Origin of the sequence: Algoriphagus sp. (assembly GCF_013373065.1) — a bacterium.
Lineage (GTDB): Bacteria > Bacteroidota > Bacteroidia > Cytophagales > Cyclobacteriaceae > Algoriphagus.
This window is the reverse complement of the sequence record NZ_JABXIN010000006.1, coordinates 57,672-115,342: the sequence shown is the minus strand read 5'-3', so window position 1 is coordinate 115,342 and position 57,671 is coordinate 57,672. Positions and strand designations below refer to the sequence as shown.

General features: G+C 39.5%; 54 protein-coding genes (2 of these 54 cut by a window edge). 35 read left to right on the top strand and 19 right to left on the bottom strand.

Going from position 1 to position 57,671, the window contains the following annotated elements; all coding sequences use genetic code 11:
• Positions 1-1,739, bottom strand: the 5' portion of a protein-coding gene (locus tag HWE15_RS05515) for an alpha-glucuronidase family glycosyl hydrolase (RefSeq protein ID WP_290506509.1). The gene continues 421 nt to the left of window position 1, outside the view; 1,739 of the gene's 2,160 nt are visible here — the first part of the coding sequence; its start codon is at positions 1,737-1,739; its stop codon lies beyond the left edge, outside the window.
• Between the two features lie 164 nt (positions 1,740-1,903).
• Between HWE15_RS05515 and HWE15_RS05510 the strand changes: the two genes are divergently transcribed.
• Positions 1,904-5,161: a UvrD-helicase domain-containing protein gene (locus tag HWE15_RS05510; RefSeq protein ID WP_290506508.1), complete on the top strand. Its 3,258-nt coding sequence runs from the start codon at positions 1,904-1,906 to the stop codon at positions 5,159-5,161.
• Positions 5,158-7,995 carry a PD-(D/E)XK nuclease family protein gene (locus HWE15_RS05505; protein WP_290506507.1) on the top strand — a complete coding sequence of 946 codons (2,838 nt, stop codon included), beginning with the start codon at positions 5,158-5,160 and terminating at the stop codon, positions 7,993-7,995. The genes HWE15_RS05510 and HWE15_RS05505 overlap by 4 nt, the downstream gene beginning before the upstream one ends.
• Before the next feature lie 2 nt (positions 7,996-7,997).
• Here HWE15_RS05505 and HWE15_RS05500 read toward each other — a convergent pair whose 3' ends face one another.
• The 7 genes from HWE15_RS05500 to HWE15_RS05470 all read right to left on the bottom strand — a co-directional run bounded on the left by HWE15_RS05500 (position 7,998) and on the right by HWE15_RS05470 (position 13,556).
• Positions 7,998-8,177 (bottom strand): hypothetical protein, encoded by a 180-nt coding sequence (locus HWE15_RS05500; RefSeq protein ID WP_290506506.1) that lies wholly within the window; start codon positions 8,175-8,177, stop codon positions 7,998-8,000.
• Positions 8,177-8,755 carry a YdeI family protein gene (locus HWE15_RS05495; protein WP_290506505.1) on the bottom strand — a complete coding sequence of 193 codons (579 nt, stop codon included), beginning with the start codon at positions 8,753-8,755 and terminating at the stop codon, positions 8,177-8,179. Before HWE15_RS05495 ends, HWE15_RS05500 begins: the two co-directional genes overlap by 1 nt.
• 250 nt (positions 8,756-9,005) lie before the next feature.
• Complete coding sequence (locus tag HWE15_RS05490; protein ID WP_290506504.1) at positions 9,006-10,529, bottom strand: arylsulfatase; 1,524 nt, start codon at positions 10,527-10,529, stop codon at positions 9,006-9,008.
• A 179-nt stretch (positions 10,530-10,708) separates the two neighbouring features.
• Positions 10,709-11,515: an alpha/beta hydrolase gene (locus HWE15_RS05485; RefSeq protein WP_290506503.1), complete on the bottom strand. Its 807-nt coding sequence runs from the start codon at positions 11,513-11,515 to the stop codon at positions 10,709-10,711.
• Between the two features lie 153 nt (positions 11,516-11,668).
• Positions 11,669-12,406 (bottom strand): DUF6090 family protein, encoded by a 738-nt coding sequence (locus tag HWE15_RS05480; protein WP_290506502.1) that lies wholly within the window; start codon positions 12,404-12,406, stop codon positions 11,669-11,671.
• 122 nt (positions 12,407-12,528) lie between these two features.
• Positions 12,529-13,053: a hypothetical protein gene (locus HWE15_RS05475; protein WP_290506501.1), complete on the bottom strand. Its 525-nt coding sequence runs from the start codon at positions 13,051-13,053 to the stop codon at positions 12,529-12,531.
• Positions 13,050-13,556, bottom strand: a complete 507-nt coding sequence (locus HWE15_RS05470) for a RidA family protein (RefSeq protein WP_290506500.1) — start codon at positions 13,554-13,556, stop codon at positions 13,050-13,052. The genes HWE15_RS05475 and HWE15_RS05470 overlap by 4 nt, the downstream gene beginning before the upstream one ends.
• Positions 13,557-13,624: 68 nt before the next feature.
• On the opposite strand from HWE15_RS05470, the gene HWE15_RS05465 reads away from it, so the two are divergent.
• Positions 13,625-14,104: a GNAT family N-acetyltransferase gene (locus HWE15_RS05465; RefSeq protein WP_290506499.1), complete on the top strand. Its 480-nt coding sequence runs from the start codon at positions 13,625-13,627 to the stop codon at positions 14,102-14,104.
• An 87-nt stretch (positions 14,105-14,191) separates the two neighbouring features.
• Positions 14,192-15,016 (top strand): universal stress protein, encoded by an 825-nt coding sequence (locus HWE15_RS05460; protein ID WP_290506498.1) that lies wholly within the window; start codon positions 14,192-14,194, stop codon positions 15,014-15,016.
• Here the strand turns inward: HWE15_RS05460 and HWE15_RS05455 are convergent.
• From HWE15_RS05455 to HWE15_RS05445, 3 genes are all read right to left on the bottom strand, one after another.
• Positions 14,990-16,669, bottom strand: coding sequence for a Na/Pi symporter (locus HWE15_RS05455; protein WP_290506497.1), 1,680 nt, complete (start codon positions 16,667-16,669; stop codon positions 14,990-14,992). The genes HWE15_RS05460 and HWE15_RS05455 overlap by 27 nt on opposite strands.
• 99 nt (positions 16,670-16,768) lie before the next feature.
• Positions 16,769-17,698, bottom strand: coding sequence for a hypothetical protein (locus HWE15_RS05450; RefSeq protein WP_290506496.1), 930 nt, complete (start codon positions 17,696-17,698; stop codon positions 16,769-16,771).
• A 46-nt stretch (positions 17,699-17,744) separates the two neighbouring features.
• Entirely contained in the window at positions 17,745-18,647 is a 903-nt protein-coding gene (locus HWE15_RS05445) for a mechanosensitive ion channel domain-containing protein (RefSeq protein WP_290506495.1), read from the bottom strand.
• A gap of 164 nt (positions 18,648-18,811) precedes the next feature.
• Between HWE15_RS05445 and HWE15_RS05440 the strand changes: the two genes are divergently transcribed.
• Genes HWE15_RS05440 through HWE15_RS05425 form a run of 4 tightly spaced genes read left to right on the top strand, consistent with a single transcriptional unit; the run spans position 18,812 to position 23,383 of the window.
• The gene (locus HWE15_RS05440) at positions 18,812-20,353 is read left to right on the top strand and encodes a bifunctional GNAT family N-acetyltransferase/carbon-nitrogen hydrolase family protein (protein WP_290506494.1); all 1,542 of its coding nucleotides are present in this window, start codon (positions 18,812-18,814) and stop codon (positions 20,351-20,353) included.
• Entirely contained in the window at positions 20,335-20,913 is a 579-nt protein-coding gene (locus HWE15_RS05435; RefSeq protein WP_290506493.1) for an HAD family hydrolase, read from the top strand. The genes HWE15_RS05440 and HWE15_RS05435 overlap by 19 nt, the downstream gene beginning before the upstream one ends.
• Positions 20,906-21,754 (top strand): 3-deoxy-8-phosphooctulonate synthase, encoded by an 849-nt coding sequence (gene kdsA / locus HWE15_RS05430; RefSeq protein WP_290506492.1) that lies wholly within the window; start codon positions 20,906-20,908, stop codon positions 21,752-21,754. The genes HWE15_RS05435 and kdsA overlap by 8 nt, the downstream gene beginning before the upstream one ends.
• A gap of 6 nt (positions 21,755-21,760) precedes the next feature.
• Complete coding sequence (locus HWE15_RS05425; protein ID WP_290506491.1) at positions 21,761-23,383, top strand: L,D-transpeptidase family protein; 1,623 nt, start codon at positions 21,761-21,763, stop codon at positions 23,381-23,383.
• Here the strand turns inward: HWE15_RS05425 and HWE15_RS05420 are convergent.
• On the bottom strand, positions 23,363-24,064 hold the full coding sequence (locus HWE15_RS05420; RefSeq protein WP_290506490.1) for a murein L,D-transpeptidase catalytic domain family protein: 702 nt from the start codon (positions 24,062-24,064) through the stop codon (positions 23,363-23,365). The two genes, HWE15_RS05425 and HWE15_RS05420, sit on opposite strands and share 21 nt — an antisense overlap.
• A gap of 258 nt (positions 24,065-24,322) precedes the next feature.
• On the opposite strand from HWE15_RS05420, the gene HWE15_RS05415 reads away from it, so the two are divergent.
• The 12 genes from HWE15_RS05415 (at position 24,323) to HWE15_RS05360 (ending at position 34,865) form a co-directional block, all read left to right on the top strand.
• Positions 24,323-24,733 (top strand): 6-carboxytetrahydropterin synthase, encoded by a 411-nt coding sequence (locus tag HWE15_RS05415; RefSeq protein ID WP_290506489.1) that lies wholly within the window; start codon positions 24,323-24,325, stop codon positions 24,731-24,733.
• A complete protein-coding gene (folE, locus tag HWE15_RS05410) occupies positions 24,693-25,397 on the top strand; it encodes a GTP cyclohydrolase I FolE (protein WP_290506488.1) in 705 nt (234 codons plus the stop codon). The genes HWE15_RS05415 and folE overlap by 41 nt, the downstream gene beginning before the upstream one ends.
• 107 nt (positions 25,398-25,504) lie before the next feature.
• The gene (locus tag HWE15_RS05405) at positions 25,505-26,185 is read left to right on the top strand and encodes an SDR family NAD(P)-dependent oxidoreductase (protein WP_290506487.1); all 681 of its coding nucleotides are present in this window, start codon (positions 25,505-25,507) and stop codon (positions 26,183-26,185) included.
• A 69-nt stretch (positions 26,186-26,254) separates the two neighbouring features.
• Positions 26,255-26,518: a hypothetical protein gene (locus HWE15_RS05400; RefSeq protein ID WP_290506524.1), complete on the top strand. Its 264-nt coding sequence runs from the start codon at positions 26,255-26,257 to the stop codon at positions 26,516-26,518.
• Positions 26,519-26,533: 15 nt separating this feature from the next.
• A complete protein-coding gene (locus HWE15_RS05395; protein ID WP_290506486.1) occupies positions 26,534-26,977 on the top strand; it encodes a hypothetical protein in 444 nt (147 codons plus the stop codon).
• Positions 26,974-27,603, top strand: a complete 630-nt coding sequence (locus HWE15_RS05390; protein WP_290506485.1) for a flavin reductase — start codon at positions 26,974-26,976, stop codon at positions 27,601-27,603. Before HWE15_RS05395 ends, HWE15_RS05390 begins: the two co-directional genes overlap by 4 nt.
• A 104-nt stretch (positions 27,604-27,707) precedes the next feature.
• Positions 27,708-28,703, top strand: a complete 996-nt coding sequence (locus HWE15_RS05385; RefSeq protein ID WP_290506484.1) for a ligase-associated DNA damage response exonuclease — start codon at positions 27,708-27,710, stop codon at positions 28,701-28,703.
• Positions 28,704-28,788: 85 nt separating this feature from the next.
• Positions 28,789-29,790, top strand: coding sequence for a phosphotriesterase (locus HWE15_RS05380; RefSeq protein WP_290506483.1), 1,002 nt, complete (start codon positions 28,789-28,791; stop codon positions 29,788-29,790).
• Between the two features lie 110 nt (positions 29,791-29,900).
• Positions 29,901-31,430, top strand: coding sequence for a glutamine-hydrolyzing GMP synthase (gene guaA / locus HWE15_RS05375; RefSeq protein ID WP_290506482.1), 1,530 nt, complete (start codon positions 29,901-29,903; stop codon positions 31,428-31,430).
• A gap of 125 nt (positions 31,431-31,555) precedes the next feature.
• Positions 31,556-33,211, top strand: a complete 1,656-nt coding sequence (locus HWE15_RS05370) for a hypothetical protein (protein ID WP_290506481.1) — start codon at positions 31,556-31,558, stop codon at positions 33,209-33,211.
• Positions 33,208-34,500, top strand: a complete 1,293-nt coding sequence (gene hemL, locus HWE15_RS05365) for a glutamate-1-semialdehyde 2,1-aminomutase (protein ID WP_290506480.1) — start codon at positions 33,208-33,210, stop codon at positions 34,498-34,500. The genes HWE15_RS05370 and hemL overlap by 4 nt, the downstream gene beginning before the upstream one ends.
• A 14-nt stretch (positions 34,501-34,514) precedes the next feature.
• Complete coding sequence (locus tag HWE15_RS05360; protein ID WP_290506479.1) at positions 34,515-34,865, top strand: Spx/MgsR family RNA polymerase-binding regulatory protein; 351 nt, start codon at positions 34,515-34,517, stop codon at positions 34,863-34,865.
• 35 nt (positions 34,866-34,900) lie between these two features.
• On the opposite strand, the gene HWE15_RS05355 is transcribed toward HWE15_RS05360, so the two are convergent.
• Complete coding sequence (locus HWE15_RS05355) at positions 34,901-35,851, bottom strand: NAD-dependent epimerase/dehydratase family protein (RefSeq protein WP_290506523.1); 951 nt, start codon at positions 35,849-35,851, stop codon at positions 34,901-34,903.
• Between the two features lie 156 nt (positions 35,852-36,007).
• Between HWE15_RS05355 and kbl the strand changes: the two genes are divergently transcribed.
• Positions 36,008-37,204: a glycine C-acetyltransferase gene (gene kbl / locus HWE15_RS05350; protein WP_290506478.1), complete on the top strand. Its 1,197-nt coding sequence runs from the start codon at positions 36,008-36,010 to the stop codon at positions 37,202-37,204.
• A gap of 79 nt (positions 37,205-37,283) precedes the next feature.
• Here the strand turns inward: kbl and cdaA are convergent, their stop codons facing one another.
• Both cdaA and folP read right to left on the bottom strand, forming a co-directional pair.
• A complete protein-coding gene (gene cdaA / locus HWE15_RS05345) occupies positions 37,284-38,159 on the bottom strand; it encodes a diadenylate cyclase CdaA (protein ID WP_290506477.1) in 876 nt (291 codons plus the stop codon).
• Positions 38,156-39,040 carry a dihydropteroate synthase gene (gene folP, locus HWE15_RS05340; protein WP_290506476.1) on the bottom strand — a complete coding sequence of 295 codons (885 nt, stop codon included), beginning with the start codon at positions 39,038-39,040 and terminating at the stop codon, positions 38,156-38,158. The genes cdaA and folP overlap by 4 nt, the downstream gene beginning before the upstream one ends.
• Positions 39,041-39,054: 14 nt before the next feature.
• On the opposite strand from folP, the gene HWE15_RS05335 reads away from it, so the two are divergent.
• From HWE15_RS05335 to HWE15_RS05325, 3 genes are read left to right on the top strand one after another with little or no spacing between them, the layout of a single operon-like run.
• Positions 39,055-39,606 (top strand): DUF1599 domain-containing protein, encoded by a 552-nt coding sequence (locus HWE15_RS05335; protein WP_290506475.1) that lies wholly within the window; start codon positions 39,055-39,057, stop codon positions 39,604-39,606.
• Positions 39,596-40,696, top strand: coding sequence for a BT_3928 family protein (locus HWE15_RS05330; protein WP_290506474.1), 1,101 nt, complete (start codon positions 39,596-39,598; stop codon positions 40,694-40,696). The genes HWE15_RS05335 and HWE15_RS05330 overlap by 11 nt, the downstream gene beginning before the upstream one ends.
• Positions 40,693-41,232 carry a shikimate kinase gene (locus tag HWE15_RS05325; protein WP_290506473.1) on the top strand — a complete coding sequence of 180 codons (540 nt, stop codon included), beginning with the start codon at positions 40,693-40,695 and terminating at the stop codon, positions 41,230-41,232. Before HWE15_RS05330 ends, HWE15_RS05325 begins: the two co-directional genes overlap by 4 nt.
• Here HWE15_RS05325 and HWE15_RS05320 read toward each other — a convergent pair.
• Positions 41,209-42,714 carry a long-chain fatty acid transporter gene (locus tag HWE15_RS05320; protein ID WP_290506472.1) on the bottom strand — a complete coding sequence of 502 codons (1,506 nt, stop codon included), beginning with the start codon at positions 42,712-42,714 and terminating at the stop codon, positions 41,209-41,211. The two genes, HWE15_RS05325 and HWE15_RS05320, sit on opposite strands and share 24 nt — an antisense overlap.
• A gap of 74 nt (positions 42,715-42,788) precedes the next feature.
• Positions 42,789-44,132 carry a hypothetical protein gene (locus tag HWE15_RS05315; protein WP_290506471.1) on the bottom strand — a complete coding sequence of 448 codons (1,344 nt, stop codon included), beginning with the start codon at positions 44,130-44,132 and terminating at the stop codon, positions 42,789-42,791.
• A 120-nt stretch (positions 44,133-44,252) separates the two neighbouring features.
• Between HWE15_RS05315 and proS the strand changes: the two genes are divergently transcribed.
• The 3 genes from proS (at position 44,253) to floA (ending at position 47,310) form a co-directional block, all read left to right on the top strand.
• A complete protein-coding gene (proS, locus tag HWE15_RS05310; protein ID WP_290506470.1) occupies positions 44,253-45,734 on the top strand; it encodes a proline--tRNA ligase in 1,482 nt (493 codons plus the stop codon).
• Between the two features lie 104 nt (positions 45,735-45,838).
• A complete protein-coding gene (locus tag HWE15_RS05305; RefSeq protein ID WP_290506469.1) occupies positions 45,839-46,297 on the top strand; it encodes an NfeD family protein in 459 nt (152 codons plus the stop codon).
• 2 nt (positions 46,298-46,299) lie between these two features.
• Positions 46,300-47,310 (top strand): flotillin-like protein FloA, encoded by a 1,011-nt coding sequence (gene floA / locus HWE15_RS05300; RefSeq protein ID WP_290506468.1) that lies wholly within the window; start codon positions 46,300-46,302, stop codon positions 47,308-47,310.
• Between the two features lie 10 nt (positions 47,311-47,320).
• Here floA and HWE15_RS05295 read toward each other — a convergent pair whose 3' ends face one another.
• On the bottom strand, positions 47,321-48,892 hold the full coding sequence (locus HWE15_RS05295) for a WG repeat-containing protein (protein WP_290506467.1): 1,572 nt from the start codon (positions 48,890-48,892) through the stop codon (positions 47,321-47,323).
• 74 nt (positions 48,893-48,966) lie between these two features.
• Positions 48,967-50,238 carry a glutamyl-tRNA reductase gene (gene hemA, locus HWE15_RS05290; protein ID WP_290506466.1) on the bottom strand — a complete coding sequence of 424 codons (1,272 nt, stop codon included), beginning with the start codon at positions 50,236-50,238 and terminating at the stop codon, positions 48,967-48,969.
• A 174-nt stretch (positions 50,239-50,412) separates the two neighbouring features.
• Here hemA and HWE15_RS05285 point away from each other — a divergent pair, with 174 nt between their 5' ends.
• The 8 genes from HWE15_RS05285 to HWE15_RS05250 form a co-directional block, all read left to right on the top strand.
• Positions 50,413-51,078 (top strand): helix-hairpin-helix domain-containing protein, encoded by a 666-nt coding sequence (locus HWE15_RS05285; RefSeq protein ID WP_290506465.1) that lies wholly within the window; start codon positions 50,413-50,415, stop codon positions 51,076-51,078.
• A gap of 28 nt (positions 51,079-51,106) precedes the next feature.
• Entirely contained in the window at positions 51,107-51,586 is a 480-nt protein-coding gene (locus HWE15_RS05280) for a type I restriction enzyme HsdR N-terminal domain-containing protein (RefSeq protein ID WP_290506464.1), read from the top strand.
• 114 nt (positions 51,587-51,700) lie between these two features.
• Complete coding sequence (locus HWE15_RS05275) at positions 51,701-52,360, top strand: Crp/Fnr family transcriptional regulator (RefSeq protein WP_290506463.1); 660 nt, start codon at positions 51,701-51,703, stop codon at positions 52,358-52,360.
• A 33-nt stretch (positions 52,361-52,393) separates the two neighbouring features.
• The gene (locus HWE15_RS05270) at positions 52,394-52,900 is read left to right on the top strand and encodes a rhodanese-like domain-containing protein (RefSeq protein WP_290506462.1); all 507 of its coding nucleotides are present in this window, start codon (positions 52,394-52,396) and stop codon (positions 52,898-52,900) included.
• A 61-nt stretch (positions 52,901-52,961) separates the two neighbouring features.
• Positions 52,962-53,720 carry a DUF547 domain-containing protein gene (locus HWE15_RS05265; protein WP_290506461.1) on the top strand — a complete coding sequence of 253 codons (759 nt, stop codon included), beginning with the start codon at positions 52,962-52,964 and terminating at the stop codon, positions 53,718-53,720.
• Between the two features lie 26 nt (positions 53,721-53,746).
• Positions 53,747-55,102, top strand: coding sequence for an FAD-dependent oxidoreductase (locus HWE15_RS05260; protein ID WP_290506460.1), 1,356 nt, complete (start codon positions 53,747-53,749; stop codon positions 55,100-55,102).
• Positions 55,099-56,643 (top strand): 4Fe-4S binding protein, encoded by a 1,545-nt coding sequence (locus HWE15_RS05255; RefSeq protein WP_290506459.1) that lies wholly within the window; start codon positions 55,099-55,101, stop codon positions 56,641-56,643. The genes HWE15_RS05260 and HWE15_RS05255 overlap by 4 nt, the downstream gene beginning before the upstream one ends.
• Positions 56,636-57,671: the 5' portion of a cellulose synthase family protein gene (locus HWE15_RS05250; RefSeq protein WP_290506458.1), read on the top strand. Its footprint extends 434 nt past the window's final position; only the first 1,036 of its 1,470 coding nucleotides appear in the window; it begins with the start codon at positions 56,636-56,638; the stop codon falls past the right edge of the window. Before HWE15_RS05255 ends, HWE15_RS05250 begins: the two co-directional genes overlap by 8 nt.

Below are 57,671 nucleotides of genomic sequence, written 5' to 3'. Positions count from 1 at the left end.
CTTCCTGATGTGGTGCGATCAAAACCAATACCCTCCGAATCAGCTCTATGATAATAAACAGATGTCCAGTCTGCTCTTCCTCCTTCTACCCAAGGGCCAGGACCATAGTGATGGCTTCTTCCCATCAAATGATGAAGTCCTAATGGTGTCATGTAATTGACGGCTGCTTCATGGGATTGAAGCATAATGGAAGAGATTTTTCTTTGAACTTCTGATTGTTGACCGAAAGTCAAGTCAATCCATTCTTTAGCGATTTCGGATGATTTCAGGTAAGGATCCCAAGCTAATTTCCCAAAGGCATACCAATTGGCTTGTCCAAACAAATGTCCCGTCCAATTTCCATCCGTTCCGATATTGGAGACGCCAGCCATCAAGGTAAGTTTCTTATTGGTTGCAGATCCGTCTATAATTGCTGCCACTGTAGAATTGGAAGAAGGTCTGTAAGTTTTGCTTTGCAAAATTTCCTCCCACATGGGACTCAAAAAGACCAGTTGGGTAGCCTGTCCTAGGTACTCTTGGGTTATCTGAAATTCCATTCCCAAGTTGGTTTTTCCCACCGCTCCAAAAAGTGGGTGGAAGGGTTCCCGAGGTTGAAAGTCTATGGCTCCATTTTTTACTTGGATAATGACGTTATCCATAAATTTTCCATCCAAAGGTTCGAATTCCAAATTGGCTTGCTTATGCCGGTCTTCATCGATTTCATGTGAATAAACAAAAGCTCTCCATATCACAATCCCACCATGAGGAGCAAGGGCTTGGGCTAGCATATTGGCCCCTTCCGCATGATTTCGTCCATATTCATGTGGGCCAGGCTGACCTTCGGAATTCGCCTTTACCAAGAATCCTCCAAAATCAGGGATTTCTTTGTAGATCATATCTACTCGTTCTTTCCAGAATTTTTTGACTTCCGGATCAAGCGGATCTGCAGTCTCTAAATTCCCCATTTCGATGGGTGCTGAAAATCGTGCAGTCAAGAAAACCTGTATCCCATAGGGCCTAAATAGATCCGCGAGGACTTTTACTTTTTCAATAAAATCTTCCCGTAAAACCCACGCATTGGCATTGACATTGGTTAAGGATACAGCATTGATCCCTAGACTAGCATTGGCTCTAGCATAATCAATATAGCGCGGGTCTATGTAACCCGGTAAACGATGCCAATCCCAGATTGAAAACCCGGCATAACCCCGTTCTACTGTTCGGTCCAAATTATCCCAATGATTTAACATCCGAAGGCTGATTTTGGGGCTGTCGGATTTCTCAGAACTCGAATCAAATGTTCCTGTTTGGATACTTCTTAAAAAATCAAAAACACCATAAAGAACTCCTTTAGAGGTATTTCCTATGATAGCATAATGAGATTCTCCATTATGAATTAATGAACCCCGCCAATACCCCTCCTCTCCTAAGTCTTTGATTTTAGCCTGATGGTCAAGTCCTAAAAACTGAGAAAGTTCAGACCGTGTTCCTATCCATAAACGGCCCTGTTGATTCAAATTTTTGAATTCAGGATCTTCATTAAAAAACCCTTTGCTAGCTAATTCCAATTCTTGTTGGATCACGTCGTAGGTGGAGTTTTCACCAAAGAAGTAAATTCCTTCAAAAAGTTTTTCAGCTTCTTCTTTGACAGAGAGTTTTTCGATTGGTTGGTAGTCCAGCCAAAGTTTATACCCATCCTTGGCAAAAATTGGAGAGACAAGAATGTTGAGTAACAAGAATAGTACAAATCGATTTTTCATAGGTTTATTGATTCTGCTTGGAAAATGCAAAAAAATGGCAGGATTTACTAAGGGATATGGGAGGAGTGGTTGTGATTTTTTAAGAGGTTTAATGTGACATTTGCTGTCATTAGTAAGAGTTTTAGTTTTAGTCTTTTCTATCTTAGAATTCCGATTTTTAAACTATGGATAGCGCTATTAAACCATTTATTATTTATAAATCCTCTGCGGGTTCGGGCAAAACCTATACGCTGACTTTAGAGTACCTGAAACTTGCTCTTCAACAACCTCAAACTGCCTTCAAACAGATTTTGGCTGTGACCTTTACCAATAAGGCTACCCAGGAGATGAAGGAACGGATTTTGAAGGTTCTGGGTCAATTAAGTCGCAAGGAAATTTCTGGCTCAGAATTAGAAAAAGTCCTGATGGAGTCCTTGGGTTTGAGTCCCGAGGAACTTCAATCCAGAGCTAAGCAAACACTCCTTCATATCCTTCACGGTTATGGGTATTTTGCTGTCAGCACCATTGATTCATTTTTCCAGCGGGTGATTCGGTCCTTTGCCAGAGAAATGGACCTGCAGGCAAAGTTCGATCTCGAAATGGATACGGATGCCGTTTTGGAGCGACTGGTGGATAGACTTGTCGAAAAAGTCAGTCGAGATAAAAACTTGAGAACTTGGCTGGTAGACTATGCCAAGGAGCAGATTGAAAATGAAAAGTCCTGGGATATCCGGTCAGGGATCAAAAGTTTGGGATCTGAAATATTTAAGGAAGGTTTCAAGACTTATAGACTACTTTTTCAACAAAGTGTAGCCCAAGAAGGCTTTCTGGGAGAATTCCGTCAACACATCCGATCTGAGCGGGCCAAATTGAAAGTCGAAGCTGAGTCCATGAAGCAAAAAGCAGAGGGAATCCGGCAGGCTCATGGTTTGGAATGGTCGGATTTTTCCGGTGGTGGAGGGACATCCAATTTTGTGATTCGACTTTCAAAATTGGGAAAAGAGGGTGAACCATTTACCCAACCTACAGAAAAACAATGGGAAAAAATCCAAGGTATTGAAACATGGTATACGGGCAAGAAAAATCCAAATGCTTCTGCTATATGTTCAGCTGCTGATGCAGGATTGAGAGATTTGCTTTTAAGCTTACCTGAAAAAGCAAAGCAATGGAATACGTTTGAGGCCTTGCACAGAAATCTCAATGCCTTTGGCGTTTTTAGAGACCTGATTTTGGAACTGCGAGAGATGAAGGATGAAGAAAGTATTCTTTTGATTTCGGATGTGAATGACTTTTTGCAGGAGATTACCAAAGACAACGATGCGCCATTTATTTATGAAAAAATAGGCAATCAATACCGCAACTTCTTGATTGATGAGTTTCAAGATACTTCGGAGTTTCAGTGGTCAAGCTTTAAGCCTTTGCTTGAAAACTCACTTGCTTCGGGCAATACCAATTTATTGGTGGGGGATGTCAAGCAATCCATCTATCGCTGGAGAGGAGGGAAGCTTGATTTGTTGTTGACTGAAGTTCAAAAGCAAATTCCCAACTCATACATTCAGGTAGAGAATCTGGATACAAATTATCGAAGCCTACCCGGGATTATTCAGTTTAATAATGCCTTGTTTCAATCGCTTCCTTCGTTGATGGAAGAGGGCATCGAAAGGGAATATGGAATTGATTCCGAGGCCTTGCTCAGTAGTGCCTTCCAGGAAGCCCACCAAAAAATTCCAGAAAAGAAGCTCCAATTAGAATTTCAGGGCAAAATACGGATTGAGTTTACTGAAAAGCCGGCGCGGTCAGGCTATCAAGCTGACGAAGAAGAAGAAGAAGAATCGGACGGAGTTTTGGAAAAGTTGCCACAACTCGTCAAAGACCTGCAGGACAGAGGCTATCAATTAAAAGATATAGCCTTCCTGGTTCGGAAAAATGCGCAAGGGGTAGAAATAGCTGATTACCTGATGGCTTATGACCGAGACAATCCTGACTCTGCCTATCGCTTTGATGTGCTTTCTGAGGAATCCCTCTTTTTGGATAAGTCTGCCGCTGTTAAATGTTTACTCGCTTTTTGGCAATACCTCAGCAATCCTTCTGACCGGGTTGCTCTAAAAACTGCCTGGTACTATTATGCTTTGCTGCATGAGATTCCTTTTTCTCACGAACTCTTTCACAAATTCAAGCAAGTGCCGGAACTAAAATCCAAGGATGAGGAATTGCAGGCTCGAACCAATGAATTTCTTCAGTTGCCTTTGTTGGAATTGATTGAGGAAAGCATTGCCTTTTTGGGTTTGATGGAGATCCAGGCTGACTTGGCCTATATCTCCGGTTTCAAAGAGGCTGTTTTTGATTTTGTGAAAAACAACCGTGCCGATTTAGTCGGATTTCTGGATTGGTGGGAACTGAACAAAAAGAAGCGGACGGTCAAAATTCCCGAGGATCATGATGCTATGCGGATTTTGACGATTCATAAATCCAAAGGACTGCAATTCAAGGTGGTGATTATGCTTTACTTGGATTGGAAGATTGTTGCTACGGGACAGCAAGCTCCTGTGATTTGGTCTGAATTTAAAGCCGAGAATGGGCTAAAAACCGTCGTTCCATTGTCTCATAAAAACAACTTGAAGGATTCCAATTTTGCCAAGGAATATAGGGATGAAGTCAAGCTGGCTTACTTGGATTCGTTGAATATGCTCTATGTGGCCTTCACACGAGCTGAGGAAGTGGTTTGGGGTTATTCGAATTTTACAAATAGTAAATCTAGTGGAGTTTCCCAAAAATCCACCGGAAATGTCCTGTATAAGATGTTGTCTTCAGATTTTCAGATTTCTGAATTTGGTTCAAATCAGCATTGGGACAAAGAAAAATTAGTTTTTGAAGCTGGTGAATGGGCAGCTTTGAAGAAAGGCGAAATCCAATCTAGTTTTGTTCCCAAACAGTTGCGATGGGAGACTCAGGACTGGCGATCCAAGCTCAAAACAAAAAACATTGCATGGGATTTTTCGGAAAATGGCTTGCAAGCTCGTGCTCAGCGCAAACTGGGTGTCATCGTCCATGAACTCTTGGCTGCTTCCCAAACCCAAGAAGATGCAGAATTGCTCCTTCAGCAATACACTTTTGAGGGAAGAATCGATCGAGAAATAGCACAAGAGGTAAGTGGCCAATTGAAGAAACTATTCGAAATCCACCAATTCCAAAGCTGGTTTGGAGGGGATTATCTGACTTTGGCAGAGCAGGGAATTCTATTGCCGGGAGGGAATCAAAAGCGACCGGATCGGGTCTTGATCGGCGATCAGGAAGTCATTGTGGTAGATTTTAAAACAGGTGAAAAATATGCCTCTCATCCCAAGCAAGTCAAAGAATACATGGATTTGGTTCATCAGCTGAGTCAGAAACCTGTCAAAGGATTTTTATGCTATTTGGAACCCACAGAAATAATTGAAGTATGATCCCATTTTTGAAAGAAACCGCCCAAAAACTTTTGGATTCGCACCATAGCATGGAAGAATTGGTGGTGGTCTTACCTAACCGAAGAGCAGGTCTGTTTTTTACCCGATATCTGGGCGAGTTGATTGATCAGCCCGTTTGGATGCCTGAGGTCAAAACGATCGAGCAGGTATTTTATGGTTTGGCTGGAAATACGCCCGCGGATGATCTGACTTTGATCTTTGAGTTGTATGAGCTTTACAGGCAAATTCAGGAGGAACCAGAGGATTTTGATCGCTTTTATTTTTGGGGAGAGTTGATTTTAAAAGACTTCAATGATCTGGACCAATTTCTGGCTCCGGCAAAAGTCTTGTATCAAAACCTTGCTGAAATCAAGGCCTTCGAGTCCGATTTAAGTTTCCTCACCCCGGAGCAACGTGACTTGATATCTCAGTTTTGGTTAGCATTTGCCAAGCAAAATGATCAGGAAAAACAAAAATTTCTTCGATTTTGGCAGATTTTGGGCCGTTTGTATGAGGACTTTCAACATCGGCTAAAAACGGCTGGATTAGCCTATTCGGGCCAATTATATCGAAAAGTAGCAGAGGATCTGGATACGATCCCGAAGCCTGATAAAAAGCATGTCTTTGTTGGCTTCAATGCATTTACATTGGCTGAGGAACGATTGATTGGGCATTTTGTCAAGGAGTTTGATGCGGAGATTTTCTGGGATCTAGATCAATATTACCTAAATGATAAACTGCAGGAAGCGGGCTTGTTTTTCAGAGATTATCATCGGGATTCTATTTTTGGAAAGACTTTTCCGGAGGAAATACCAGATCGAATCCGGCATCAGCGAGAAAATATTCATGTTCATTCCATTCCATTGAAAACCAACCAAGCCAATTTGGTAGGTAAGCTTTTGGAAGAGATTCCAGCGGAAGAGGCCTTGGAAGAGACGGTGATCATTTTACCGGATGAGCAGCTGCTTTTTCCGGTACTGCATTACTTACCTACTCAGATTGATAAGCTGAATGTGACCATGGGCTATCCGGTCAGGAATGCCCCTGTCTATGCCTTTTTGGATGCTGTTCTGGATTTACAACGCTATGTAAAAATCCGGGAAGAAGGGGTGAGCTTTTATCACAAGCCAGTGACGGATTTATTGTCATTTCCTTATCTGCTGCAGGAAGATCCAGCTCATTTCCAATCCTTGTTGGACAAAATCAAAGGTGAAAACCTTTTAGAAATCCCTGCTGATCTTTTGGTCGGCCAATCCCAATTAGCTGCGCTAGTTTTCAAGCAGGTAGACCTTTCGGAGATTTTTGATTATTTGGGACAATTGATCACCCAATTGGCCTTTATGCTACAGGAGGATGAGGTCCAGCGGTCTTATCTATTTCAGGCTTTCAAGCAGCTGAACCGAATCAAAGAGATTTTTCAAGGAAATCATTCCAAAGCCTTAAAAATTGATTTTGTACTCAAGCTCTTTCGGCAGATTTTCAGAGAACTCAAACTTCCTTTTGAGGGTGAACCACTTCAGGGACTTCAAATGATGGGGGTTTTGGAGTCCAGAAACCTGGACTTTCGAAGAGTGATCATTTGCGATCTGAATGAAGGGAGTTTTCCTCCCGGAGGAGGTATTAACTCGATGATCCCATTCAATCTTCGCAGAGCATTTGGTCTACCCGTTCAGGAGCAGAATGATGCCATTTATGCCTATACATTTTATCGGCTTTTGCATCGAGCAGAAGAAGTCCATCTGATCTATACGACGGCGGCAGATCAAGGGAAAGCAGGGGAGATGAGCCGCTTTCTTCAACAGATGCAAGCTGAGCTGCGTGTAGCTGCACCGGAAATTTCCATGGTTCCGGTGGGCTTGACTCCAGCCAAGGACATTGTGGTAGAGAAAAGCCCACAAGTTCTGAAGGAAATGGAGGCTTTTCTAGCTAATAATAATCCAGAGGAAAAAAACCGACCACTCTCCGCTTCTGCACTCAATATGTATTTGGATTGCAGGCTCAAATTTTATTTCCGCTATGTGGCTGGTTTAAAAGAGCGGGAAGAAGTGGTAACAGAGATCGACCCCTCTACTTTTGGGACTATCTTGCATAATGCCGTGGAGATTATCTATGGATTGGGTAAAAGCGAGATTGCTCGCAAAATTGATCCGCATGAAATCAAGCGCTTGATGCCTCAAGTGCAGACTGCTGTGGATCAGGCGATTCGTAATTTCTATCAACTGGAGGAGGGGAAGAAGATGGACTATTCCGGACAGTTGCAGATAGCGCGGGAGATTTTCGTCAAATATCTGGAAGCAATTTTGGAGTACGATCAGGAGAACGGGGAATTCACGATTTTAGGGGTTGAGAAGAATGTCCCGGCAAGTATTCCTGTAGAAACGAAAGATGGGACAGTCCATTTTGCCCTTCAGGGAGTCATTGACCGGGTTGATCTGAAGGATGGAGTTGTGCGATTGATTGACTACAAGACCGGTAAAGACGATAAGAAAGTGCTGTCCATCGCCTCTCTATTTGACCGAGATAAGAAGAAGCGAAATAAGGCAGCCATGCAGACCCTTTTGTATGCTTATTTCTATCAATTTGAGCATCCGGAAAATCGAAAGCCCCTGAAACCAGGGATTTTCAATATTCGGGAAATTTACAATCCGAACTTCAATCCATTCCTTCAGATGAATGGGCAGGAAATTCATGACTACCGTGAAGTGGAAGAAGAGTTTGTGTCAGGCTTATCAGCTATGCTAGGGGAGATCCTAAATCCAGAAGTTCCTTTCTCTCAAACCGAGGACGAGGAAAAATGTAAGTACTGTGCTTACAAGGAGATTTGTGGGAGGTGAATTTAAAGGAGATCGAAAACAGAATCTTTTTGATTAGGATTATTCTTTTTTGCTTGATTCCATAGGCTAACGGTAGGGCAGGAGTTTATCGGTCCATTTGCTCCAGCGTTTGGCACATGCGGCTTGGCGACGTTTAGCCGCTTTGGCCGATGAGCACTTTGTTGGCGGTAGTTTTTTATCATTAACTTCCAGGTAGTTTTTCTCCTTTAGCAGAAAGCTGCGCCAGTTTATTAATTCTATTTTTTCTTGTTTTTTCTGTCTTTGCAAGTTTGACCCATCGCAGTACAAATCTCTTGCTTGAGTCATTTATAGAATCGAAATAATCTACTGCACCATCATATTTTGAGAGCTCATCAGATAAGTCTTTAGGAATAATCAAATTATCTACGTCATCCATAAAGTTCCAAAGTCCATTTGATTTTGAGGTTTCAATGGCTTTCAAACCTGATTCGTGCATTTTCCCTTCATCTATAAGTTTTGAAGCTCTTTCTTTATATGTTCTCGCCCAATGTTCAACTTTCCGTTTTGATATTAATTGCATAGTTCTTTTATCATCTAGCTTTCGCCTAATACCATCAATCCATCCAAAGCATATCAACTCATCCAGCACTTCCCATCTCGAAACGTACTTACCTGGTTCACTTTTCTTATATGTTACTAGCCAAACACTTTCAGGTTGACGATAATTTTTCATCAGCCATGACCTAAGTTCTCCTTGAGAAGAAACTTCAACTTTATCGAAATTATCAGTTTTAATCATTCCCCTTAATTACCTCCAACCGTAAATTGTATAAATAGTGGCACAAAGTGTGGTACTTTACTATCAAACCGCTATGCAGTTAAAGCGGGCTACAAATCTTGATATTTAGCACTTGCCCTGCCATTAATCATACAAAATGTTGGCAAGCGTTTTTATCCTATTAAATCAAAACTCCACAAGATGATAGTTAAATCAAACTTGTGGAGTTCTTTTATTGATTGCTTTATATTTAACTTCTTTAGTTTGCTTACTAGTTATTTACTTTTTTCAATAAAGCTCCAAAATCATCTAACTGAACCGAGAAACTTTCTTGGCTTGGTGGGAATTCTTTAAAGGTTTTAAGAAATTCACTAATATGCCCTCCTACTTGTCCTAGTACCCAGCTTCTGTTTTCAGCCCATTCATCGTAACCACGCGCTTTAGTAAAACGCTCAAACGGGTCTAATTTTAGGTTAATTATGATAGGTGTACTTAAAAGGGTTTGTGGCGAACGGAACCATTTCTCCTGATCTCTAAACAACACTTTCCAGTCCCCATAACGCATACCATGTAGGGTCGTTTCAGTAAAATAGAAAAATTCTTTACGTTTTGTTTTTCCATTATTTAAAATCAGGTCACTTTGGTCATATCCATCTAAATGTACCTTGTAGTTTTTGCCACCAAAAGATCTTCCCTTTTTCAAATCCTCAACTAATGTTTTCTCACCAAGAAGTGATAATAGGGTAGGCATCCAATCTTCCATAGTCATAAATTCTCCTGTCGTTGAACCTGCAGGGATATGACCATCCCATTTTACAACCATAGGTACTCTGAAACCACCTTCCCATCCACCTACACCTTTTTCGCCATGGAAAGGTTGGTTACCTCCATCTGGCCAGCTGTTAGAGGCTGCTCCGTTGTCGGTTGAGAACATTACAATTGTATTTTCATCTACTCCTAATTCTTCTAATAAATCCAATAATTCCCCAACATCATCGTCTAATTCTTTCATACCATCGGCATACAAACCGTATCCTGTAATTCCATCGTAATGCTCGTTTAGGTTGGTACGATAGTGCATACGCGTCATATTATGCCAGACAAAAAATGGTTTATCATCATTTACAGCTTCTTTTATAAAGCGTTTTGATTGCTCTAGAACTTCTTGGTCTAAGTTTCTTTGACGCTCTTTTCCCCAAGGTCCCAAGTCTTCAACTTCTTGTTCACCATTAGCTTTAGCGATGGAATGAATAACACCTCGTTCTGCTAGATTATTCTCGATAACAAATTTTTCATCTTTGGGAAAATCGTATTGCTCAGGATATTCTCCAGCATTTAAGTGATATAAAATCCCGAAAAATTCGTCAAATCCGTGAGCTGTTGGTAAAAATTCATCACGATCTCCTAAGTGGTTTTTACCAAACTGTCCTGTAGCATATCCCATCGGCTTCAACAATTCGGCAATTGTTGGGTCTTTTGCTTGTAATCCTTGTGGTGCTCCTGGTAAACCGACGGTACTTAAACCCGTTCTCATAGGATATTGCCCTGTAATAAAAGCGGCACGACCAGCTGTACAAGACGCTTGTCCGTAATGATCCATAAAAATCATACCTTGATCGGCTATACGGTCGATATTTGGGGTTGTACCTCCCATCATACCGCGGTGGTAAGCACTAATATTCCACATCCCAACGTCATCACCCCAAATGATAAGGATATTTGGTTTTTTGTTGTTTTGTGCCATAGCCATTGTAAATGAAAGGAAGGCTATTAAGAAAAATGATAAATTTCTCATGTTCTTCAATGTTTACAGTTTATACGTTTTGTTTAAAATGTTTGCCAACGGCTCGGCTATATGCAGTAGCGTGAAAAACAGCCTTGTTTTTATTCAACTAAGATAGCAAATAAGCCCAAAAAACCTTTCTCATTCAATCCAGAACCCAAGCTATTGCTTTTAGCCATTGTTAGCCACTATTATTTTTCATTAAGAAATTCAATAATCGATTCCGCGAATTCCTTTGAAAAAGGTGTACTCATATGGTCTCCACTAACGATGCTCAATCTACTTTTGGGTAATTGTTCTTGTAATTCTTTTGGATTACCATTGTCTAAATCTACATCTCCACAAATTACCAAAGTCTTTACATTTATATTATTGAGTTCCGCAATTGATGTTTCAGGTTGATAGTCCTGTAAATAGCCCATTATTTTAAAGTTCACATCGAGATCTTTTGCGAATTCTACAGCTTCTCTAGTCATTTCATTTGGCTCAGTCCTACCAGAAAAAACATCTCCAAATTGGATTCTTCTGTACCAATTAGGATCAGTGAATCCAATACCCATTCCCCCAAAAACAGCTTTAGTAACTCGGTTATCCTTAGTAAGTAAATTTGCTAGTACAATAGAACCCCTTGAATAGCCAATAGCAGCATAGGTTTTAATGTCTAAATGGTCTATCAGTGCAATTAAATCTTTTATTTCAGCACCATCTTTATAGGCATTTTCATCTAAAGGTTTATCTGAATCACCATTTCCTCTCAAATCTGGTATAATTACTCTATAACCTTGATTAATAAGTTGTTTTTTTAATTCCGATTTTCCCCAATTCCAATCTCCATCGACTATAAAACCATGGATTAACAGAACGACCTGCCCATCGCCACTATCGGTATAAGCAATTTTTGTCCCGTCATATGAGATGAAATCTTTTTTGCTTTCATCTTGTGATTTGCAAGAGATCAAAAATAAAATTACTATAATGATTGATCTATATATTCTCATTTTTCCTGATTGTGGCTAATGTGCTCGGCTATGATTTCGTTGCGGGCAGAAAATCAATAGATTTTCAACCGCACTAAAATCAGCCGTTTAAAAATACAATTTTTGATTGAAGTTTGATCCTAGCAATGAATTATAGCCGTTTTTGTGCATTCGTTATTTATTTAATTCAGATTCTATTTCTTTTAATTGAGTTTTCAACTCACTCATTGCATAAGTCATATTTCTATATGCAATAGGTATATAATCTCCTGAAAGAACTAGAAATTCATTGAAGCGTGGGTCATTCATTGATTTATTATTGATTAAATAATTTACTTTAATCCCGTTTATCGAATCTGGTATAACTTCTTTGTCAAATAGTGTGGCTACTAAATCATTTTTTTTATAAAGTTGTCTTTTAATTAAATCATTTATCCAAAATTCAACCCCAGTTAATTTAACCTCATATAGGTTAGTAATATTGTTTCTAAGTTCTGAATTTGAAATTCTGTCTAGTCCAGTAGATTTGATAGATTCATACGGGCTATAATTAAAAACAACAGCGATCCCACCTCTTCTAACTTTAGTGAAATAATACATTAATGAATCTTCGGGATAATTTGGATTATTTCGAATGGTTGCTAACTTATTTACGCTATACTTTAACTTTTCAAGTTCCTTTAAGCCTCCTTCAATGTTATAAATATCAATTTCAATAGCGTTTTTGATTTCATTTAGCATTGTCAATTCATAGGTTCTATTTAATTTATCTTGATTATTATTGTTTATTTGCAATGCTATCAAAATTCCAATAACAACAAGTATAATTTCTCCAATGGCATAAGTCAGGTATTTTCCAATTTTACCTTCTCTAAGTATATTTTGTCTAATTTTTCTAAAGAATTTTATCATTGGTTAGCAGTTTCTGGTAATGAAGCACAACTTGCTTTTCAATCTACTTTTAGTTGTTTTAACCCAATAATAATGAGGGATAAGTATACTTTTTTTATTTTAAATTTTCATGGTTTCTCTTTTTAACAAGGGTTCCAATAATGAAACTCAATCAGCTTTCCTTCCTTAAACAGAAAGAAAAAGCCATCGTCGGCATTGGTAAATCTACCCCCAAGGCTGAATAGGTTTTCATCGTCTCGTCCGTAGATTTGGATTGGTTCGGCTTTCTTTCCGAAAAAACTTTCTACTTCACTTTGAGTGGTTTTTCCACTGAATTCAACCTCTTGGTAATAAGTCCATTTGATTTCACCTTCTGGGTCGAAAAGTACCAACTCTGCAATGTAACCCTCTTTAGCATTTCCAATCCATGTGATTGAAGGATAGATGAGCTCGTAATACGTTTTTCCCTGTTCCTCATTAGAATGGAAGCCACATTCGTAGTCCGTGTCAGTCCTTTTGGTCGGACCGTATTTTTCAAAAATACTCTTGATTCCTTGCTGGTGAAAAGGAAGGCCATCTATAAAAACATACTCCACATCAAGAGTCTTAACTTCTTGAAAATAAGGGAATAGTAAATAAAAAATGAAAGTGAAGTTAACCCAGGTCATTCGTCTTCTAGCTCCACAATCACTTCAATTTCTACCGCAATATTATTTGGTAAAGCAGCTACTCCTACTGCCGATCGGGCATGTTTTCCTTTTTCCCCAAACACTTCTACCATCAAATCCGAAAAACCGTTGATCACCGCAGGGTGTCCTGTAAAATCAGGCGCGGAATTTACCATCCCGAGAACTTTGACAAATTGCTTGATTCGGCTAAGGTCTCCCGTAGCAGCCTTTAACACAGCAATGATTTCCAAGCCGGTTTCTTGGGCAGCTTGATATCCTTGTTCAGGCGTCAGATCTTCACCAACTTTTCCAAATACATCCGGTCCATTTCCAGCCAAGTATAGCATGTTGCCAACTTGTCTCCATTTGACATAATTTGCCATGGGCTGACTGACTTCGGGGAGTTCAAGTCCTAATTCTTTGATGCGTTGTTCCGGGCTTTGCGCATTGGCAAATTGAAAAAAAGAAAAAGACAGAAAGCATAAAATCAGGTATTTTTTCATTGGATTATTGGTTGATCAAACCTAATCTAGCAGAAATTTTCGAATTCATCTACCCAAGCAACTTCATCATGTCTGAAATTCATATTCTTCCTTTTGAACAGAAACTGCAATCGCATTTTGAATCTATCAATAAAGAATGGGTTGAAGAGCTATTTTCCTTGGAGGAATTCGATAAGATGCAATTGGAAAACCCCCAAGAAACCATCATTGATCGGGGAGGAGCCATTTTATTTGCTGAACTAGATGGTCAAATTGTAGGCACTGTAGGACTTTCAAAAATCAATGAAAAGACCTATGAATTGATAAAAATGGGAGTCAGAAAGTCAGCTCAGGGTAAAGGTGTTGGGATGAAATTGGGAAAGGCAATATGTGAAATGGCTTGGTCTTTAGGTGCTGAAAAAGTAGAATTATATTCCCATTCCAAGCTGGGACCTGCCATCAAAATTTATCAAAAACTTGGGTTTGAAGAAGAGGAGCCAGAAGCGGGGAAATATGCCCGCTGTGATGTGAAAATGGTCTTGAAAAATCCAAATTTGTCCTGTAACTGATAATTATCAGGTTCTTCTTTGATTTCCCTCAAGGGAATCTTCTAAAGTATTTTCGACCTTGGTATAAACCAAAACGGAGAAAAAACTATGAAGACCATCGTTGTTCCCTTTGACTTTTCATTTTACTCCTTAGAAGCATTGAAAACAGCCCAGAAAATTCAGGCTAAAGCAGATGCTAAGATTCTTTTGGTGACAGTCATTCCATCTGAGATTGATTTTGAAAAGCTCTCTGAAGAAGCTCAAAAAAGATATCCGGAATTGATCGAACAAAAGGAGGAGGCGGAAGAAGTCCTTCCAGAATACATCCAAAAAGTCGCACCAGCGAAAGCTCCTATTGAACAAATAGTAAAAATAGGAGTGCCTTATGAGCAAATTCTGCGAGTGGCACAAGCAAATCAGGCTGATATGATCGTGATGGGAGCTTACGGAAAAGGGTTCGAAGAGGGAAAATTCATAGGTTCTAATCTCCAAAAAATGTTGAGGCTCGCCCCCATGCCCGTTTTGGCTGTTAAGAAGGCTATGGATGGGAATGATTTCAGAAAGATTGCTTTCGCATCGACATTTCATGAAGATGCACCAAAAGCATTTGCAGAGATCAAACCCTTAGTAAAAGCCTTTAAGGCTTCTGTCCATCAGTTATTTATCAACACCCCGGAAAAGTTTGCTTCATCTGAGGAAATCAAAGAAGGAATGAACTTATTCCAGGCAGGCAATGAAGAAATCGTTTTTCATCAGCATACCTACAGTGCCCGAGAAGTAGAAAAGGGAATTGTGGCATTTTGCGAAGAAGAGCGAATCCACTTGGTGGTTTTGGTTTCAGGTGATCATTCCGGAAGTCCGGCTTATCAGATCGGTGTAACTGAGACTGTTTTGTACCAAGGAGATTTAGGAATTCTTAGCTTGAAGGTTTGAGGGATTGGAAGAAAGAACGGATGGGTCGAGTACCACATTAATTGGGTGTCGCCAGTGGACAACGGCGGCACCCAAATTATATAAGCCCCTCGAGAACTCTTTAGCAACATTTGAAAGCGTGGAAAAAGGAATGTCTGTCTTATGGTTTTTAGCCATCTCAAACAATTCCTCAATCATACTATCGGCCTCTTCCTCATTTTTTAGCATCCAATTAGGCATCATGACTTTTCCATTTTCTGTTTCCACCATCTGATCGACCTCAATAATTCGTTCTTGGATTTTAATCTTCAATCTTTCCAGGAAGTCTTTCGGAAGATTCCGAGTGGAATTTTCAAGTTCTTTAATATTGTGTTGAATGTCTTTAAAGTCTTTGGCAGCAAAAATCATCAATCGGGTTGAAAGCATTAGTGAGAGTAGTTTTTTTGCCTCTTGCTCATTGATGCTTGATTTTTGAAGTTTTAAGTGGTAATCCGTGACTTCGTCTTCGATGTATTTCAGTTGTCGGTATAGGTCCAAATATTCCACTGGATGCTTTAAAATTTGCTCAAAAATCCCTTTTTGATGATGAGGCTCATCGTCCAAATTCATGGTCAACTTGATAAATCGTTTTGTCTTTGCGTATAAAATCAAAAGTTCTTTTTCCAATGCTTGTATTGCAGCTTCGGGAATAGCTACATCTACGTTTTGGATATATCGAGTGTGAGGTACCTGTTTTGAAACAAAGCGATTTTGTAGCCAAAATGTAAGTGGCTTCAGGAAGGGGAAGAATAATATAATTCCAAAAAGATTTAAAAACGTATTGAAAAGGGCTAAATCAAATAAGGGGTCCTGTCCAAATTCCATCGAATTGATCCACCTTACAATGAGGGGGACAAAGAAAAATACAATCATCCCAGTGACTACATTGAATAAAAAGTGAAGGAGAGCTAATCGTTTTTTATCAGGAGTTCCTCCTATAGCACCCAAGGTCACCGTGATGGTGGTACCGATATTGGCTCCAATTGCTGCGGCAGCCGCTTGATCTAAGGCTAAAATCCCGGAATTGATAGCACTTAGGAGGATCACCATGGTGGCAGAACTTGATTGGATCAATGCGGTGAGAACAAGCCCAACTAATAAAAACACGATTAATCCATATTGGGTAAATTCAGAAAAATCAATAGCACCTGAAAGACTTTCTATGGATACTTTCATCAAATCCATACCAAAAAACAAAAAGCCAAATCCAACTAAAAAAAAACCAAAGTTTTTAATGAATAGGTTTCTCCCAAGGAGAATAGTAACCATGGCGCCAATCCCAATAAAGGGTAAAGAAAACGACGCAATGCTGACTTTGAATCCGAGAAGAAATACGATCCAGGCTGTAACGGTAGTACCCAGGTTGGCACCTAAAATTACTCCCAAAGCATGCTTCAAACTTAGAACGCCAGCCCCCAAAAATGCCAAAACCATTAATGTGACAAGGGAGCTACTTTGAAGTATAGAAGTGATCAGTGTTCCTGTCAGTATCCCTTTCAGGGGCTTATTGGTGAATTTCTGGATTAGGTTGCGAAATGATTTACCTGTCAGCTCTCGGAGACCCGATTCCATTTGATTCATTCCGAAAAGGAAGATTCCTAATCCGGCTAGAAACTGCCAAAAATTTAAATTCACTTCAGTAGGATTTTTATGTTAATAAACATCTTCTGATGCTGCAAAGCAGTAGACTTAAATTACAAAAAAAACTAACTGCAAAGGGGGCAGGGCAAAAATTTACCAGAAACGGAATCGCTTTTCGTAGATCCTGTTTCGGAATATCCAGTTTTGAAAAATGTCTTGAGACCAGTGAATTTCTAATCCAACATTGACCGTCATATATCCGTCAAATCGATGTCTCAAACCAGAGCCTCTTCTTACTCTTCCATTATTTCGAAGAATTTTGTCAATGTCTGGTAATCCATTATCATCCAAGAAATCAGGGTTTCGTATGGCCAAACGAAGTCTATCAGGATTTTTCCCGGATACATAATCATCAACCAAATCCAAGTAAAACTCACTGACATTGTAAGCTGAAATGTCGTCCATGTAATCCGTCAAAGTAAACCGGTAGTTTCCTTCGAATTTCAAATCCATGTATACATTCAACTTATACTTAAATCCCAAACCCATGGGGAATACCATGATATATCTGTTGTATGGATTGTTTTCGAGTTGATAAGGTCGAAGATCGACCCATTCTCCATCCAATTGCGCCTGTGGATTATTTGTGGACATTCCTAGACCAAAGAAAATGTAAGGATTCCAAAGAGGGCGGTGAATATTGGGTACTCTGACAGGATGCCAGTAATATTCTATAATTCCAGTCAATTCTAAATTTCTTGCCCTAAAATGAAGATCCCTCGGTGTACGATAAGCTCTCGGGTCAGAAGGAGGATCTTGACCAGACATTTTGATATAAGAGAATTCCCCTCTTGCTCTTAAGTGCGTACCAAAGGTATAATTGAAGGCAAAGTTTGCATTCCAGTCCGGTTGAATACCTTCGTTGTATTTCCAAAAGGAATAAAGTTCGCCAAAGTATTGCGTAGGTCCAATACTTGCCGAAATGGACCATGGCTCCTCAAACCGATAGCGGTAAAAACTTTGCGAAGTTCCAATCAACGCAAAACTGAAAAAAAAGAATAAAAATATTACTAGCTTTCTCATTATCAGGCTCATACGGAGCCGCTTGGACTTATCTTCGAAAATTACCCTAATTTTTTAAATTTTCAAATCCAGAGCGTAGATGCAAATCTCTTTGAGGAAATGGTATTTCAATCCCTTCTTCTCTAAATCGCTTAAAAATCTCAAAGTAAAGCTGACTCTTTAATACTCTAGGTCGGTTGACATATTCAGAAGTCCAAACCCTCAAATTGAAATTGATGCTGTTATCACCATATTCTTCAAAAAGAACGTCTGTTTCCGGTTTATCCAGTACCCCTTTGTTGTCTGAAGCTACTTCCAATAAGATTTTTCGGATTTTTTCCGGATCCTCTCTATAAGCCACTCCAACAGGGAAATTGAATCGAACCATTCGATCCGAATGAGACCAGTTAATAACCTGATTATCAATAAATTGACTGTTTGGGACTATGATGGTAATGTTGTCATTTGTAACAACCATTGTGGAGCGGGCAGAAATCTTTATGACATCCCCATTCACATTCCCAACTTCGATTCGATCACCAACTTTGATGGGTTGTTCAAAAAGGATAATCAGTCCACTGATGAAGTTATTGGTGATGTTTTGAAGACCAAAACCGATACCCACACCGATGGCTCCGGCTAATACACCAAATGCACTAAGATCAATACCATTAGTTTGAAGAATGGAAAAAATACCCGCTAAAATCAGGATATATTTAACCATCGTCCCAATGGACAACCTTGTTCCTTCAGTAATGTGGTATTTTTTAAGAATACGATTGACAAGTAGCCTTCTAATCCATTCCGAACCGACAAAAAGGACTAAAAATGAAATTGCTAATGTGAGTAATAAACCTATCGTTAACTTGGACTCCCCTAGGTTAAAGAGACTGAAATTCATCATTTCTTCAAACCAGGATAAAAAATCAAAGCCTTTTGTATTCGTGTCTGAGTTTAATGCAGATTGCATATGAGCGTATGCTATTTTTGATATTTTGACGGCAAAATATTAATAAATATTGATCCAAGAGTGGTATCAGTGCTATGATATTACTAATCAAAATAAAATTTTGTTTTTGAGACATGATATCCACCAATTAAAAATTTCTGATGGAAAAGGGTTAATTTTGAATCATGAGTAAGCAACGAGAAGAACTTGAACACCGGCTCAAACTCCGGAATATTAAAATAGCTGATTACGAGGATATTAAAGAAATCATGGCTTCTATCTATCGTGATAAAGCAATGACTTGGTCTCGCCAAGAACTCAAGAATCAGATTAAGGTCTTTCCTGAAGGGCAGATCTGTATCGAGGATAATGGTAAAGTTGTAGCCGCAGCCTTAAGTATTATTGTGGATTATTCTCAATTCGGCGATAACCATACCTATGATCAAATCACAGGGTATGGAAAATTTGATACGCATGATGAAGAAGGGGATACACTTTATGGTACCGATGTGTTTGTGCATCAAGAGTATCGAGGGATGCGTTTGGGAAGGCGACTCTATGATGCGAGGAAAGAGCTGTGTGAAAATTTGAATTTACGCTCAATCATCGCAGGTGGCCGAATTCCTGGCTATTCTAAATATGCCGAGGAAATGACTCCCCGGAAGTACATTGAATTGGTGAAGAATAAGGAGATTTTTGACCCGGTTCTTTCCTTTCAGCTCGCCAATGAATTCCACGTTCGAAAAGTAATTACCAAATACCTTCCTGAGGACAAGGATTCACGCGCTTATGCTACGCTTCTGGAATGGATTAATATTTATTATGAGAAGGACGAAAAACTTATTGGAAACAAGAAGTCGATTGTTCGCTTGGGTTTAGTCCAATGGAAAATGCGTCGTTTTTCCAATGTGGATGATTTGATGCAGCAGGTGGAATTTTTTGTGGATACCATTTCAGGGTATAAATCTGATTTTTGTCTTTTCCCAGAGTTTTTCAATGCGCCTCTTCTAGCTGAATTCAATGATATGGATGCCTCAGAGGCAATTCGAAATTTGGCTGATTACACGGAGGAAATCGTCAGCAGAATGAGTGAATTGGCGGTGTCTTACAACGTGAATATTATCGCAGGATCCATGCCCGAATATGACGGGAAGAAGCTTCGAAATGTAAGTTACCTCTGTCGCCGTGATGGTACCCATGATAAGCAATACAAACTCCATATTACGCCAGATGAAGCTTCCTATTGGGGCTTACAAGGAGGAAATGGAATCCGGGTTTTTGATTCAGATGCAGGTAGGGTAGGAATTTTGATTTGCTACGATGTGGAGTTTCCTGAATTGGGAAGAATCTTAGCAGAACAGGAAATGGATATCCTGTTTGTTCCATTTTGGACTGATACAAAAAATGCCTTTTTACGTGTAAATACCTGTGCTCGCGCTCGTGCAATAGAAAATGAATGTTACGTTGCGATTACAGGATCTGTAGGTAATTTGCCGAAGGTTGAAAATATGGATATTCAATATTCTCAGGCTGCCATTTACAGTCCGTCGGATTTTTCATTTCCGCATGATTCTATTGTAGCTCAGGCCTCTGAAAATGCCGAAACGACTATCGTTGCCGATGTGGACTTGGATTTATTGACCAAGCAGCGGAAAGCAGGTAGCGTCCGAAACCTAGAACAACGAAGACTTGATCTTTACTCGATTCAATGGAAACAGAAGAAATAATCAAGGACTATTTTAGTCACATACCCGATGCTGTTTGGTCTAAAGCCGAACACGTAAAATTGCTCATTACAGACATAGATGGCGTCATGACTGATGGTGGAATCATTTATGACAATGAGGGAATGGAATTGAAAAAATTTCAGGTAAAAGATGGGTATATCGTCCAGTTCCTTAGAAGAAACCGCATTATGGTAGGAGCAATTACCGGAAGAAAATCCCAAGTGGTCGAAAACCGATGTGAAGAACTCCGATTTGATTTTCACTATCATGGCATTAAGGATAAAGGAAAAAAGCTATCGGAACTTTTGGAAACATTGGAATTGGAGGAAAAAGAGGTAGCCTATATAGGAGATGATTTGATTGATCTTCCGATCATGAAGCGAGTGGGCTTATCGGCTTGTCCTGCTGATGCAATTTCCTACATTAAGCATCAAGTTGATTTTGTAACCTCTAAATCTGGAGGAAATGGAGCATTTCGGGAAGTTGCAGATTTATTATTGCATGCGAGAGGAAAACTGGTTCCTTTAATTGAATCTCTTACAGAAAAAAATGATGAATAGAACCAATCAGATTATGAAGATCACCGATAAGGTGGTTTTGGGAGAAGATAAACCTGTTCTTTTTGCTGGTCCTTGTGCAGTTGAAAGTTATGATATCTGTCTGGAAATTGGCACGAAAGTAAAAGCTTGGGCCGATGAGCATGGCTTTTCTTATGTTTTTAAAGCCTCTTTTGATAAAGCAAACCGAACTTCTGCCTCATCTTTCAGAAGCATTGGAATGAATAAGTCCTTGGAGGTTTTACAGCGTGTAGGCAAAGCTCTTGATGTGCCCTTGGTAACAGATATTCACGAAAGCTATCAAGCCAAGGAAGTTGCAGAAGTGGTGGATGTGCTTCAAATTCCGGCCTTTTTATGCCGTCAAACGGATTTGTTGCTTGCTGCTGCCGAAACAGGAAAAGCTGTCAAAATCAAGAGAGGACAATTTATGGCTCCCGAGGATATGCAGTTTGCTGTAAAAAAAGTACGATCTGCAGGAAATGATAATGTATGTCTTACTGAAAGAGGATATTCTCTTGGATACCATAATTTGGTGGTTGATATGCGGGCGCTGCCTGTGATGCGCCAATTTGCTCCTGTGGTATTTGATATTACTCACTCCGTTCAACAACCGGGAGGACAGGGAGGAAGTAGTGGCGGGCAACGGGAATTTGCGCCGTTTTTGGCTCGGGCTGCAGCAGCAACAGGGATAGATGGTTTTTTTATCGAAACGCATCCTGAACCTGCCAAAGCTTTAAGTGATGGACCGAATTTGATTCCGCTTCATCGAATGGGAGATTTTCTGACCATGCTGAAAGAAGTTTGGGATTTAGGTAGAAAATATCAGGACTTCCCCATAGAATAAGTTCTCATGAAATCCTTTTTTCCTTTTGTTTTTCTTTTTCTAAGCCATTTCTCATTTTCTCAAAATGTTGGTGAACAAATAAAGCTTCGATTAGAAGGAGTTCAGGAAACTGGAAAATTGGAACTAAGAGGAAGGGGAATTAGGGAAGTTGAATTCATAAAGGATTTTTATTCAAAGCGCTCCTTCGAACCCCTCTGGATAAATGACGGAGATCTTTCAGAATTAGCATATGAGTTACGATATGAAATTGGTCAAGCTCGGTATGATGGGTTGAATTCCTTGGATTATCATCTATTCTTAATTCAAGCGTTTTTTGAATCAATTGAAGCCAATAAAAAATCTGGTTTTGAGGTACCGGAGGAGGATTTGGCTGATCTGGAGCTGTTTTTAAGTGATGCTGTCATTCAGTTTGCTCTGCATTTGGATCAAGGAAGAATTAATCCTAGGACGTTGAAGCAATCCTGGAACATTCCTAAAAAGGTTTCAACTTTTGACCCCTTGATTTTTTTGAACAAAGTAGAGAAAAGCCAAGAGCTCAGACCATTTTTAATCGAATTGTATCCAGAGTTTCCGATTTATACAAAGGGTAGGGAAGTCATTCGGGATTTAGAAGAAAAAATGGATCAGGCTGATTTTGACTGGAGTGAACTTCGGAGCAATAAATCCCTGAAGGTAGGAGACAGTCATTCGCTTATCCCTGAAATCCGTCGGCGTTTGGCATTTTGGGATTATTGGAAAGGGGAGGATCTTGATAATAAAGAATATGATTCTTTGCTTCTTGAATCTGTTCTTAATTATCAGGAAGATAAAGGCCTAGCTGTCGATGGGGTTCTTGGTAAAAACACTTTTGCAGCTTTGAATCAGTCCCCGCAAAATTTAATCAGTCAGATAGCGGTTAATTTGGAGCGACTACGATGGCTTGATGATTCAAAAATGAAATCAAAATCGATTCTCGTAAATATCCCAGGCTACGAATTAGTGTTTTGGGATAAAGGAGAAACGGTTTTTTCTTCTAAGGTGATTGTTGGAGAATATAAAAACCAAACACCTGTTTTTCAGGCTTCGATGAGCCATTTGATTTTTAGTCCTTATTGGAATGTTCCTGAGTCCATTGTCTACAAAGAACTAATTCCATCCATCAGAAGGAATCCCAATTATTTGGCGAGGAATAATATGGAAGTACTTTCTTATTCGGGGAAAAAGGTTGATCCAAGTACCGTAAATTGGAAAGCTCGTTCCATCCCTTATCTCATTCGTCAAAATCCAGGCCCTTCCAACTCTCTAGGCTTGGTGAAATTTATGTTTCCCAATCCTTATAACGTGTATATCCATGATACGCCTGCTAAGCACCTATTTGACAGGGAAAATAGGTCTTTGAGTCATGGCTGTATTCGTCTGGCAAGACCGCTTGATTTCGCAAAATTTCTATTGAAAGATCAAGAAGAATGGACTGAGGAAAAAATCAAAGAAGCTATGAGTCAGGATCATGAAGTCAGAGTAGAATTAACAACGGCTATCCCAGTCTATGTCCTTTACATGACCTTGTGGGAAGATGAATTTGGGAATCCCCAGTTTAGAAGAGACATATATGGTCGAGATCCTGAACTATTAAGTAGGCTGGGTAAATAAGGCCTCAGATAGGATGGGTGAATTACTGAGGTATTGAGAATCTTGGCCATAAATAAAGATCAGGGATCCATTTTTAATTAAGTCGATAGCCTCTTTCGAAATTTCTGAAGGTAAAGCAGGGCAACCTAGACTTCTTCCCAACCTTCCTGAGGATTTTGCAACTTCTTCCCGTGCATAGTCTGCTCCATGGATTACGATGGCACGATCTCTTGCTTTATCATTGAAGCCTTTCTCCAAACCATCCAATCGTAAGGAATAGCCATGCTTTCCCTGATAGGTTTCTGCCGTTTTATAAAAGCCCAAGCTACTTTTATAAGAATTAGGAATATTTGAGAATGACTCTGCGAATAAATTTCCAGAATTACGTCCGTGTGAAACTACAGTATGAAGTTTTACCTCTAACGTATTTGGATCAATCACCCACATCCTTTTTTCAGTTGATGGTAGACTAAAATCAATGATTGTCAACATGGGGTTTGAAAGATCGTTTTCGAGTAAAGCCCATCCTGCCAGCGCTTTTTCGAAGATTTCTCTTTCTGGTAAATTATTTGATTTCTCACTTAGTTGGGTGTAAGCATCCTTTACATGGATTATCTTTTCATGCTTGGGCTTTGTTGGAGTAGTTTTGGAAGTATGTCCTAAAGACAACATTCCTGCTAATAAGATTTGTATGATATTCATAGTGGTTGTTTTCTGGGTTGTTTTTCACAGTTTCCGTTAAGTAAACCTTTAGGAAAGATGATTAAGTTCTTTTTGAACCTTTTTTAATTATTTCAGCGTTTTTTGGTTAGTGTTCAAATAAAGAACGCAGTCTACAGAAATAAAATTCTATTTTTGTCTGAAAATTTAAAAATATGGAAATCAGGGAGTTAATTTCTTTGTTTAAAGAAATTCAATAAATATTAAACAAAAAGAAAATTTTCCCTGTTCAAAGCAGTAATGAAAGTAACAGTTATTCGTAAGGAACATTTCAACGCAGCTCACCGGCTTCACAATCCAAATTGGACTGAAGAAAAGAACCAAGAGGTTTTCGGGAAGTGCAATAATCCTAATTACCATGGTCACAATTATGATCTGCATGTGATGCTGCGAGGAGAAATTGATCCGGAAACTGGATATGTTTACGACATGAAATTGCTCAGTGATTTAATCAAAGAGCATGTACTAAATAGATTTGATCACAAAAATTTAAACTTGGATACCGATGAATTTAAAGCACTCAACCCAACTGCAGAAAACATTGCAGTGGTTATTTGGAATATTTTGAGGGATAAAATTGATCGGAAATACGATTTAAGCATTCGGCTTTATGAAACAGAAAGAAACTTTGTTGAATACGATGGGAATTGATATTTCCCGCACTTCATTTGAAGAATTGGGAGAAGAGCATGTAGCGACTTCTCTGGAGACTCCGCTTCGCGAAGATGCTTTTAAAATGGACGACGATCTGAAGATCGAGTTGATAGAAAAGCATTTCAAAGAAATCATGAATATCTTAGGTCTGGACCTGACAGATGATAGTTTGAAAGGTACACCACATCGAGTGGCTAAGATGTATGTCAAAGAGGTTTTCTCCGGATTAAACCCTAAAAATAAACCGAGTGCGAAGCTATTTGAAAATAAGTTTCAGTACAACCAGATGTTAGTGGAGAAAGACATCACGTTCTTTTCTCATTGTGAGCATCATTTTGTGCCAATTTACGGTAGAGCCCATGTGGCTTATATTTCCAATGGCAATGTGATTGGCCTTTCGAAAATTAATCGAATCGTTCAATATTTTTCAAAAAGACCTCAAGTGCAGGAACGTCTTACCATGCAAATTGGTAATGAATTGAAAGAGGCGCTAGGAACTGAAGATGTCGCTGTGATCATGGATGCCTACCATATGTGTGTAAGTTCGAGAGGGATAAATGATACCAACAGTTCAACGGTAACTTCATTTTATTCCGGGAAATTTGAAGCGGATGAACAAACGCGAAATGAATTTTTGAAGTATATCAATCTTGAAAAATAATTAAGCTAAACCAAGTAAGGAAGCCGGGCAGATTGTCCGGCTTTTTTATTTCAATTTTAAAACAAAATCTTCCTCAATTGATTTAACAGGTAGAAATTTAAAAGTATATGAAAGGAAAAAATATCGTCATTATTGGAGGGAATTCCGGGATTGGAAAAGCACTTGCGGAATGGTGTGAATCACAAGGAGCTAATCTGTACCTTTTTTCAAAAAGCGGAGAAGGCACTACGGCCTTAGACGCAAGTTCAGAATTCGGGGAAATTCCAGGATTACCAGAGATAATTGACGGAGTGGTTTACACACCTGGAACCATTAATTTGAAACCTTTTCATCGCCTTTCAATAGAAGATTTCAAAAATGAAATGGAGGTTAATTTTTTTGGTGCCGTTAGGGTCCTTCAAGCATGTCTGAAAGGATTGAAAAAATCCAAGTCTGGATCAGTGGTTCTATTCAGCACGGTGGCTGTTCAAACTGGCATGAGTTTTCATGCCGGCATCGCCTCTGCAAAAGGAGCTATCGAAGGACTGACCCGATCTCTAGCAGCTGAATGGGCTCCCTTTTACATCCGAGTCAATGCAATTTCACCTTCGCTAACAGATACGCCCTTGGCCTCGGCACTGCTTTCTTCGGAGGAAAAAAGAGAAGCTAGCAACAAGCGTCATCCTCTAGGACGCTTTGGGAAGCCGGAAGATATTGCTCAAGCTGCAGCTTACTTACTCTCTGAAGATTCTTCTTGGATGACGGGTCAGGTCTTGCATGTAGATGGAGGGATGTCGAATTTAAAGTGATCTCAAAACATTTTATGCTCAAAATTGTCATTAATGAGGGTATTGTCCCGAGATGAACGAATTGTGAATATGAAGACACCACCTGAATCATTCCTGATTTTCAAGGAAGAATTGAGGAAAGCCCAATTAGAAAAAGAAAGGCTTAAAAAAGAGTACGAGAATAAACTTTCTGAAGTCAATAAAGAACTGGGTCGCTTGAAAGAGCAAATTAAGTCTCAGCAAGAAATGATGCGTACCACGCTTGAATATGCATCCAATTTGGAAGTTCGATTGGAGCAATTCAAACAGGAAGTAAGTCGCTCCGAGGAGCAACGAAAAAAATCCGTTTACTAATTCCAATCCTTTGCTATGAACGATACAGTCCATCCATCTGAAATACAAGACTTTGAATTGGCTTTTGAACAGCAATATGTACGTGTTCTGAAAAATCCAGATTTAAAAATAATTCTTTGCGAGTTACTAGCTGATTACATTCCAATCGAAGATTTTAAGGAGGCTTTCCAGCAAATTGGTGAAGTAGTTAAGGAAGGAGATTATGAAAAATTCATTTTCGATAAAAGATCCCTTCGAGCTTTTCATCAACCGACCATGGAATGGTATTTTATTTATTGGAAAAAGGAAATGCTTCAATATGGAATAAAGACCCATCGGAAGATTTTACCTGATGAAAAATGGTTTGAGAAGATGGTTCAGATTGCAAAAGACCAGATTCTCCAAAACTATCCGGATAATATCATTGATCAGTTGGATATCAAATATTGTGACTCCATCGAAGAAGCCATTGCAATATGATTCGGCATTTTAGCAAAGCGGATATTTTGGAGGCAGATTCGTTCTTCAGAAGAAATCTGATCAATTGTTTGTCTGGATATAAGAGTCTGAATTTGATTGGAACGAAAAGCGCTGATGGAGTTACCAATCTGGCCCCTTTTTCTCAGGTATTTCATATCGGTGCCACTCCTCCGCTAGTCGGGGTTCTTTTTCGACCGCATACGGTTAAACGGGATACTTTGGAAAACATATTAGAAACAGGTTCATTCACTTTGAACCATGTAACCCCTGCTTTCTATAAAAATGCACATTGGACTTCCGCGCGATGGGAAGGAAGTGAGTTTGACAAAACAGGGCTGGAAGAAGATTATCGAGATGACTTTTTTGCTCCTTTTGTCAAAAATAGTCCCTTGCAATTAGGCTGTAGTTTGGTTGAAACGCATACACTCAAAATCAATGAAACGGTTTTATTGATAGGGAGCATAGACCATATTTATGTGGAGGAAAAAGGTCTTCGGATGGATGGTTCTCTGGATTTGAATGTATTAGAAACCGTGACCGTAACAGGGCTGGATGAATACCATGTGGGTAAAAAGCTTGCAAGACTTAGCTACGCAAAGCCTGAGAAAGAGGTAGGTGAGATTTAGGCTATTGCCCTGAATTCAGAATTTTTCTTATTGTTTCATAGAAAGCATTTGAAGTTTTTTTGTAATTAGGGTATTCTGCTTCATCAGATCCAACAAAGATTATTTTGAATTTACTTGAACTTACTGACTACGGACTCTATTGTCCTCCTGCGGATATTTTTATTGACCCCTGGCGATCTGTGGACAAGGCAGTGATTACCCATGCCCATTCTGACCATGCTCGATGGGGAATGAAAAATTATTTAGCACATCATCATTCTGCTGAAGTAATGAAGCTAAGGTTAGGGTCTGAAATTAATCTCGAGACGATTGATTATGGAGAAGTGAAAATGGTAAATGGAGTTAAAATCTCACTTCATCCAGCTGGACATATTCCAGGCTCATCCCAGGTCAGACTGGAATACAAAGGGCGAATAGCTGTGGTTAGCGGAGACTATAAAGTAGAAGATGACGGGCTTAGCGTTCCTTTTGAGCCAATAAAATGTCATGAATTCGTCTCTGAATGCACCTTTGGTTTGCCGATCTACAAATGGGAACCTCAGGAGGAGATCTTCAATCAAATCAATTCTTGGTGGAGAGATAATGCTTCGGAAGGTCGGAATTCTGTTCTTTTCGCCTATTCATTAGGTAAAGCTCAGCGAATCTTAAAACACCTAGATTTTTCAATCGGAAAAGTATTCACTCATGGAGCCGTGTGGAATACTAATCAAGCTTTACTGACTAGTGGTATTGCTATGCCTGATGTTCCAAAGGTTACACAAGATATTCCCAAGTCTGAATTCAAAGGAAGTCTGATAATTGCTCCGCCTTCTGCGATGGGAACTCCCTGGATGAGGAAATTTTCACCCTACCGAACCGGGATCTGTTCAGGTTGGATGGCAATCCGGGGAACGCGAAGGAGAAGAGCTGCAGACAGAGGTTTTGTATTGTCCGATCATGCCGATTGGGAAGGTTTGATCAGCGCTATTGAAGCAACTGAAGCTGAAAAGGTCTATTTGACTCATGGGAGTACGGCTGCTTTTGGGAAATTCCTCCAAGAAGAAAAAGGGATTAATGCAGTTGAACTTCAAACACTTTTTGGAGAGGAAGAAGTTGAATAGGGAGTTGAGTCAGCATTAAAAAATTGGAAGATTGTAAAATTGACTTCCTACCAATATCTTGAGCATAGAATCATACTTTCCCCTCATGTCCAAGTTTTTGATTTCCTTCTTCCTAAACATTCTTTTCATTTCCTGTCAAAATCATCCTTCAAATAATTTTGATAATTACATAAATACTGTCGCCGGCCCCATTTCTATTGACTCCATGGGCTTGACCTTAATTCACGAGCATATGCTAGTGGACTTTATCGGGGCCGACTCAATCAGTCCTGATGGATGGAATCGAGATTCTGTCGAAATGAAAGTGCTCCCGTTTCTTTTGGAGGTAAAGCAATATGGTGTCAAAAGCATCCTTGATTGTACGCCTAGCTATTTGGCCAAAGATCCTTTGTTGCTCAAATCTCTTAGCGAAAAATCTGGAATCCAAATCTTGACCAATACTGGATTTTATGGTGCAGTGGGAGGGAAGTATTTGCCGGATTTTGTACAAACAGAAACTGCACAACAATTGGCAGATCGATGGATAGCTGAATTTGAAAACGGAATTGAAGGGACTGGCATTAAACCAGGATTTATTAAAATTTCGGTGAATGAAGCCGATACCCTTTCGCTCATTGATCAAAAGCTCGTCAAAGCAGCAGGGATTACCCATCAAAAAACAGGGCTGACGATTGCTTCGCATACTGGAACCTGGAAGACTGCGATGCAGGAAGTTAGGATTCTTCAGGAAATGGGCGTAAACCCATCCGAATTTGTGTGGGTTCATGCCCAAAATGAACCGGATTTTGAAAATTATAAAGTTGCAGCAGAAATGGGTGTTTGGATAAGCTTGGATGGAATAGGCTGGGCGATAGATCCCTATGTGGACCGCTTGGTTTTCGCCAAGGAAAATGGAATACTTGGAAATGTATTGATTTCCCATGACGCAGGATGGTATGACCCTGCTAAAGTGGGTGGAGGAGATTTCCAGCCCTTTACCAATATTTTTGAAAAGCTGATTCCAACTCTTAATGAAAGAGGTTTTTCAAAGGAGGATTGGGGTTTATTGTTAAATGAAAACCCTAAATCAGCTTTTTCTTCTCTTTAAATCTTTGGTTTTCAGAATGTTTCAATTTTCTAATTTTTGAATTTTTCAATCTTATACCAAATTTCTGTTGCCGACCTTTAACAAACGGGAAGCCATGCTTACCTTTGCGCATGGCAGAACAAATTTTGATCCTCGATTTTGGCTCTCAATACACCCAACTCATCGCCCGAAGAGTAAGAGAGCTTAACGTTTACTGTGAAATTCACCCCTTCAATAAAGTGCCCGAAATCACCTCTGATATTAAGGGAGTGATTCTTTCTGGCTCTCCTTGTAGTGTTCGTGATGAAGGAGCACCTGACTTGGATTTGGATAGTTTGAGGGGGAAGCTCCCTGTTTTGGGGGTATGTTACGGTTCCCAATTGTTGGCGCATAAGTATGGGGGAGAAGTCTTGCCTTCCACGATTCGGGAATATGGTCGGGCAAACTTGGATCATATTGATTTGCATCATGATTTGTTGAAAGAAATGACCCATGGATCCCAAGTTTGGATGTCTCATGGGGATACCATCAAAAAGCTTCCTGAAGGTTTTGAGGTGATCGCTAGTACACCATCTGTTGAGGTTGCAGCATTCAAAGTAGAGGGAGAAAAAACATATGGCATTCAGTTTCACCCAGAAGTGACCCATTCTTTAGAAGGGAAAAATCTTCTTAGAAACTTCGTGGTAGGTATTTGTGGATGCCAGCAGGACTGGACTTCAGATACCTTTATCGATGCAACAGTTGCTGAATTAAAAGAAAAGATTGGAACGGATAAGGTAGTAATGGGACTTTCTGGAGGAGTGGACTCTTCTGTGGCCGCTACCTTGATTCACCGTGCAATCGGCGATCAGTTGACCTGTGTGTTTGTAGACAATGGATTGCTTCGCAAAAATGAGTTTGAAGAAGTTTTGGATTCTTACAAACACATGGGCTTGAATGTGATTGGAGTGGATACTAAGCAGCGGTTTTATGATGCATTGGCGGGATTGACTGATCCTGAGGCAAAGCGAAAGGCTATTGGGCGTGTATTTATCGAGGTATTTGACGATGAAGCTCATAAAATCGAAGGAGTAAAGTGGCTTGGACAAGGAACCATTTATCCAGACGTGATCGAGTCAGTTTCTGTTAAAGGACCTTCTGCTACCATTAAGTCTCACCACAACGTAGGTGGCTTACCGGATTTTATGAAATTATCCGTTGTTGAGCCGCTTAATACCCTTTTTAAAGATGAGGTTCGGGAAGTAGGACGTGCCCTGGAAATTCCAGAAAGTATAATTGGAAGACATCCTTTCCCAGGCCCAGGTTTAGCTATTCGAATATTGGGAGATATTACTGAGGAAAAAGTGAAGACACTTCAGGAAGTAGATCATATCTTTATTCAGGGCCTGAAAAACCACGGTTTATATGATCAAGTTTGGCAGGCAGGAGCTATTTTGCTACCTATCCAATCAGTAGGAGTGATGGGAGATGAGCGAACTTACGAGCGGGTAGTCGCCTTACGTGCGGTAGGTTCAGTCGACGGTATGACTGCCGATTGGATCCATTTACCTTATGAATTCCTAGGGAAAATGTCCAATGAGATCATTAACCGAGTCAAGGGTGTAAATAGAGTGGTTTATGATATTTCGTCCAAACCGCCAGCAACTATTGAATGGGAATAAAATCTCAATACTTGTTAAAACCCGAGCCTACTGGTTCGGGTTTTGTTTTTGTTCATGCAGACCAAACTTTGGGTTTGGAAATAATGGGTTAAATTTGCTTGTCAAGCTAAATAGTCACTGAATCAATGCGGAAATCTATATTCTTTTTCCCTCTTTTTTTTCTAATCTCTTTTGCTTTTGCACAGTCAATTCCTGCTGGCTATCAAGCAGCAAAAACTAATCTTCAAAATGGAAATTATTGGGAAGCTATGAATGCTTTCCGTGAGTTTACTGATGAAGAAAAATATGGGAATTTGGCATTATATGCGACCTTCCATGCCGGAGAAGCTGCCTTTAAAGCCAATCAAGCGCAAGCAGCTATTGATTATTTAAAGCCTTTGTCACAAAGAAGCTGGTTGCATCAAAGTGAAGCTAAATTAGTATTGGCAGAAAGCTATTTTTTGAATAAGAATTCCTTAGGGGCATTGGAAGTGCTTTCTAATCTAGATTTAGAAAGTGAAAAATTCCAGAACCAGGGTGCTAATATGGCTTATAATTATTTGATAAAAGAAAGTCCTGATTTTTTGATTAGTAATCTGAAGGATTATCAAGATCGCTCCTACTATACAGCTGCATTGAGTGCTGTCCTAAAGCAAAAAAATGTGCTTTCTTCAGATGAGAAATCGCTGTTTTATGAGCTCCAGGGACAAAATCAAGATTGGACTTCTTCTGGGTCCAATAACGGAGTAATTGATTTAGTAGTGATTTTACCCTTTTCTACAGGAAGTCAGCCTATAGATCCCAAAGGCTTTGTTTATGAGCTTTTTCAAGGAATCCAATTAGCAGTAAATCAATTAGAGAATGAAGGGGTACGTGTGAGCCTGAGTACTTTTGATTCCAAACGCTCAATTGAAACATTGCGATCCATCTTATCCGAAGAAAAGGTGAAAAATGCAGATGTAATTATGGGTCCAATCTATCCGGAGGAGACGGATTTGGTAAGTGCTTTTGCAGATGCTGCTAAAATCCCGTTTATCCATCCCTTATCCAATTTGGGAGATCGATTTGAAGGTAGTTCTTACAGTTATTTATTCCGTCCATCTTCCAAACATATTGCAGAGGGAATCGCGAAGACTATTGGGAGTTTACCAACAGGGAATCGAATTGCTATTGCATTTGGTGGAAGTTCCAGAGATCAAAAAGTTGCAGGATTCCTTCGGGAGAAATTGGAGAGAAGTGGAGCTGATTTGATTAATTATCAGGAAATATCTCCAAGAAATGCGGCTTCTTTTCTGACAGAGTTGGGCATTCGTCCTACTTTGGATAGCGTGGAGGTATTAGTTGATCAAGTGGTCGTTCTTTCGGATGACCCGAATATTGCAGACCCTATTTTGTCTTTGGTAGAATCTGTTACCACAGAAGTTCCCATTTTTGTGATGGATTCTTGGTTAACCTTCAACTTTGCGAATTATGAGATGCTTCCGTATGATAATTTTTATTTCATCTCTAATAATACTCCCAATTTTGAATCTGAATCCATGGTTCAATTGAAAGATAGGTTTTACCAAGAGTATTCACTTTTTCCAAGTTCCAATTCCGTTCTAGGGTATGAAATGGTGTATTGGCTAGCGACACACTTCCGGCCTGATTCAGAGACTGATTTTCGAACTAGCTTGGATCAACAAGTGTTTCAACCAGGTAAATTAACTTGGGGATTTAATTTCCAGAATACGAATTCTAATCGATATGTTCCTGTCTTCAAATTTGAGTCAGGAGAATTGAAACCGATAATTAATCAATGAATATTTCTGAAAGCAAGCGGCTTTTTGCCCATGCTCAACAATTTATTCCCGGAGGAGTAAACTCTCCTGTTCGGGCTTTTCGTGCTGTAGGTGGAGATCCTATCTTCATAAAAAGAGCAGATGGTGCATTTCTGTTTGACGAAGACGGAAACGCCTATATTGAGTTAATTAACAGCTGGGGACCGATGATTTTGGGGCATAACCACCCCGAAATTCGGGAAGCTGTCATTCAGGCGATGCATGAAGGAACATCCTTTGGTGCACCAACTTCTAGAGAAGTAGAAATCGCCGAATTGATTACCCAGATGGTTCCTTCTGTGGAGAAAGTTCGGATGGTAAACTCTGGTACCGAAGCGACCATGTCTGCTATTCGGGTGGCAAGAGGCTATACCGGAAAGGATAAAATTATCAAAATGGTAGGTCATTACCATGGTCATGGAGACTCCTTCCTCATTGCGGCAGGTTCAGGAGCAGTAACGATGGGGCATCCTGATTCTCCCGGTGTAACTCAAGGGACGGCTAAAGACACTTTGTTAGCTCCCTACAATAATTTAGAAGCAATTGAAGAGCTTGTTCGCCTTAACAAGAACGAAATCGCGGCATTGATTTTAGAACCTGTTCCTGGTAATATGGGATTAGTAGTTCCTATGCCTGGTTATCTAGAGGGCTTACGAGAAATCTGTACCAGAGAATGCATTGTATTGATTTTTGACGAGGTGATGACAGGTTTTCGTTTGGCCCCAGGAGGTGCGCAAGAGTTATTTGGAGTTACTCCGGATATGACCACTTTGGGAAAGATTATAGGTGGCGGTATGCCAGTTGGAGCCTATGGTGGTAAAAAGGAAATTATGGACTTTGTTTCTCCTGCGGGACCGGTTTATCAAGCTGGAACTTTGTCAGGGAATCCGATCGCTATGGCAGCTGGATTGACAATGCTTCGACATTTAAAAACACAGCCTGAGATCTACGGAGTATTACTTCAAATTGGAAAAAAGATTGCTGAAGGAATTCAAAAGATAAATCTAGAATTAGGATTTGATTACACGGTTAATCATCTCGGAAGCATGTATTCCTTGTTTTTTACCTCCGAACCCGTGATTGATTTTGACTCTGCCAAAACATCTAATACGGAGTTATTTGGAAAGTATTTTCAAGCAATGCTTCATCGAGGGGTTTATTTGGCGCCATCTCAGTTTGAAAGTTTGTTTTTATCTACAGCGCTATCAGATGATTTGATTGACCGAATATTAGAGGTCCATCGGGAAAGTATGATTGAGATTCACAAATAAAAATTTTAGAGATTATGAGTTTAAAAGTATACGGAATTAAGAATTGCAATACGATGAAAAAGACTTTTGACTTTTTGGAGTCAAGGGGTATTTCTTATGATTTTATCGATTATAAAAAGCAAAAGCCCACAAGTGGATTATTGCAAGAATTTATTGAAAAAGCAGGCTTGGAGGCTGTGATAAATAAAAAGGGAATGACTTACAGGAAAATGGATGAAAGTCAGCGAAAGGCACTTGAAAAGCCAGATACTGCGATTTCTATTTTAATTGAAAATTCCAGCATGATCAAACGACCTATTATTGTCTATCCAAATGGAGTTTTGACTTTAGGGTTTGATGAACAAGAAATTTCATCAAATCTGTAAAAGAAAAAAGCAGGGCTGAAACCCTGCTTTCCTTTTTAAAACTCAAAGTATTTAGGAAGATTTTTCAAAATATCCTCTGTCATGGAATCAAGGTCATGGCTTGGTTTCCAACCCCAGTGTTCCCTTGCAAAATGATCATCAATGCTGTCAGGCCATCCATCCGCTATTGCCTGTCTAAAGTCAGGTTGATATTCAATTTCAAAATTGGGATGATACTTTAAGATGCTTTCATAAATCTCTTTAGGGGTAAAGCTCATTCCAGCTAAATTATAGCTTGAGCGAATCTTCACGTTTTCCTTTGGAGATTCCATCAAATCGATGGTAGCCTTAATCGCATCAGGCATATACATCATTGGAAGCATGGTGTCTTCCTTTAAAAAGCAGGAAAATTTTTCGCCTTTTAAAGCTTTGTGGTAAATATCTACTGCATAATCAGTTGTGCCACCTCCCGGTAAAGATTTATACCCAATCAAGCCCGGGTATCGGAGACTTCGAACATCCACTCCATATTTCTCAAAATAATACTCACACCAACGTTCTCCGGCTTGTTTGGAGATGCCGTATACTGTGTTAGGTTCCTTAACGCAGTATTGAGGGGTATTGATTGCAGGTGTGTTGGGGCCAAAAACTGCAATGGAAGAAGGCCAATAGACCTTGTTGAGTTTGAATTCTTTTGCTAATTCTAAGATGAATAGCAGTGAGTTCATATTCAATTGCCAAGCAAACAGTGGTCGTTTCTCTCCCGTTGCAGAAAGCACTGCTGCCAAATGGTAAATTTGAGTCACCTTTTCGTTCTGAACCAGGCTTTTTACGGCTTCCTGATCCATTACATCCAACACTTGGAATTTGCAGAAATCAAATTTTTCTTTTGCGTTTGGATTTAAATCCGTCGCGATGACTTGTTCTCCAGAATAAACGTCTGTTAGTGCCTTCGTTAGTTCAGAACCGAGTTGTCCAGCTGCTCCTATGACAAGAATTTTTTCCATTTGTTGCGTTCTATCAAAAGCCATCTGATGGTGCATGGCTTTTTGTTTATATTTGGGTTTACCAGCGCAAAAGTAATAAAATTCAAACCTCTTGCAGGTTTTTTTGATCAATGGAAAAAGGCAAATAAGAATAAATTAAATCAAGTTTATCAAATCATGTACGAACAGATCAAACCCAAATTTGAAAAAGAGATTGCTGAAATCAAGGAAGCAGGACTATTTAAAAACGAGCGGATAATTACTTCTCCTCAAGCCGCTGAAATCACCATTGAAGGAGGTAAAAAGGTTTTAAATTTTTGTGCCAATAATTATCTGGGACTTTCGTCCCATCCAAAAGTGATTGATGCTGCCAAAAAGAGCATTGATTCGCATGGGTTTGGTATGTCTTCCGTCCGATTCATTTGTGGAACTCAGGATATTCATAAGGAATTAGAGAAGAAGATTTCTGAATTTCTAGGAACAGAGGACACCATTCTATATGCAGCAGCTTTTGATGCCAATGGAGGCGTATTTGAGCCTTTATTAGGACCGGAAGATGCAATCATTTCAGATGCTTTGAATCATGCCTCTATTATTGATGGAGTTCGCCTTTGTAAAGCCATGCGGTATCGGTATGAGCATAACGATATGGCAGATTTGGAAGCGAAACTTAAAGAAGCAAATGAGGCTGGTGCGAAGCAAAAAATAATTGTTACCGATGGTGTTTTCTCCATGGATGGGACCATCGCGCAATTGGATAAAATCGTTGAGCTAGCAGAAAAATATGAGGCAATGGTAATGTCTGATGAATGCCATTCCACCGGATTTATGGGTAAAACTGGAAGAGGAGTCCATGAATTTCGGGGTGTGATGGGGAAAATCGATATTATCACCGGTACACTGGGAAAAGCTCTTGGGGGGGCATCAGGCGGTTTTACTTCGGGAAGAAAGGAAATTGTCGAACTGCTCCGTCAACGGTCTAGACCTTATCTTTTCTCCAATACCTTAGCACCATCCATCACAGGAGCTTCAATAGCCGTATTTGATTTGCTTTCAGAAACAACAGAGCTTCGGGATAAATTAGAGGACAATACGAAATATTTTCGGGCGAAAATGGAAGCTGCAGGCTTTGATATAAAGCCAGGGGAGCATCCGATTGTACCGATCATGTTGTACGATGCAGTTTTATCCCAGAAAATGGCTGAAAAACTCCTTGAAAAAGGAATTTATGTGATCGGATTCTACTATCCCGTGGTTCCTAAAGGTCAAGCTAGAATTCGGGTGCAGATTTCTGCGGGTCATGAAAAACATCACTTGGATCAAGCGATCCAAGCATTTATAGAAGTAGGGAAGGAGTTGGGAGTAATTTCCTAATATTCATTATCATTTAAAAAGCCCGGTTTTGTAAATAAATCGGGCTTTTTTGTTCAGGTATATTAGGGGAGACAATAGATTAGGATTTACTAGTCATCGCCATTTTTCGCTTTTTCATCATTTCGTACTCCTCCAGATCCTCAAATTGACTATCCACATCCAAATTGTTGAGGTAATCATTGAGCATTTCTCGAACTTCCTGAAAGGACATATTGTGAAGGACCTTTCCATTTTTCGCCATAGAAATTTGTCCGGTTTCCTCCGAAATAATGAGAATAATTGCATCAGTTGCTTCAGACATTCCGATACCTGCTCTGTGGCGCAAGCCAAATTGGGCTGGAACCTCTCGTTCTGTCACAGGCAGAATACAACGGGCAGCTTTAATTTTTCCATTATGGATGATCACGGCTCCATCATGTAGAGGACTGTATTTATTGAAAATGGAAATGAGTAGTCGCTTTGATAGTTCTGCGTCCAAAATATCCCCGCTCTCTGCATAAAATTTTAATTCCGTACTTTTTGAAATAACCATTAAAGCACCTGTATTACTACCTGCTAGGGTTTTTGACGCTTCAATGATAGGGTTGATATTAAAAGAAGCATTCTCTTTTTTTCTCCAAAAGAACAATAAGTCTTTCCAAATATTGTCTCGGGAAAGGAGGGAGGATCTCCCAATTAACAGAAGGAATTTACGAATCTCTGGAGCAAAGATGATAATCGCAGCCAAGACACCGACTCCCATGAATTGTCCTAGGATCGAGGAAAGCAATTCCATCTGGAGAGCCCGAACCAATAGGTAGACCAAGTAAATGGATAGGAAGCCTAGGAAAATTTTGATGGCTACGCTTCCTTTTAGAAGCTTGTATACTTGATATAATAGAAAGGAAACCAACGCAATATCGATCATATTCACGATGGACACATCGAGGAATCCTATTTTAAAAAGCAGTATCAAGCGTAAAGTTGTTTAAATAGTTTTCTGGTTTCGTTTGCTTCTTTAACGTCATGCACCCTTAGGATGTTGGCACCTTTCGATAGGGCAAACATATGAAGGGCAGTAGTTCCATTTAATGATTCTTCCGGGGAAGAACCCAGTAGTTTGTAGATCATCGATTTCCTTGAAAGGCCAACCAAAATCGGATGACTCAATGTTTTGAAAATCTCAAGATTTCTGAGGATTTGGTAGTTCTGCTCTAAAGATTTTGCAAAACCAAACCCCGGATCAATAATTACATCTTTGATGCCAAACTCTTTTATAATATGCAGTTTTTTCGCGAAATAGTTCAAGATTTCAGGTAAAAGTTTACCATAGTCCGTTTTCTCCTGCATATTCTGTGGCGTACCCTTCATATGCATCAAAAAGTAGGGTACGTTTAGTTTGCCGACAACTTCGTACATCTTCTCATCAAGTGAACCTCCTGAAATATCATTGATTAAGTGAGCACCTGCCTCAATTGACTCCTTTGCTACTTGCGAACGAAATGTGTCGACGGATATTAAAATCTCAGGAAATTGTTCGGATATCCATTGGATGGGCTTAATTATTCGGTCCAATTCTTCCTCAAGGCTAATATGCTCAGCACCTGGTCTGCTACTATAGCCACCCAAATCCAAGATATCTGCTCCCTCCAAAATCATGGATTCCGCTTTTTTAAGGATTTCGTCTCGGGTGGGCTTCACCCTACTGCCTGCAAAAAAGGAGTCAGGTGTTAGGTTTAATATCCCTATGATTTGAGGTTCATCCCAGATGACAAGCCGTCCCTTGATTTGAAGTGTATATTTTTGAGGAAATAATTTATCTTCGACGATAGAAGTTGGATCTGAGAAAAGTATCATTTAAATAAAATCCATTGGAAACCAAAACCAGCAACGAATATAAGCAAGTAATCGACCGTTGTAAAGAACTCTTTCAGAAGAAAACCATCGATTACGGGACTTCTTGGAGGATTATGAGATTATCTTCCATTACAGACCAGATTTTTATCAAAGCACAGCGAATTCGATCAGTTCAGGAAAAAGGAAATCAAAAAATCAGTGATCCTTTGGAGGATGATTTTGTGGGAATTATCAATTACTCCCTGATTGCGCTCATTCAAATTTCCTTAAAAGATGAGGATCGAATGGAGATTCCATTTGAAGACTTGGAGCCAATTTATGATGAATGGGTTGCCCGAACAAAAGGTCTATTGGAGGATAAGAATCATGATTATGGTGAGGCTTGGCGCGATATGCGAGTAAGCTCCATGACGGATATCATTTTGATGAAGTTATTCAGGCTAAAGCAAATTGAGGATAATCAAGGGAAAACATTGGTTTCAGAAGGCATAGAGGCCAATTATCAGGATATGATTAATTATGCGGTTTTTTGTCTCATTAAATTAGGCTATCATCATGCTAAATAAAGTGATTCTTTGGGTGCTTCGCTTATTGGTTGGAGGCCTTTTTATTTTTTCAGGATTAATTAAAGTCAATGACCCAGTTGGTACCGCAATTAAACTGGAGGAGTATTTCGATGTTTTTTCGAATGATATCGCAGGGTTTTTCTATTACCTAAAACCCTTGGCTTTATATCTAGCTGTATTCCTGGTTGTACTGGAAGTCGTTTTAGGAGTGATGCTCATTTTAGGAGTTCGGAGCAAGTTCACTGTTTGGTCATTGACGGCTATGATTATCTTCTTTACCTTTCTGACTTTTTTCTCAGCTTACTTCAATAAAGTGACTGATTGTGGTTGCTTTGGGGATGCGATTAAGTTGACTCCTTGGGAATCATTTTATAAAGATGTGATCTTGATGATCATGATTTTTGGGATCTTGGCTCTTCAAAAATATTTACCGTCTAGTTCTTCATTACTGGCTAAGCGAGTTGTTGTAGGGGTTGGAATTCTATGTTTTGTTCTTGGTTTAACAGCGATCCGCAATTTGCCTTTTATTGATTTTCGAGCGTATAAAGTAGGAGTCAATATTCCAACAAATATGCAACCGTCAGCCCCTTTACAATATTCGTATGTCATGAAAAAAGATGGGGCAATGGTTACTCTAGATAGTTATCCAACAGAGGAAGGGTATGAGTTTGTTGAAATGAATCTAAAAAATCCGGATGCGCTTCCTAAGATTTCAGATTTTTCAGCATGGAATGAATCTGGAGATCAAACGGAATTTGTATTTGCAGGTAATAAAGTCTTGATCTTGAGCCCAAGCATGGCCAAATTCAACGATAAAAACTTGGAGTCAATTCATTCCTTGGTCAAATCGATGGAAAATGCCCCGGTAGATGTGGTTTTGATGGCTGCCGCTCCTCAGGAAGAGATTGATTCGTTTATATCCTCTAACAACTGGAGTATTGTTGGGCTGCAGGCTGATGCAACTGTGGTCAAAACCATGATTCGCTCCAATCCTGGAATCATGATCGTAAAAGATGGGACAGTGCTGGCTAAATACCACCATAACAACACTCCCAATGCGAGCGAGGTATTAGATTTGTTTATTCAATGAGTAAGCTAAAGGTTGTATTGATTGGATTACCGGGATCTGGAAAGAGTACATTTGGTCGAGTATTGGCAAAGGAGCTCCAGGTTGATTTTTTGGATTTGGATCAATTAATTGAAGAAAAAAGAGGGCAAACGATTTCCTCTATTTTTGAAAAGTATGGGGAAGGAAAGTTTCGAGAGTGGGAGACGGATTCTTTAAATGAAGTTTTGGCTTCCGATCGGGCTTTTGTTTTAGCCTCTGGAGGTGGGTGTCCATGCTTTAACGATAATATGGCTCTGATAAATCAGCACGCGATTTCCGTCTATTTGGATGTTCCTTTAGAAGAAGTGTCCAATCGCCTTTTTCATTCCAAAGCCTCTGTTCGTCCTATGTTTGAAGGCATGGATGCAGGAGTAATTACTCTAAAACTTAAAGACCTGATCGCTCAAAGAAGTCCTTTTTATGAGGAGTCAAAAATAAAACTCAGCGGTACTGATTTTTCCGCTGAGTATTTTATGTCAGAGTTGATACATCAATTAAAAACTCAGCCCAAGAGTTAATACCCCGCTAATAATGCTGTTTTCGATTTCGGTTATTGGGCCAATATTGTTATCAATTTGATCCAGAACTTGATAGGATCGATAGAGTGAATTGTATTTTTGATTAACTAAGGCAAAATCAATATTGAAATTTTTAACTCTTACGCCCAGGCCACCACTTATTTGACTTGTACTTCTATCAAAGGAAGTATCCGAAAATGGGTCCCCAAAATAGGCATAACCTCCTCGTACATAGAAGTTATTGATTCTTCCTTCTGCTCCAAAGCGATAGTTAATAGTGCTTGTGTATAAACTTTGGATTGCTTGGTTATCTGGACCTTCGTTAAATGTTCCTGAATTAATTCTCGCAGCACTATAATCAACCCAGTCCACATCTGCTGAAATAAAGCCGTTTTTTCCTAGAAAAACGGTTCCGCCAGCACCAAGTTTTAAGGGAGTGTTTAAACTAAAATTATTGACGAAAAGGTCTGAGAAAGCTTGTTCGCTCCCTAAGGTTACATCCTCCGGTTCGTAGTAATAATTATTATATTCAGCACGGATGCTTGATTCGTATTCCTCACTAAGGGAATGCCAAGTAGGGGATTGGAAATTGAAGCCAATATTGACGTAATCAATCGGCTTGTAAATCAAACCGATATTCAGATTTAAACCAGTTCCATTTATAAAAAGGCTTTCTCGAAGAGATGAAGTGAACAGTGGTTCATCAATGAACTCTTCATTATAAACTTTTTGTGAAAAGTAGCTGAGTGAGCGAATTCCAAGTGATCCTCCCACAAATATTTTGTGATAGAAATTAGCTCCATAGCTAAAGGTAATTTGATTTGAGGATCCTTCTTGAATTACATTTTCATCCTGGAAAGGAAAACCTAAAATAAATGAGTCATAAGTATCAGGGTTCGGAATAGGGTTTCCGTTTTCATCAAAAGCTATCGGATTGATAAGGTAGGTCTGGTATGCGAGGCCTGTAATGCCGAAAGATTCAATCCGGCTTTCCGGAACACCAAATGAATCCTGTATGTAGAAATCCAAAATGGAGGTTTCTCCAATTAAATCAGAGAAGTATCCAAATTCTGTATTGAAGTTTGCAATCCGTTGAATACTTATTCCCCAAGAACCACCTTTGAAGGCTCCGCGCTCCATGATACCTTTTGGACTCGCAAAAACAACAGAAAGGTTGGGGACAGAAAAATTACTTGTATTGTAATTGGCACTTTGTCCTAAAAACCGGGTTTGGACACCCCAGTCGCTATAACCTAGACTTATGGATGCTTCTGACTTTCTAAAGAAACCCAACCCTGCAGGGTTCCCTGCAATATTTGAAACATCGCCTCCTAGCGACCATTGCGTCCCACCAAGAGCCATTACCCGCGCCGATCCAGCTGGAAAATTTTGACTAAATCGAAGGGCATCTTCAAAATAACCACTTTGAGCAAAAGTAAAATTTGCTACTAAGAAGAGAACACCAGCAAATAAATACCTCATATTGATTTCAATTGTGCAAGTATGAAAACGAGAATAGGGACTAGAAAGATGTTTTATTCAAAAAAAAAGGGGAATTAATTTCCCCTACCTCCTCTAGATCCTGATGATGAGGAACCGCTACTTCTGGAGACTCCACCTCCGCCTCCAGAAGAACGCATGATACCACCTCCTGAAGAGCTTCTACTAGGCATGCTCATTTGGGGAGAGGAACTTCTGCTTGGAGAGTAAGTTCTTGTATTAGACCCTCCGTTATAATTGTAGCTTCTACCTGGTGTTGAACTTCTGTTATAGCTTGGAGAAGTTCTATTTGAATAAGATGGACTGGCTGATCTTGGGCTATACCCATTCGCTGCTCCTCGGGATTGTGAATAGGTCCTTGTATTCATAGTTCCTCTTGAAGGTCTGGCAGAAGGCATAGCACTTCTATTGCTGTTAAAAGAAGATCTGTCCATTGCAGCAGAACCTGTATTTCTATTAGTTATGGAGTTACCCAATCTACTAGATCTGCCAGAATTGTAATAATCTGACTGGCTTGAGCTGAAATCCCGAGCAGTTTGTCTAGAGCGATCAGACGATACTAAACTTCTGTTGTTTACAGCACTATTTCTGGCTTGAGACCTGGATGTGTTTGGTAAAATTGCAGAGGCACGATCACTAGAAACTCCAGCAAGGGTAGCTCCTCTTGAAGGTCGTGCACCTCTCACGATTCGTCTGTCACCATATTCTCCGCCTGGAAGTACATAAATTGGTCTCCCTGCGTAAATTGGCATACCCCAACCCGGGTAGCCCCAACCATATCCTGGACCCCAGAAAGGATCATAAAATCCTCCCCAACCAAGTCTTGGTCCCCAGTATGGATTGTAAAATCCTCCATAACCCCAACCTAATCCAAATCCGATATTTACAGAAATGCCTGGTCTATAACCCCATGATGGTCCAAAGCCCCAGTAAGGATTATAAAAACCTGGAATCCAAGGATTAAAACCAGTACCCATCATAAAGCCCATGCTGAAGGATAGTCCAGAATTGAATCCAGAATTAAAGGAAGAATTATCATTGACACGATAATTATCATATGCATTGATATTGCCTTGGCTTGTATTTAGTTCTGCATTGTCGTCAAAATAAACAACCTCATCCCCAGACTCAGTATTTTCTGCCGAATATCTTGCCAAGTACTCTGGATTTACATTTCTGCTACTGAAACTTTCATCCGAAATAGCATCCAAATTGGCTATCTCATCAAAAGTTTCCGGATTATTGTTTGGGACTGCATAGGTGTCCGCAATTCTGGCATCAGATGCCATGAAATATAAATTGTCGGTATTGTTGGTACTGGCTACCTGCGTTGTTGAGCAAGAGCTTAGTGCAATTGACCCAATAACAACAGATGAAATGATAATTTGAATTTTCTTCATGGTTGAAGTTGTTTGTTATCCTTATATACGAGCTCAAGGCTGAAGGGTTATTTTTTTGACTTATATTTGCCTCGCTCAATTTAGCAAAATTATTCACAAAATATTTCGAAATCAACTGGCATGAGTAAAGGACTACCAAAGCGAAGTGAAGATTACTCTTTATGGTATAATGAATTGGTAAAAAGGGCTGATTTAGCCGAGAATTCAGCCGTTCGTGGCTGTATGGTAATAAAGCCCTATGGATACTCCATTTGGGAAAAAATGCAGGCTGAGTTGGACCGGATGTTCAAAGAAACCGGTCATACAAATGCTTATTTTCCATTATTTATCCCAAAGTCATTTTTGAGCAAGGAAGCTTCTCATGTCGAAGGCTTCGCCAAAGAATGCGCAGTAGTTACACATTACCGTTTGAAGAATGCAGATGATGGTTCTGGAGTAATCGTAGATCCTGAAGCTAAGTTGGAAGAGGAGTTGATCGTTCGCCCAACCTCTGAAACTGTTATTTGGAGTACCTATAAAAATTGGATTCAATCATACAGGGACTTACCGTTATTGGTCAATCAATGGGCGAATGTGGTTCGCTGGGAAATGCGTACCCGCCTATTTTTAAGAACAGCTGAATTTTTATGGCAAGAAGGTCATACAGCTCATGCAACAAGGGAAGAAGCCATTCAGGAAACGGAGCAAATGATGAATGTATATGCCCAGTTTGCAGAAGAATTCATGGCTTTACCTGTAGTTCGCGGGAGAAAAACCGCAAATGAACGTTTTGCAGGAGCTGAAGACACCTTGTGTATCGAAGCGATGATGCAGGATGGAAAAGCTTTACAGGCTGGGACCTCACATTTCCTCGGTCAAAATTTTGCAAAAGCCTTCGATGTTAAATTTGCAGCTAAAGATGGTAAGCTAGATTTTGTTTGGGGCACTTCTTGGGGAGTGAGTACCCGTTTGATGGGAGCCTTAATAATGGCTCATTCTGATGATAATGGGTTGGTGCTGCCTCCAAAACTGGCCCCTATTCAGGTTGTAATCGTTCCGATTTACCGAGGAGAAGAGGAACTAAATGCTATTAGTGCCAAAGCCAATGAATTTATCAAAGCGCTTAGACGAGTTGGTGTTTCTGTGAGGTTTGATGATCGCGATACTCATAAGCCAGGCTGGAAATTTGCGGAATATGAGCTTAAAGGTGTGCCACTTCGAATAGCAATTGGTCCAAGAGATCTCGAGAATGGAACCGTTGAAATTGCTAGACGTGACACGCTCAGCAAAGAAACTTTTGATCTAAGTACTCAACCTATCGAACAAAAGGTGTTGGATATGTTGGATGAAATACAATCAACAATCTATTCAAAAGCGTTTCAGTTCAGAGAAGAACATACCACAGAAGTGAATAGCTGGGAAGAATTTAAAGAAGTTCTTGAAAACAAAGGAGGCTTTATTTCTGCTCATTGGGATGGAACTGGCGAGACTGAAGAAAAAATCAAAGAATTAACCAAAGCAACTATTCGTTGTATTCCGATAAATCAAAAACTGGAAGAAGGAACCTGTGTTTTAACAGGGAAACCATCGAGCGGAAGAGTCCTATTCGCAAAAGCTTATTAAATCAATGCCCGGAAACTCCGGGCATTTTTGTTTTAAATTATTCCTTTTTCTTGAAGGAGTTTCATTCTTTATTGTATTTTAGGTTTTTAGTAAATCGTTCGAATATGTCAGTATTGATTCTTGCAAGTCTTCTAGGAATAGGTCTAGTCTTATTGCTGGCTGAAGTTATGTTTATTCCAGGAACTACCGTAGTTGGTGTTTTTGGACTTGCAATCAGTTTGGCAGGAATTGCGTATGCTTTCTTTACCTTTTCTTCAGAATTGGCATGGTGGATTACCTCTGGTGCTGTTGTATTGAATCTTGCAGCCATAATTTATGGTTTTCGATCAGGAGTATGGGAAAAATTCTCCCTAAAGTCTTCTCTTAAAGGAGGAACCTATGATGATAGGGTAGCAGGTCTTCAAGTTGGAATGATGGGGAAAGCTATTTCTGATATCAAACCTTATGGCAAGGCAATGTTTGAAGGTGGAATTTATGAAGTCAAGTCAGAATCTGGATTTATCCAAGTAGATTCTGAAGTGACGATAATGAGAATTGAAAATAATCGTGTTTTAGTAAAATAATTATGGATCCAAGTAGCTCAATGTTCATTTTGGTTGCGGCATTTGCCGGAATCGTACTTCTTTTTATCTTTTTGTATTTCGTTCCTGTAAACCTTTGGATTACTGCTCAATTTGCAAATGTTCGTGTTGGAATCGGCGAATTGATCGGGATGAGAATCCGAAAGGTTCCCCCAAGTGTAATTGTTAATTCCTTGATTACGGCCACAAAAGCAGGGCTTCAATTGACTACCAACGAATTGGAAACTCACTATTTGGCGGGAGGGAATGTTCCAAATGTAATTCGAGCATTAATTTCTGCCGATAAGGCAAATATTAATTTGTCTTTCAAACAAGCAACAGCCATTGATCTCGCGGGTAGAGATGTGTTTGAAGCGGTTCAGATCAGTGTAAACCCCAAAGTTATCAATACCCCAAGTGTGGCCGCGGTTGCTGCAGATGGGATTCAATTAATTGCAAAAGCAAGAGTTACGGTCCGTGCTAATATTGCTCAATTGGTAGGTGGTGCCGGAGAAGATACCATTTTAGCGCGTGTTGGTGAAGGTATTGTAACTTCTATTGGTTCTGCTGATACACATAAAAGTGTATTGGAAAACCCTGATAAAATCTCCAAATTGGTTTTACAGCGAGGATTGGATGCAGGAACTGCCTTTGAAATACTCTCTATTGATATTGCAGATATCGATGTGGGAACGAATATTGGAGCGAAACTTCAAATAGATCAAGCTTCTGCCGATTTGAAGGTTGCAGAAGCTAAGGCTGAAGAAAGACGAGCAATGGCAGTAGCATTGGAACAAGAAATGCGTGCTAAAACCGTAGAAATGCGTGCAAAGGTAATTGAGGCGGAAGCTGAAGTTCCATTGGCCTTGGCAGAGGCTTTCAGATCTGGTCAATTGGGTGTGATGGATTATTATCGTATGGAAAATATCAAATCAGACACCTCGATGCGCGAATCAATTGCTAATTCAGATACTGAAAATAAGGATTCAGGAAAAGGTAAATCAGACAAAAAATAAAAAAAGGGGCTTATTGCCCCTTTTTTTTCTTCTTTTTTTCCGGTTCTTCTTCTACCAATATAATGGGCTCATAGGGACTTTTTGCCAAAATCATATTCGTTGATTCATCATAAAGAATATCCTCAAAGGCAACAGGAAGTTTATTTTCTCCGGTATTTGAAAAAAGTCCAACCCGGTCATCAATTCTAGCTTGATACCAGTCATTTTCCAGCGGGGTTATTTGGTTAAAAAGTAATTCCATTTTCCATTGACCATCTCTAGTTAGCAGTCCAAGCTTTTGATCCTTTTTGGCAATAAAACTGCCATTTGAAAGTCTACAGATTTTTTCAAAACCTGCTTCCGTATCATATTCCCCTGAAGGGTTGATTAAATACACTTTGTTTGATTGCTGAGCTAAAGACCAGCCTCCATCCAAAACAGTGATTTCATCCCAAACTGGGGCGATGGATTCGCTACCTATTTGATCAATAAGACCTAATTTCCCATTTCTTCGAATAGTAGCTCTTCCATTTTCAAAAGGATAAACCTCTTCGAAATTTGCTTCAATTATCCAGTCTCCATTTGAGTTAATGAATCCCCAGTTTCCATTCATTGCACGCGCCGGAAATATATTTTTTGACCCATTTTTGATTTCTAGAATACTGTCAGTGGGAGTGACTAACCATCCATTTATTCCGAGCAAACCGAGTTTGTTGTCCCTGAATTTTACAGAATACAATTTCTCTCCCAATCGATTTACTTCCGTCATGCCAATAGCATCTAATAAAATGCCATCCTCTTTCATGACGCGTCGGAGTTTCCCGTGTATATATTCAAGCATCAAATCATCCTTAAAGGTGATCTGGTGGAAACTGTTGTATCGGACATTTGCTTTGATTGGATCCCCTTCGATCAAAAGGTATTGATCTTGATCAAAGCCATAATAGAAGTTTCCTTTTGTATGAACTAGGGTATCAATCACAGGGTCAAGGATGATTTTCCCTTCCATATTTACCAATCCAAAACCATGCTGATTCTTTACAAGTAAATAGTCCCCGTCATTGTCTTGGATTAAATCAAAAGCTTGGTGAGGAATAGGTGAAAGGGGTAAAAAATAGGATCCATTTCTCCGCGTAATAACTTGCCCTCTACTTCCTATAGTTGCAAAATCAAGTCTTCCTAAACTGCGAGTTGTTCCTTTTCCGCGGTCATAAACCCAATATTCATTCTCTTTTCGTGCGAGTAATAAATTAAAAAAGACCTCTATTTCATCATATATAGGTTCTAGAACCAGTTGTCCATATTCATGGTAAGCACCAATTCCGGTTTCGCTTTTCACCAAAATCCAAGGTGCGAGGTATTGATACACTTCATCCCCTTTTAAAGGGACAGATTTTTCATAATTAGCCTTTAAAAGAAAAAGGCCCTCATCTGTTTTGGCTATTCGTACGGCTTCACTTAAAAGGAGGATATCATTATAAATAAGTCGGTTTTTTAAATTCAATTCCGAATCATACACCTCCCAAGTTTGTCCAAATGCACCAAAGTGGACAAGGAATAAAGACAGGACTAATGTCCGGAGGAAGTATTCTTTTATACTCATGAAGTTGAACAGATTGGATACAAAAAGACCAAAGAAAAACTTTTTCTTTGGTCCATACATAAATTTAAGGCTCTTTATTTTTTTTCTGACTTAATAACTTCCAAGTTGAAAAGGTCTGATATAATTGAAATCATCTCCTCTGCTTCATCTCGCTTGCAGGCATTTTTTAATTGGATAACGGGGACCTTAAGCACTTTTTGCATCATGCTTTTGGTAAGTTTATCCATCACTGCATATTCTTCTTCACTCGCATTTTTCATGAATCGGGAAAGCTCTTCCAATCGAATTTGCTCTAGAGATTGCTTGAGCTTATTAATGGTAGGAGATACCATCATTTCCTTTTTCCAATCCTGAAAATCCCGGATCGCTTCTTGAATAATGTCTTCTACTTTAGGAATAGCTGCCAAACGCTGATCTAGGGCTTCCGATGCTTTGCTTCGGATGTTATCAACATTATAAAGGATGATTCCCGGAATATCTTCTACTGATGTTTCAATCGATCTTGGTACAGATAGATCTACCAACAACTTGTAGGACTGAATTTGATATTGACTAAGTAGACGCTTCGTCAAAAAAGGTTCAGCAACTTGAATAGAAGAGACAATTACGTCTGCTTCATCTATGGCCTGTTCAATGTCTTCAAAAGGAACAACTTCGAATCCCATTTCTTGGGCGATCGCCTCTGATTTAGAAAGAGTTCTATTTGAAATTTTCACCTTCGAATCGGGAAGATAGATCATGTTTTTGGCGACATCCTCTCCGATTTCACCTAGGCCTATCAGGAGAATTCTTGGTTGATAGGTATTAGCGGTGATACTTTCGATTAGTTCGATGGTCGCGTAGGAAAGTGAGGCAGCTCCATCCCTAAATGCAGTCTCTTGTACTACTCGCTTGTTGGTGAAGAAAATAGTATGCATCAACCGGTGCAAAAAAGGACCTGCCATATCCAAATCTACAGAGGTTTGGTAGGCTCTTTTTACCTGATTTGCAATTTGGATATCACCGACAACTTGAGCCTCTAAACCGACAGAAACTCTAAACAAGTGTTCAATGGCTTCAGAATCCTTTTCAAAAAGTTCAAAATAATCCAAGTAATCGGAAACATCAGTGATTCCTTTTTCTAAGCCGATTAGCTTGATTATTTCGGCATTAATATTTTCCTCATGGGAATAATAAACCTCGGTACGATTACAGGTAGAAAGGATTAAAACCTCCTGTAAATTAAAGATTTCTTTGAGTTTGACCAGAATACCGTGAATTGCCTGATCGTCGAGAGCAATCAATTCACGAATCTGAACGGGTGCGGTCTTGTGTGATAAACTAAAGGCGTTAAACGGTATTTGCATGGATTGTATCTTGCGATGCAAAATTAATAGACAACTTCCCTGAAATTGTGATTTATGTCATCTTAGACTTAATTTAGAAGGAATCTAAATTATCTAATTGCAAATTTCTTCAATTTTTGATTTGGAATCCAATATTCTTAACTTATACGTTATTGAATAAATCTATATTGTTTGATGCTTTCGAGATTTTTTTATCACTTAAAGCGGGAGTTTGGGTTTTCCAGGAAGGAATCCAAAGGCTTTGTTGTTGTAGTTCCATTATTGGCTATACTTGCTTTTTCGCCGATTGCTTTTGAAAAGGTGAGGAATTCGAATGCTACTGAATCAGATGAGAATCTCGATTATGTGATTGACAGTCTTGAAAAGGCCGGGTTTACGGTGGTGGAATCACCTTTTCCCATTCAAGTTCCTGTAGACACTTTGGTTTCTCCTGGTTCAGGTTTGAAAAAAATCCCCTTTTCCCAAGCTGATTCTGTAACCCTTCAAATTGTGCCGGGTATAGGTCCAAGTCTTGCTGGAAGAATTATTAAATATGAGCATGCTTTGGGTGGATTTTATACCAAAAGTCAGATAAAAGATGTCTTCGGTTTAAAACCAGAAGTTGCGGACAGGATTTGGGAGTATTTTGATTTTGATGGGGAAATAAGAAACAGAGTACCCATAAATACTGTGACTATTGAAGAATTGGCAAAACATCCCTATGTGAGTTATGGACAAGCAAAAGTGCTAATTGCGTACCGAAATCAACATGGTAATTTTTCTGCAGCTGAAGATTTATTAGAAATAAAAATATTTGAAGAAGATTGGGTTGAAAAACTGAAGCCCTATTTAACTTTTTAAAGTCAAGTCATTCGTCCATCTTTGCTGCATGAATCCAATAGAATTTCAAGAGAAGTTTCCCTCTTTAAACCTTCCTGAGATAAATCCCAGACTTTCTCTACGGGAAGGTAAGTTTTGGATTTTTGATCAAATACGGAAAAAGGATTTGGTTTTAACTCCAGAAGAATGGGTGAGACAGCATTGGATTCATTTTTTGGTTGATCATCATAGCTTCCCGAAAGGTTTGATTTCTACCGAAAAAGGCTTGATCTACAATCGGTTGCAGAAGCGGACGGATATTTTAATTCGGAATCATGAAGGGGTTCCATATGTATTAGTTGAGTGTAAAGCTCCCCATATCCCCATCAATCAAAAAACCTTGGAACAAGCGAGTATGTATCATTATCAATTGAAATCAAATTTCCTCATTTTATCTAATGGCTTCTCTCATATCATATTAAGATATGAAGCAGGTCAGAATCAATTTCACCAAGAAAAAAATATTCCTTCTCCTCCAAAAGGGGATTGATTTCTATGATTTATCTCATTCTTTTTTTACCTTTTAGCCATTAAGAAATACCCCACTATGTCGAGTACAGTTAAAAATTTACCCTGTGAACTTTGCGCGAGCCGCAAACATTCTATGTTATCGGATCTGTCAGAAACCCATATCTGTACAATCTCAACCAATAAGAATTTAATTTCTCATCGAAAAGGCCAAATACTCTATTATGAAGGAACCAAACCTTTGGGGATTTTTTGTATCAATTCGGGGGTAGTAAAAGTGTATAAAACCGCATCTAATGGGAAAGATCAGATTATTCACCTCGCAAAAAGTGGAGACTTCTTAGGATATTCCGCTTTGTTAGGTGAAGAAAATTACACCAATTCAGCAATGATTGTTGAAGATGCCAAAATCTGTTTTATACCTAGAGAAGCTTTTTTGAATACTCTTTTTTCTAATACACCCTTTTTCAAAAGAGTTACTAAGCAGCTTAGCCATGAGTTAAATGTCATGGAAGAAAAGTTAACGGATGCAACTCAAAAAAGTATCCGGGAGCGATTAGCTTACACACTTTTGTTTTTGGCTAGTAGCTATGGTGTTGAAGGAGATGATGCTCAAAAAATTGACTTGGTTTTGAGTAGGGAGGAAATTGCAGGTATCGTCGGAACGGCCACTGAATCTGTAATTCGTTTACTTTCAGAATTTAAGAAGGACGATTTAATCGAGTTTGAGGGAAAGAAAATCATTATTAAAGATAAACGAGCTTTGGCGAGATTGTCTGATTTTTACGCTTCCTAGAACCTTCTCGCTAATTTTCCGGTTTTTCCATTTATGAATAAAAGCTTGAATTCACAGGTAAAGTACTTGTGGTTGTTGGTCTATTTTTTTCTTCCAGTAACTGGAGGATTTTCGCAATCTCTTGCCTACAAAGCTCTTTTGGGTACTTTATATGAGGAAGACTTTCCGGTTTTAAGACCCTCTGAAATCCAAAATTTAGATAATTACCAAATCCTCGATACACGTGAGGTGGAGGAGTATGCCGTAAGTCATTTAAAGGGCGCGATTAATGTGGGTTTTGATCATTTTTCTATTTCCCAACTTGATCAGTTAGATCCCAAAAGACCCGTTCTCGTGTATTGCACGGTTGGAGCCAGATCCCAGGAAATTGGAAAAAAATTAACCGAAAAGGGCTTTACTGTATACAATTTATATGGAGGGATATTCCAATGGGTAAATGACGGCCGTCAAGTATATGATGATAATGGAATCACAAATCGAGTTCATACATATAATCTAGCTTGGTCTATTTGGCTAGAAAAAGGAGAGATAGTCTATTGAGTGAAAACCTCAAAATTGTTTTTTGAAATTTACAAATCAAAAAAGACTCAAATTTTCATTTATGAAACTCATAGTAACTTACATTTTCTTATTGGTAAGTTTTTTGTCCTGTGGGCCGTCTTCCTTAGGAGGACAAGGTACCCAAGTCCCCGATCATCGACTTTGGGAAGAACTACTTCGAAATAATGTCTCTCCCTATGGGAAAGTCAATTACAAGGGCTTTATAAAGGAAAAAGAAAAGCTAGAGAATTATTTGGAAATTCTGAGTCAGAATGCTCCAGACAGGGAATCCTGGACAAAAGAGGAGCAGTTGGCTTACTGGATCAACGCTTATAATGCCTTTACGGTCAAATTAATAGTGGACCATTATCCTGTAAAAAGTATTCGGGATTTGGGTCCAAAACTTAAAATTCCCTTGGTAAATGATGTCTGGCATTATGAGTTTTTTGAAATCAATGGGGAAAAATCCAGTCTGGACGAAATTGAACATAATATTCTGCGAAAAGAATTTGAGGAACCCCGAATTCATTTCGCAATTAATTGTGCATCGGTTTCATGTCCTCCTTTGCTGAATGAGGCTTTTGTTCCTGAAAAATTAGAGACTCAATTGGAAATGGTAACCCGACTATTTATTAATGATTCTCAACGAAATTTTATTAGTGCAAATGAAATCGAGATTTCCTCAATTTTTTCGTGGTTCAAGGGCGACTTTACCAAAAATGGGACATTGATCGATTTCTTAAATCAATACAGCCAAATCTCCATTTCACCGAATGCCAAGATCAGACATTTGGATTATGATTGGAGTCTAAATGAATAGATTATCTTTGAGAATCTCTTTCATTTATGAGCAACACCCACCACATCGTCATCCTTGGCAATGGAATCGCAGGAATTACTTGTGCCAGGCAGCTGCGAAAGCAAAGTGATTCGGTAAAAATCACCGTAATCTCGGGAGAGAGTACTTATTTTTTCTCCAGGACAGCTCTTATGTATGTCTTTATGGGGCATATGAAATTTGAGCATACGCAGCCATACGAAAATTGGTTTTGGGAAAAAAATAGAATTGAATTATTAGAAAAGTGGGTAGAGCGAGTTGATTTTGCTGAAAAGGAATTGCATTTCCAAAGTGGAGGGAAATTTAGCTACGATCAATTGGTTCTCGCAACAGGTTCTAAACCCAATAAGTTTGGATGGCCAGGGCAGGATTTACAAGGGGTACAAGGGCTTTATTCCAAGCAAGACTTGGAGTTGATGGAGCAAAATACTTCTGAAGGTGTGAATCATGCAGTGATTGTAGGAGGAGGCTTGATCGGTATTGAGATGGCTGAAATGCTTGCGTACAAGGGGATATCAGTCACTTTTTTGGTTAGGGAAACGGGATTTTGGCGTAATGTCCTTCCCAAGGAGGAGTCAGCTTTGGTAGGAAGACACGTTTCCGAACATCACATGAATCTGAGATTAGAAACTGAGTTGGCCGAAATAATTCCCGATGAATTTGGTAGAGTGAAAGCAGTGCGGACCAATAAAGGAGAGGAGCTTCCCTGTCAGTTTGTAGGTTTAACGGCTGGGGTAACTCCAAATATTGATTTTTTAAAAGAAACTGATTTGAAAGTCAATCGAGGAATCTTGGTGGATTCATTTTTCAAAACAAATATCCCTGATGTCTTTGCGATTGGAGATTGTGCAGAATTTCATGAACCTCCTGCTGTTGGGAGGAATAAAATCGAGCAGGTCTGGTATACAGGAAGGATGCATGGCGAGACCCTTGCTTACAATTTACTTCATGATCCGGTTCCTTATCAGCCTGGGGTTTGGTTTAATTCAGCCAAATTTTTAGACATCGAATATCAAACGTATGGCTGGGTTCCTTCGGATTGGTCAGAAGAAGCGTTCAACAGTTTTTATTGGGAACATGAATCTGGGAAAGTTTCTATTCGCCTTTTCATAGATCATGAAAACAAGGTTCTGGGTGTTAATAACTTTGGATTCCGGCTTTCTCATTCCTTTTTTGATAAAGCCATTAAAGAAAGATGGGAAGTAGTTGAAGTTATCAAAAGATTAGAAGATGCGAATTTTGCTCCGGAGTTTTTTGCACCTTATATCCAAGCTATTCAAAGCGCTTTCCAGAAGAAAAGTGGGATTGCAATCAAATTGAAAAAAAGGACATTTATTCAAAAATTATTGGGAGCCAAGCTATGACATTCATTCAACGAATAGGTGTTTTCTTATTTCTAGCTGGACTGTTAATCTTTTCAGGAATTCCTTTTTTGGGAGAATACATGCTTACCGAGGAGCAAGTGATTTCATTGACAAAGGACATTCACCAAGATAACATGAAGAATATCCTTCAGCCTATGTTTGGGAAGGTTTATTCCAATTCATTTGAGTTTTTGGGTGAATTCAACAGCCTAATGAACGGCTATAATGACGTATTAAAAGCTGAAAGCAAGTGGGATCAGGTGATTTGGGATGATTACAGTTTCCCTCTCGCAAAAGCGGCTTTAGATAGTCCTGTGCAAGATTTACCCTTTTTATTTCTTGCCAGTAGTATCGGTTTGGTGATTTTAGGCGGGCTCTTTTACATTTTACCCAAATTCAGAGATGAACCGAGTGGAATAAAAAACAATGGCATTTTTCATTCTTCAATGAAGAATAGGGGATGGTTAGGTATGATTACAGGGTCTTACCTGATTTTATTTTATGTGATTTTATATTGGTTCCCAGCATACCTAGTGAATCTAGTTTGGATGGTAGAACCTATTAGTTTATCCTTATCTGGAAATCCAGCTAGTCAATGGTTTTTATATGGTTTGATATACACATTGGCTATTTTGGTAATGGGAATTCGGATGTTCCGAAAATACCGAGGAAATCGCTATCAAGAAGTTCGGACTGCTTCGCTGATGTTCTTTCAAACGGCCTTTGCCTTTTTGATTCCTGAAATTCTGGTATTGCTGAATCAACCCTATTTTGATTTTAAGAATATATGGCCTCTCGATTATTCCTTCTTTTATGATTACCGAATCGAATCCCTGACAAGTTCTGGAGCTATCGGAATGTTTATGTTGATTTGGGGGATTTTATTGATTGTTTTGGGAGTGCCTTTGTTTACCTATTTCTATGGAAAACGCTGGTACTGCTCTTGGGTATGCGGCTGTGGAGGTTTGGCAGAAACTGTTGGTGATCCTTATCGCCAGCTCTCAGACAAATCCCTTAAATCTTGGAAAATTGAGCAGTATTTAATCCATTCTGTTTTGGTTTTGGCTGTCGTGATGACGGTTTTGACGATCGTTAATTATTTTTCTTCCTTTGGTTTATTAGGTAATGTCACAAACCAGCTTCATTCATTTTATGGCTTTTTTATAGGTTCTGCCTTTGCTGGTGTTGTAGGAACTGGATTTTATCCATTTATGGGGAACCGAGTATGGTGCCGATTTGGTTGTCCTTTGGCGGCTTATCTAGGATTGGTACAGCGGTTCAAATCCCGTTTTCGGATCTCAACCAATGGAGGGCAATGCATCTCTTGTGGAAATTGCTCCACCTATTGTGAAATGGGAATTGATGTTCGCTGGTATGCCCAGCGAGGCCAAAATATCGTCCGCTCCTCCTGTGTTGGCTGTGGTGTTTGTGCATCGGTTTGCCCAAGAGGAGTATTGAAACTGGAAAATGGTCCTGAGGAAGGCCGAATCAACGATATGCCAATTATCATTGGCAATGATTCTATTAAATTAAATGCCTGAAATAATTTCGTATAGTTTATTGGTCCTTTATATCCTTGGGATGGTTATCATTCTGGGGTATAGTCTTGCATTGGGGCATTTGCTTTTCGGATTTTGGAAATCCAAAAGACAAAACCAAAAAACTCCGACCAATCCTTCCGAATGGCCAAAGGTCACCATTCAGTTGCCCATTTTCAATGAAATGTATGTGGCAGAGCGGTTAATAGATGCGGTTGTAAAAATGGACTATCCATTGGAGAAGCTTGAAGTCCAAATTTTGGATGATAGTACGGACGAAACAAGTGACTTGATCCAAGATAAAATCAAATCCTATCCTTCTTTTCCATTTGTTTATCTTCATCGTACCAACCGAAGCGGTTTTAAAGCCGGGGCTCTTCGTGAAGGGCTAGCGTTTTCTAAAGGAGATTTTATAGCCATATTCGACGCAGACTTCCTTCCTTCGACTGACTTTTTGAAAAAGACGATTCCCTATTTCCAGAATGATCAAATAGGGATGGTTCAGACTCGATGGACGCATTTGAATGAAGGACATTCACTCTTGACACGTCTTCAAGCTTTTGCCTTAGATGCACATTTTACTATCGAACAGGTTGGTAGGAATACGCTGGGAGCTTTCATCAATTTCAATGGTACGGGTGGAGTATGGCGGAAAGCATGTATTCTAGATGCAGGTAATTGGGAAGATGATACCTTGACGGAAGATTTGGATTTGAGTTATCGAGCCCAGAAAAAAGGATGGAAGTTTGTCTATAGACCGGAAATCCCTTCTCCTGCGGAACTACCTCCCATAATGTCAGCCATCAAGTCTCAACAATTTCGTTGGAATAAGGGGGGAGCTGAATGTGCTAAAAAACATGCACGATCTGTCCTTTCTTCTGAATTTCCTTTCAAGACTAAACTTCACGCAGTTGCGCATTTATTCAACAGCAGTATTTTTCTAGTGATTTTGATGGTCAGTTTGGCTAGTATTGGTGTAGCTTGGCTGGGATGGAACGGTTTCTCAGCTTCTTGGACTCGAATTGCAGGTT

Bases quoted from the DNA above. Each gene is read 5' to 3' on its own strand.
- HWE15_RS05510 (WP_290506508.1), top strand. From the start codon at position 1,904: ATGGATAGCGCTATTAAACCATTTATTATTTATAAATCCTCTGCGGGT.
- HWE15_RS05505 (WP_290506507.1), top strand. From the start codon at position 5,158: ATGATCCCATTTTTGAAAGAAACCGCCCAAAAACTTTTGGATTCGCAC.
- HWE15_RS05500 (WP_290506506.1), bottom strand. From the start codon at position 8,177: ATGATAAAAAACTACCGCCAACAAAGTGCTCATCGGCCAAAGCGGCTA.
- HWE15_RS05495 (WP_290506505.1), bottom strand. From the start codon at position 8,755: ATGATTAAAACTGATAATTTCGATAAAGTTGAAGTTTCTTCTCAAGGA.
- HWE15_RS05490 (WP_290506504.1), bottom strand. From the start codon at position 10,529: ATGAGAAATTTATCATTTTTCTTAATAGCCTTCCTTTCATTTACAATG.
- HWE15_RS05485 (WP_290506503.1), bottom strand. From the start codon at position 11,515: ATGAGAATATATAGATCAATCATTATAGTAATTTTATTTTTGATCTCT.
- HWE15_RS05480 (WP_290506502.1), bottom strand. From the start codon at position 12,406: ATGATAAAATTCTTTAGAAAAATTAGACAAAATATACTTAGAGAAGGT.
- HWE15_RS05475 (WP_290506501.1), bottom strand. From the start codon at position 13,053: ATGACCTGGGTTAACTTCACTTTCATTTTTTATTTACTATTCCCTTAT.
- HWE15_RS05470 (WP_290506500.1), bottom strand. From the start codon at position 13,556: ATGAAAAAATACCTGATTTTATGCTTTCTGTCTTTTTCTTTTTTTCAA.
- HWE15_RS05465 (WP_290506499.1), top strand. From the start codon at position 13,625: ATGTCTGAAATTCATATTCTTCCTTTTGAACAGAAACTGCAATCGCAT.
- HWE15_RS05460 (WP_290506498.1), top strand. From the start codon at position 14,192: ATGAAGACCATCGTTGTTCCCTTTGACTTTTCATTTTACTCCTTAGAA.
- HWE15_RS05450 (WP_290506496.1), bottom strand. From the start codon at position 17,698: ATGAGAAAGCTAGTAATATTTTTATTCTTTTTTTTCAGTTTTGCGTTG.
- HWE15_RS05445 (WP_290506495.1), bottom strand. From the start codon at position 18,647: ATGCAATCTGCATTAAACTCAGACACGAATACAAAAGGCTTTGATTTT.
- HWE15_RS05440 (WP_290506494.1), top strand. From the start codon at position 18,812: ATGAGTAAGCAACGAGAAGAACTTGAACACCGGCTCAAACTCCGGAAT.
- HWE15_RS05435 (WP_290506493.1), top strand. From the start codon at position 20,335: ATGGAAACAGAAGAAATAATCAAGGACTATTTTAGTCACATACCCGAT.
- kdsA (WP_290506492.1), top strand. From the start codon at position 20,906: ATGAATAGAACCAATCAGATTATGAAGATCACCGATAAGGTGGTTTTG.
- HWE15_RS05425 (WP_290506491.1), top strand. From the start codon at position 21,761: ATGAAATCCTTTTTTCCTTTTGTTTTTCTTTTTCTAAGCCATTTCTCA.
- HWE15_RS05420 (WP_290506490.1), bottom strand. From the start codon at position 24,064: ATGAATATCATACAAATCTTATTAGCAGGAATGTTGTCTTTAGGACAT.
- HWE15_RS05415 (WP_290506489.1), top strand. From the start codon at position 24,323: ATGAAAGTAACAGTTATTCGTAAGGAACATTTCAACGCAGCTCACCGG.
- folE (WP_290506488.1), top strand. From the start codon at position 24,693: ATGAAACAGAAAGAAACTTTGTTGAATACGATGGGAATTGATATTTCC.
- HWE15_RS05405 (WP_290506487.1), top strand. From the start codon at position 25,505: ATGAAAGGAAAAAATATCGTCATTATTGGAGGGAATTCCGGGATTGGA.
- HWE15_RS05400 (WP_290506524.1), top strand. From the start codon at position 26,255: ATGAAGACACCACCTGAATCATTCCTGATTTTCAAGGAAGAATTGAGG.
- HWE15_RS05395 (WP_290506486.1), top strand. From the start codon at position 26,534: ATGAACGATACAGTCCATCCATCTGAAATACAAGACTTTGAATTGGCT.
- HWE15_RS05390 (WP_290506485.1), top strand. From the start codon at position 26,974: ATGATTCGGCATTTTAGCAAAGCGGATATTTTGGAGGCAGATTCGTTC.
- HWE15_RS05380 (WP_290506483.1), top strand. From the start codon at position 28,789: ATGTCCAAGTTTTTGATTTCCTTCTTCCTAAACATTCTTTTCATTTCC.
- guaA (WP_290506482.1), top strand. From the start codon at position 29,901: ATGGCAGAACAAATTTTGATCCTCGATTTTGGCTCTCAATACACCCAA.
- HWE15_RS05370 (WP_290506481.1), top strand. From the start codon at position 31,556: ATGCGGAAATCTATATTCTTTTTCCCTCTTTTTTTTCTAATCTCTTTT.
- hemL (WP_290506480.1), top strand. From the start codon at position 33,208: ATGAATATTTCTGAAAGCAAGCGGCTTTTTGCCCATGCTCAACAATTT.
- HWE15_RS05360 (WP_290506479.1), top strand. From the start codon at position 34,515: ATGAGTTTAAAAGTATACGGAATTAAGAATTGCAATACGATGAAAAAG.
- HWE15_RS05355 (WP_290506523.1), bottom strand. From the start codon at position 35,851: ATGGAAAAAATTCTTGTCATAGGAGCAGCTGGACAACTCGGTTCTGAA.
- kbl (WP_290506478.1), top strand. From the start codon at position 36,008: ATGTACGAACAGATCAAACCCAAATTTGAAAAAGAGATTGCTGAAATC.
- folP (WP_290506476.1), bottom strand. From the start codon at position 39,040: ATGATACTTTTCTCAGATCCAACTTCTATCGTCGAAGATAAATTATTT.
- HWE15_RS05330 (WP_290506474.1), top strand. From the start codon at position 39,596: ATGCTAAATAAAGTGATTCTTTGGGTGCTTCGCTTATTGGTTGGAGGC.
- HWE15_RS05325 (WP_290506473.1), top strand. From the start codon at position 40,693: ATGAGTAAGCTAAAGGTTGTATTGATTGGATTACCGGGATCTGGAAAG.
- HWE15_RS05320 (WP_290506472.1), bottom strand. From the start codon at position 42,714: ATGAGGTATTTATTTGCTGGTGTTCTCTTCTTAGTAGCAAATTTTACT.
- HWE15_RS05315 (WP_290506471.1), bottom strand. From the start codon at position 44,132: ATGAAGAAAATTCAAATTATCATTTCATCTGTTGTTATTGGGTCAATT.
- proS (WP_290506470.1), top strand. From the start codon at position 44,253: ATGAGTAAAGGACTACCAAAGCGAAGTGAAGATTACTCTTTATGGTAT.
- HWE15_RS05305 (WP_290506469.1), top strand. From the start codon at position 45,839: ATGTCAGTATTGATTCTTGCAAGTCTTCTAGGAATAGGTCTAGTCTTA.
- floA (WP_290506468.1), top strand. From the start codon at position 46,300: ATGGATCCAAGTAGCTCAATGTTCATTTTGGTTGCGGCATTTGCCGGA.
- HWE15_RS05295 (WP_290506467.1), bottom strand. From the start codon at position 48,892: ATGAGTATAAAAGAATACTTCCTCCGGACATTAGTCCTGTCTTTATTC.
- hemA (WP_290506466.1), bottom strand. From the start codon at position 50,238: ATGCAAATACCGTTTAACGCCTTTAGTTTATCACACAAGACCGCACCC.
- HWE15_RS05285 (WP_290506465.1), top strand. From the start codon at position 50,413: ATGCTTTCGAGATTTTTTTATCACTTAAAGCGGGAGTTTGGGTTTTCC.
- HWE15_RS05280 (WP_290506464.1), top strand. From the start codon at position 51,107: ATGAATCCAATAGAATTTCAAGAGAAGTTTCCCTCTTTAAACCTTCCT.
- HWE15_RS05275 (WP_290506463.1), top strand. From the start codon at position 51,701: ATGTTATCGGATCTGTCAGAAACCCATATCTGTACAATCTCAACCAAT.
- HWE15_RS05270 (WP_290506462.1), top strand. From the start codon at position 52,394: ATGAATAAAAGCTTGAATTCACAGGTAAAGTACTTGTGGTTGTTGGTC.
- HWE15_RS05265 (WP_290506461.1), top strand. From the start codon at position 52,962: ATGAAACTCATAGTAACTTACATTTTCTTATTGGTAAGTTTTTTGTCC.
- HWE15_RS05260 (WP_290506460.1), top strand. From the start codon at position 53,747: ATGAGCAACACCCACCACATCGTCATCCTTGGCAATGGAATCGCAGGA.
- HWE15_RS05255 (WP_290506459.1), top strand. From the start codon at position 55,099: ATGACATTCATTCAACGAATAGGTGTTTTCTTATTTCTAGCTGGACTG.